The sequence below is a fragment of the candidate division KSB1 bacterium genome (assembly GCA_034506395.1).
Classification (GTDB): Bacteria; Zhuqueibacterota; Zhuqueibacteria; order Thermofontimicrobiales; family Thermofontimicrobiaceae; genus Thermofontimicrobium.
The window spans coordinates 1-57671 of record JAPDPQ010000025.1; the positions used below are offsets into that span (position 1 = coordinate 1).

At 44.0% G+C, this 57671-nt stretch carries 44 protein-coding genes, 6 tRNA genes and 1 pseudogene (1 of these 51 running past the window's edge); 5 read left to right on the plus strand and 46 right to left on the minus strand.

Going from position 1 to position 57671, the window contains the following annotated elements; all coding sequences use genetic code 11:
• The 14 genes from ONB37_14620 to ONB37_14685 form a co-directional block, all read right to left on the minus strand.
• Window positions 1-675: TIGR00282 family metallophosphoesterase (locus tag ONB37_14620; protein MDZ7401392.1), on the minus strand; the 675-nt coding region annotated here is incomplete at its 3' end.
• Between the two features lie 46 nt (window positions 676-721).
• Window positions 722-2284, minus strand: coding sequence for a ribonuclease Y (rny, locus tag ONB37_14625; protein ID MDZ7401393.1), 1563 nt, complete (start codon window positions 2282-2284; stop codon window positions 722-724).
• Window positions 2285-2575: 291 nt separating this feature from the next.
• Window positions 2576-2890 (minus strand): cell division protein ZapA, encoded by a 315-nt coding sequence (locus ONB37_14630; GenBank protein MDZ7401394.1) that lies wholly within the window; start codon window positions 2888-2890, stop codon window positions 2576-2578.
• A gap of 79 nt (window positions 2891-2969) precedes the next feature.
• Window positions 2970-3242, minus strand: a complete 273-nt coding sequence (locus ONB37_14635) for a hypothetical protein (protein MDZ7401395.1) — start codon at window positions 3240-3242, stop codon at window positions 2970-2972.
• 18 nt (window positions 3243-3260) lie between these two features.
• Window positions 3261-5648, minus strand: coding sequence for a phenylalanine--tRNA ligase subunit beta (gene pheT, locus ONB37_14640; GenBank protein ID MDZ7401396.1), 2388 nt, complete (start codon window positions 5646-5648; stop codon window positions 3261-3263).
• Window positions 5649-5791: 143 nt separating this feature from the next.
• Window positions 5792-6799: a phenylalanine--tRNA ligase subunit alpha gene (gene pheS / locus ONB37_14645; protein MDZ7401397.1), complete on the minus strand. Its 1008-nt coding sequence runs from the start codon at window positions 6797-6799 to the stop codon at window positions 5792-5794.
• Between the two features lie 29 nt (window positions 6800-6828).
• On the minus strand, window positions 6829-7176 hold the full coding sequence (gene rplT, locus ONB37_14650; protein ID MDZ7401398.1) for a 50S ribosomal protein L20: 348 nt from the start codon (window positions 7174-7176) through the stop codon (window positions 6829-6831).
• Window positions 7177-7194: 18 nt separating this feature from the next.
• Window positions 7195-7389 (minus strand): 50S ribosomal protein L35, encoded by a 195-nt coding sequence (gene rpmI, locus ONB37_14655; protein MDZ7401399.1) that lies wholly within the window; start codon window positions 7387-7389, stop codon window positions 7195-7197.
• Window positions 7390-7403: 14 nt separating this feature from the next.
• Window positions 7404-7913, minus strand: a complete 510-nt coding sequence (gene infC / locus ONB37_14660) for a translation initiation factor IF-3 (protein ID MDZ7401400.1) — start codon at window positions 7911-7913, stop codon at window positions 7404-7406.
• Window positions 7914-7960: 47 nt separating this feature from the next.
• Window positions 7961-9886 carry a threonine--tRNA ligase gene (gene thrS / locus ONB37_14665; GenBank protein MDZ7401401.1) on the minus strand — a complete coding sequence of 642 codons (1926 nt, stop codon included), beginning with the start codon at window positions 9884-9886 and terminating at the stop codon, window positions 7961-7963.
• Window positions 9887-9996: 110 nt separating this feature from the next.
• Window positions 9997-10070: transfer RNA gene (locus ONB37_14670), tRNA-Val, on the minus strand.
• 77 nt (window positions 10071-10147) lie between these two features.
• A tRNA-Leu gene (locus ONB37_14675) sits at window positions 10148-10234 on the minus strand.
• A gap of 18 nt (window positions 10235-10252) precedes the next feature.
• Window positions 10253-10325: transfer RNA gene (locus ONB37_14680), tRNA-Cys, on the minus strand.
• A 9-nt stretch (window positions 10326-10334) separates the two neighbouring features.
• Window positions 10335-10406, minus strand: a tRNA-Gly gene (locus ONB37_14685).
• A 414-nt stretch (window positions 10407-10820) separates the two neighbouring features.
• Between ONB37_14685 and ONB37_14690 the strand changes: the two genes are divergently transcribed.
• Window positions 10821-11042, plus strand: a complete 222-nt coding sequence (locus ONB37_14690; GenBank protein ID MDZ7401402.1) for a hypothetical protein — start codon at window positions 10821-10823, stop codon at window positions 11040-11042.
• A gap of 177 nt (window positions 11043-11219) precedes the next feature.
• On the opposite strand, the gene ONB37_14695 is transcribed toward ONB37_14690, so the two are convergent.
• From ONB37_14695 to ONB37_14715, 5 genes are all read right to left on the minus strand, one after another.
• Window positions 11220-11918, minus strand: a complete 699-nt coding sequence (locus ONB37_14695; GenBank protein MDZ7401403.1) for a CsgG/HfaB family protein — start codon at window positions 11916-11918, stop codon at window positions 11220-11222.
• Window positions 11919-12185: 267 nt separating this feature from the next.
• On the minus strand, window positions 12186-13298 hold the full coding sequence (locus ONB37_14700) for a hypothetical protein (protein MDZ7401404.1): 1113 nt from the start codon (window positions 13296-13298) through the stop codon (window positions 12186-12188).
• A gap of 18 nt (window positions 13299-13316) precedes the next feature.
• Window positions 13317-21722: a choice-of-anchor D domain-containing protein gene (locus tag ONB37_14705; protein MDZ7401405.1), complete on the minus strand. Its 8406-nt coding sequence runs from the start codon at window positions 21720-21722 to the stop codon at window positions 13317-13319.
• Window positions 21723-21759: 37 nt separating this feature from the next.
• On the minus strand, window positions 21760-22899 hold the full coding sequence (locus tag ONB37_14710; protein ID MDZ7401406.1) for a formylglycine-generating enzyme family protein: 1140 nt from the start codon (window positions 22897-22899) through the stop codon (window positions 21760-21762).
• A gap of 136 nt (window positions 22900-23035) precedes the next feature.
• The gene (locus ONB37_14715; protein MDZ7401407.1) at window positions 23036-24406 is read right to left on the minus strand and encodes a hypothetical protein; all 1371 of its coding nucleotides are present in this window, start codon (window positions 24404-24406) and stop codon (window positions 23036-23038) included.
• Window positions 24407-24885: 479 nt separating this feature from the next.
• Here ONB37_14715 and ONB37_14720 point away from each other — a divergent pair.
• Together ONB37_14720 and ONB37_14725 are read left to right on the plus strand one after the other, a co-directional pair.
• Window positions 24886-25260 (plus strand): annotated as a pseudogene (locus ONB37_14720) (AAA family ATPase).
• 156 nt (window positions 25261-25416) lie between these two features.
• Window positions 25417-25905, plus strand: a complete 489-nt coding sequence (locus tag ONB37_14725; protein MDZ7401408.1) for a dCMP deaminase family protein — start codon at window positions 25417-25419, stop codon at window positions 25903-25905.
• A 116-nt stretch (window positions 25906-26021) separates the two neighbouring features.
• Here the strand turns inward: ONB37_14725 and pruA are convergent, their stop codons facing one another.
• From pruA to ONB37_14775, 10 genes are all read right to left on the minus strand, one after another.
• Window positions 26022-27653 (minus strand): L-glutamate gamma-semialdehyde dehydrogenase, encoded by a 1632-nt coding sequence (gene pruA / locus ONB37_14730; protein MDZ7401409.1) that lies wholly within the window; start codon window positions 27651-27653, stop codon window positions 26022-26024.
• A 41-nt stretch (window positions 27654-27694) separates the two neighbouring features.
• Entirely contained in the window at window positions 27695-28993 is a 1299-nt protein-coding gene (locus ONB37_14735; GenBank protein MDZ7401410.1) for a M23 family metallopeptidase, read from the minus strand.
• A gap of 132 nt (window positions 28994-29125) precedes the next feature.
• Window positions 29126-29749 carry an MBL fold metallo-hydrolase gene (locus tag ONB37_14740; protein MDZ7401411.1) on the minus strand — a complete coding sequence of 208 codons (624 nt, stop codon included), beginning with the start codon at window positions 29747-29749 and terminating at the stop codon, window positions 29126-29128.
• A gap of 222 nt (window positions 29750-29971) precedes the next feature.
• Window positions 29972-30400: a RidA family protein gene (locus tag ONB37_14745; protein MDZ7401412.1), complete on the minus strand. Its 429-nt coding sequence runs from the start codon at window positions 30398-30400 to the stop codon at window positions 29972-29974.
• A 224-nt stretch (window positions 30401-30624) separates the two neighbouring features.
• On the minus strand, window positions 30625-31419 hold the full coding sequence (locus tag ONB37_14750; protein ID MDZ7401413.1) for a hypothetical protein: 795 nt from the start codon (window positions 31417-31419) through the stop codon (window positions 30625-30627).
• 96 nt (window positions 31420-31515) lie between these two features.
• Window positions 31516-32979, minus strand: coding sequence for a radical SAM protein (locus ONB37_14755; protein MDZ7401414.1), 1464 nt, complete (start codon window positions 32977-32979; stop codon window positions 31516-31518).
• A 167-nt stretch (window positions 32980-33146) separates the two neighbouring features.
• Window positions 33147-33221: transfer RNA gene (locus tag ONB37_14760), tRNA-Pro, on the minus strand.
• Between the two features lie 95 nt (window positions 33222-33316).
• The gene (locus ONB37_14765; GenBank protein ID MDZ7401415.1) at window positions 33317-33907 is read right to left on the minus strand and encodes a VTT domain-containing protein; all 591 of its coding nucleotides are present in this window, start codon (window positions 33905-33907) and stop codon (window positions 33317-33319) included.
• 50 nt (window positions 33908-33957) lie between these two features.
• A complete protein-coding gene (locus tag ONB37_14770; GenBank protein ID MDZ7401416.1) occupies window positions 33958-34602 on the minus strand; it encodes a protein-L-isoaspartate(D-aspartate) O-methyltransferase in 645 nt (214 codons plus the stop codon).
• Window positions 34603-34719: 117 nt separating this feature from the next.
• Entirely contained in the window at window positions 34720-35766 is a 1047-nt protein-coding gene (locus tag ONB37_14775; GenBank protein MDZ7401417.1) for a N(4)-(beta-N-acetylglucosaminyl)-L-asparaginase, read from the minus strand.
• A gap of 331 nt (window positions 35767-36097) precedes the next feature.
• Here ONB37_14775 and ONB37_14780 point away from each other — a divergent pair, with 331 nt between their 5' ends.
• Window positions 36098-36511, plus strand: a complete 414-nt coding sequence (locus tag ONB37_14780) for a hypothetical protein (protein ID MDZ7401418.1) — start codon at window positions 36098-36100, stop codon at window positions 36509-36511.
• A 118-nt stretch (window positions 36512-36629) separates the two neighbouring features.
• On the opposite strand, the gene ONB37_14785 is transcribed toward ONB37_14780, so the two are convergent.
• The 16 genes from ONB37_14785 to ONB37_14860 all read right to left on the minus strand — a co-directional run bounded on the left by ONB37_14785 (window position 36630) and on the right by ONB37_14860 (window position 55148).
• On the minus strand, window positions 36630-37775 hold the full coding sequence (locus ONB37_14785) for a SpoIIE family protein phosphatase (protein ID MDZ7401419.1): 1146 nt from the start codon (window positions 37773-37775) through the stop codon (window positions 36630-36632).
• A gap of 38 nt (window positions 37776-37813) precedes the next feature.
• Window positions 37814-39646, minus strand: coding sequence for a SpoIIE family protein phosphatase (locus ONB37_14790; protein MDZ7401420.1), 1833 nt, complete (start codon window positions 39644-39646; stop codon window positions 37814-37816).
• A complete protein-coding gene (locus tag ONB37_14795) occupies window positions 39633-40103 on the minus strand; it encodes an ATP-binding protein (protein ID MDZ7401421.1) in 471 nt (156 codons plus the stop codon). The genes ONB37_14790 and ONB37_14795 overlap by 14 nt, the downstream gene beginning before the upstream one ends.
• Window positions 40104-40122: 19 nt before the next feature.
• Entirely contained in the window at window positions 40123-40473 is a 351-nt protein-coding gene (locus ONB37_14800) for an STAS domain-containing protein (protein ID MDZ7401422.1), read from the minus strand.
• Window positions 40474-40618: 145 nt separating this feature from the next.
• Complete coding sequence (locus ONB37_14805) at window positions 40619-42685, minus strand: SpoIIE family protein phosphatase (protein MDZ7401423.1); 2067 nt, start codon at window positions 42683-42685, stop codon at window positions 40619-40621.
• A gap of 100 nt (window positions 42686-42785) precedes the next feature.
• Entirely contained in the window at window positions 42786-45239 is a 2454-nt protein-coding gene (locus ONB37_14810; protein ID MDZ7401424.1) for a PP2C family protein-serine/threonine phosphatase, read from the minus strand.
• A gap of 11 nt (window positions 45240-45250) precedes the next feature.
• A complete protein-coding gene (locus tag ONB37_14815; protein ID MDZ7401425.1) occupies window positions 45251-46492 on the minus strand; it encodes a hypothetical protein in 1242 nt (413 codons plus the stop codon).
• 298 nt (window positions 46493-46790) lie between these two features.
• Window positions 46791-48026, minus strand: a complete 1236-nt coding sequence (locus ONB37_14820; GenBank protein ID MDZ7401426.1) for an outer membrane protein transport protein — start codon at window positions 48024-48026, stop codon at window positions 46791-46793.
• A gap of 141 nt (window positions 48027-48167) precedes the next feature.
• Window positions 48168-49310 (minus strand): hypothetical protein, encoded by a 1143-nt coding sequence (locus tag ONB37_14825; GenBank protein MDZ7401427.1) that lies wholly within the window; start codon window positions 49308-49310, stop codon window positions 48168-48170.
• A 106-nt stretch (window positions 49311-49416) separates the two neighbouring features.
• Window positions 49417-49941, minus strand: a complete 525-nt coding sequence (locus ONB37_14830; GenBank protein ID MDZ7401428.1) for an adenine phosphoribosyltransferase — start codon at window positions 49939-49941, stop codon at window positions 49417-49419.
• A 125-nt stretch (window positions 49942-50066) separates the two neighbouring features.
• The gene (locus ONB37_14835; GenBank protein ID MDZ7401429.1) at window positions 50067-50342 is read right to left on the minus strand and encodes an acylphosphatase; all 276 of its coding nucleotides are present in this window, start codon (window positions 50340-50342) and stop codon (window positions 50067-50069) included.
• Between the two features lie 72 nt (window positions 50343-50414).
• A complete protein-coding gene (locus ONB37_14840; protein ID MDZ7401430.1) occupies window positions 50415-50882 on the minus strand; it encodes a TIGR00725 family protein in 468 nt (155 codons plus the stop codon).
• 202 nt (window positions 50883-51084) lie between these two features.
• Window positions 51085-52380, minus strand: a complete 1296-nt coding sequence (gene asnS, locus ONB37_14845; GenBank protein MDZ7401431.1) for an asparagine--tRNA ligase — start codon at window positions 52378-52380, stop codon at window positions 51085-51087.
• Between the two features lie 191 nt (window positions 52381-52571).
• The gene (locus ONB37_14850) at window positions 52572-53579 is read right to left on the minus strand and encodes an NAD(P)H-dependent glycerol-3-phosphate dehydrogenase (GenBank protein ID MDZ7401432.1); all 1008 of its coding nucleotides are present in this window, start codon (window positions 53577-53579) and stop codon (window positions 52572-52574) included.
• Window positions 53580-53587: 8 nt separating this feature from the next.
• Window positions 53588-54595: a phosphoribosylformylglycinamidine cyclo-ligase gene (gene purM / locus ONB37_14855; protein MDZ7401433.1), complete on the minus strand. Its 1008-nt coding sequence runs from the start codon at window positions 54593-54595 to the stop codon at window positions 53588-53590.
• Entirely contained in the window at window positions 54573-55148 is a 576-nt protein-coding gene (locus tag ONB37_14860; GenBank protein ID MDZ7401434.1) for a DUF4416 family protein, read from the minus strand. Before ONB37_14860 ends, purM begins: the two co-directional genes overlap by 23 nt.
• Window positions 55149-55506: 358 nt before the next feature.
• Here ONB37_14860 and ONB37_14865 point away from each other — a divergent pair.
• A tRNA-Leu gene (locus tag ONB37_14865) sits at window positions 55507-55590 on the plus strand.
• Between the two features lie 460 nt (window positions 55591-56050).
• On the opposite strand, the gene ONB37_14870 is transcribed toward ONB37_14865, so the two are convergent.
• Window positions 56051-57671 carry the 3' portion of a sodium:solute symporter family protein gene (locus tag ONB37_14870; GenBank protein ID MDZ7401435.1) on the minus strand. It continues 485 nt past the right edge of the window, so only the last 1621 of its 2106 coding nucleotides appear in the window; its start codon lies off the right edge, out of view; its stop codon occupies window positions 56051-56053.

Below are 57671 nucleotides of genomic sequence, written 5' to 3' on the forward strand. Positions count from 1 at the left end.
AATTGCAATGTCCTTTTTCATCCCAATAACAGAATCATACGGACCAGTCATCCCCACATCCGTGATGTACGCAGTGCCATGATTAAGAATTGTCTCATCTGATGTCTGGACATGGGTATGGGTCCCAATCACTGCGCTTACTTTTCCGTCAAGATACCAGCCCATCGCCCTTTTTTCAGCCGTCGCTTCGGCGTGGAAATCAACGATAATGATCGGAGTTACTTGCCTAATTTTATGGATTTCTTCTTTAACAGTTCGAAAGGGACAATCGATCGGATACATGAAAGTTCGGCCCTGAATATTGATCACTCCGATCTTTATGCCTGGTGCAATGTCAGCAATGATAGACCCTCTACCGCTCGCACCAAAAGGGTAGTTAAGCGGTCTTATTATTCTATGCTGATTGGTGTTCAATAATTTCTGAAAACCATATCGTTCAAAAATATGGTTTCCTGTGGTAATGACATCAATGCCATTGGAGAAATATTGTTGCGCGATATTTTCAGTCAACCCCTTTCCTGCAGCACCATTCTCCCCATTGGCGATACAAAAATCAATCTGATATTTATCTCTCAGGCTTTTTACAGTGCTTTTAATGATTGATAAGCCAGGGTTCCCAATAATATCTGCAATAAACAATATCTTTATATTTTTTTTGTTTTGAAATTGGGGCATAATATAAAAAATATTTTCTTAAAATCAAACAAAAATTTGAACATTTTTATTTCGCATAATTGATCGCTCGATATTCTCTAATCACTGTTACCTTTATCTGGCCAGGATATTCCATCTCAGCTTGGATTTTGCTTGCGATATCAGAAGCAAGTTGATCTGCCATTGCATCATCAATTTGTTCATGCTCGACAATGACTCTGACTTCCCGACCAGCTTGTATCGCATAGGTTTTTACTACGCCATTGAATGATTCTGCTAATTGTTCTAATTTTTGAAGCCGTTTTACATAACCTTCTAGGGTTTCTCTTCGAGCGCCAGGTCGCGAGCCAGAAATGGCATCTGCTGCTTGAACCAATATGCTGATAGGTGAAATCGGCTCAACATCTTCATGATGGCATGCAATGGCATTGATTACGACAGGATGCTCTTTATATTTTTTTGCGATTTCAGCGCCGATTTCGGTGTGGGTGCCTTCGGTTGTTTTGTCGATCGCCTTTCCAATATCATGCAACAGTCCCGCTCGCTTTGCCAAGGAGGCATCAAGACCGAGATCAGCTGCCATCAGCCCAGCGAGAAATGAAACCTCTTTAGCGTGTTGCAGCACATTCTGTCCATAGCTGGTTCGGTAATTCAACTTCCCCAACAACTTCACCAATTCAGGATGGACGTTATGGACGCCACATTCTAAAAGAGCTTGTTCTCCGATCTCTACAATTTTCTCCTCCATTTCTTTTTTAGTTTTTTCGACTACCTCCTCTATTCTCGCTGGATGGATTCTCCCATCTGCAATCAGTTTCTCGAGCGAAATTCTGGCAATTTCTCGGCGTAGCGGGTCAAATCCCGATAATATCACTGCTTCTGGTGTATCATCGACAATCACCTCGATGCCTGTTGCAGTTTCAAATGAACGAATGTTTCTACCTTCACGTCCAATTATGCGCCCTTTCATTTCATCATTCGGGAGATTGACAACGGAAACAGTGGTTTCAACCGAATGATCTGCCGCAGTACGCTGAATTGCCTGGATTATTATCTCTTTAGCTTCTTTTGTCGCATTTTGTCGAGCTTGATCCTTAATATCTTTTATGATTTGAGCGGCTTCTTGCTTTGCTTTTGTTATCAGACTTTCCATTAATATTTTTTTCGCTTCTTCATTCGATATTCCCGATATCTTTTCCAGCTTCTCGGTTTGTTCTTGAATCAATTTTTCCAATTCAGCTTCGCGCTTGGTAATTTTGCTCTCTCGTTCAATTAAGGATCTCTCAAGATTAGCTAACTTCTTCTCTTTATTGGTCAGCAAATCAACCTTTCGATCCATATTAATTTCGCGGTTGGCAAGCTGTTTTTCCAACTTAGCAAGCTCATTGCGCCGTGCCCTTGTTTCGTTTTCAAAATTCTGTTTGAGTTTTAACCACTCATCTTTTACCTCTAACAATTTTTCTTTCTTCAGCGTGTTTGCGGTATTTTCAGCATCCTTAATTATTTTTTCAGCGAGTTTCTCTGCATTAGCAATTTTTGCTTGTCCAATCCTTTTATTTGAAAACCATCCGCTGATGAAGGAAACTATTGCTATTGCGATCCCAACTATTATCAGCCAATATATTTCCATTACGCCTCCAATTTTTCATCATGAAAGATTTCGATAGCTATGAAACAATCTTTAATTTTTTTATTTAAGATAGCCAGAAGTTCTTTTAAAAAGAAATTATCACCTGCTTTGGTATCAAATGGAAATGCTGCAATCGGAGCGACAAAAAAACCCTGTTTTTAGTATTTTTTTAGAAAGCAGATGCATTCTCTCCGCATGAGACACATCGATAAAGCGAAAAAAACTAGCACCGATGATCAGAGCGGCTGAATGCAAAAAATAACTTAAAACAGGGATAATCAGGCCTGCAACCTAAGATTCAGTTGAGAGGTTCTTTAAACACTCATCCAGGTCAGCATTTAATTTTTTTATTCTCTCATTAAATTCGGCTTCAGAAATCGCTGATGTTGTTTTTTCTCTCTCTTTAAAGAGCTCATCTGCTATGTTCAAGGCTGCTAAAATTGAGACTTTCAGGGAAGAGTCAATAGTGATATTCCGACTGACTTCCCTCATTTTGCTATCAACATAGTGAGCTACTTTTTTTATATACTCAACATCTGTTGTTCCCTTGATTGGGTATTCTGTTCCGTAAATATTGACCTTGATTATGTTATATTCATCACTCATTTGGCCTAATTCGTATTTTGGATTCAGCTATGAATAAACAAGTGCCGCTCGGATCATCAATGGACTTATTCAATCTGGGTTATCGGATTGTCTCTAATTTCTCCAGCATTTGTTGAATCTTTTGGCGAATTTTTCTCTCTTTTTCTTTGTAATGCGAAAGCTGTTGCGAACTATTGTCCTCGATCACGCTTCGATTTTTCAGTTCATTGATCATCAGTTCCATTTGTTGAACTTGTCCAATGAGGTTTCGGTTCTCTTGGACTAATTTTTGATTCTCTCGCGCTAATTTGTGAATTATCCCGATAGCGCGGCGAATGTTTTCCTCGAGTTTCGACAGCTCGGCATAGTCCATGACAAAAATCCTGAATAGTTAAGCTCGTAATTGCGCATTGATCTTTAAATTCAGAGATTCAATAATGCGCTTAAGGTCGGCGTCCGCTTCCTTCTCGGTTAGCGTCCGCTCAGATGAAGAAAAGGTTAGCGAGAATGTGAGACTTTTCTTATTATCTGGTATCTGCTTTCCCTTATAAAGATCAAACAGCTGAACCGATTTTAAAAATTGTCCACCAAATTCCCAGATGATCTTTTCGATTTCATTTGCCGGCATATGCTCGTCTACAACGATCGAAATGTCTCTTTTTATCGCAGGAAACTTCGGCAATGGTTGAAACTTATTATTAAAAACGCAATTTTCAAAGAGCACCTGATAATCCAATTCAGCGATAAATAGATCATTCTCAATATCAGCCAATTTTAGCAACTCTGAAGATAGAGCGCCAATATAGCCAAAGATGCGGCCGTGCAGTATCAAATCAACAGATCTGCTGTCAAGAAATTTTCGCGTTGATCGCTGATATTCAAAATTAGATATTTTCAGGCGTTCCAGCAGCGAAAAAACATCACCTTTTAAATCATAAAAGCTTGAGGCTCTAGGTTGTTGGAGCCAATTACTGCTCGTTGTATTACCGGTTCTCAAAAGTGATATTTTTTGTAATTCCTGCGATTGCAAGCTCTCCTGATCTGACCAGTAGAATACGTTTCCGATTTCAAATAGCATGAGATCGTTTTGATAACGATTCATGTTCCATTTGCTCACCTGAATTAAACCAGGAATTAAGCTTGTTCTTAGCACACCGAGCTCTTCATTAATCGGATTTCTCAGATGAATCGCAGGAAAATCACAAAATTTTTCTGCCCATTTTTGCTGAATTAAACTATGGGTCAGTACTTCTTGAAAGCCCATACCAAACAAAAAATCGCGTAGCATTTGATTAAATTTTTCGCGTTTGTTCTCAGGTTGCGTTAGGCAGATGAAAGAATAGTTCGATGGTTCGATGCGATCGTAACCATAAACCCTGGCAATTTCTTCGATCAAATCGACTTCTCGTTCGATATCGACTCTAAAGGAGGGAACATCAACATTGAGAACATTGCTGGAGGCGCTTGATTTCATTTCTAATCTGCTAAGGATGTCAATTGCCTGCTCTTTGCTGATCGATGTCCCTAAGAGATGATTGATTCTTTCCACCCTTAATTTTATCTTTCGCATGGGAATTGGGTGATTGCAGCAATCAACGCATCCCGCTGCGATTTTCGCACCAGCTAATTGAGCAAGCAAATCAGCTGCTCGATCTATTGCATATCTTTGGCCTTCAGGATCGACCCCTCGCTCGAAGCGCTGCGATGAGTCTGTGGAAATTCCCAACAATTTCGAAGTCTTGCGGATGTTGCTTGGATCAAAATAGGCGCTCTCCAGCAACACGCGTGTGGTAGAGTCTGAAATTTCAGAATTCAATCCCCCCATAATTCCCGCCAAAGCGACTGGCTTTTTGCCATCGCAGATGAGTAACGAATTTGATGTCAAACTATGGATTTTCCCATCCAGCGTGACAAATTGCTCCCCAGAACGAGCATGTCGGACAATGATCTGTTGCCCTTCTAATAGATCATAATCGAATGCATGTAAGGGCTGGCCAGTCTCCATCATGACATAATTTGTTACGTCAACAACATTGTTGATGGATCGTAGTCCCACCGCTTCAAGCTTTTTGACGAGCCACCAGGGAGAAGGAGCAACCTTAACCTGTTCAAGGTAACGAGCTACGTACCGCGGACAGCTCTCTGGGTTCAATATATTTACATGAATAAAATCTGCGGTTTTTATCTCGGGTGCCTCTTGAAGAGCGACCGCTGGCTTGCTAAGCTGGGAACGAGTGATCGCAGCTATTTCTCTGGCAATCCCAATGACACCGAGGCAATCGGGGCGATTGGGAGTGACATTAATTTCGATAACGACTTCCCCCCTGCCCAATACGGTTTTCAAATCCTGACCTATCTCAGCATTTTCATCTAATTCCATGATGATTTCGCTTTGGTGGGATAAGCCAAGCTCAGCTCCTGAGCAAATCATCCCAGGAGAATCATAACCATGAATATTTGCGGCTTCAACAATGATATTTCCTGGGAGTTTTGCCCCCACTAAAGCCACTGGAACGTTGAGCCCAGGGACGACATTAGGGGCCCCACACACCAGAGCTAATGAATCACGTCCGACATCAACCTTGCAGATGCTTAGATTCGATTTGTGCGGATGCGGGTGAACATCAATAATTTTCCCCACAACCACATTTTCAAACTCATAGTCGATCTCTTGGACACTTTCTACCTCCAGCCCCAACATGGTCAATCGTTGAGCGATTTCATGGGCAGGAAGAGAAAAATCGACATATTGTTTCAGCCAGTCAACGGTTACCTTCAAAGAAAATTCTCTCCAGAAAAAATGGATCCAATATCTGATATTGTTTGCTTAAATTATTCCGAGTTTTTCGGAAGCATGAAATGCTAATTGGTATTAAATTTTTGAGGCTTAGTTCACAAGCTTTTAAGATGAAAAGCTGAAAACTAAAATTGATTCAAAAAGCGTAGGTCATTTTCGAAGAAGGTTCGGATGTCATCTATTCCATATTTCAGCATGGCAATTCGCTCTACGCCCATCCCAAAGGCATAGCCCGTATATTTTTCGCTATCGTAATTGACGAATTGAAATACGGCAGGATCTACCATTCCAGCGCCAGAAATTTCCAACCAGCCAGTACCTTTGCAGACATTACATCCTTTTCCGCCGCAGATGATACAGGAGAAATCGTATTCAGCACTTGGCTCTGTAAACGGGAAAAAGCTGGGCCGAAATCGAATTTTCATTTCTGAGCCAAACAATCGCTTTGCAAAAGCATTAATAACCCCTTTCAGATCCGCGAAGGTCACACCAACATCCACACAAAGGCCTTCAACTTGGTGAAAAACTGGGGAATGGGTTGCATCCGGTGTGTCCTTACGATAGCATTTTCCCGGTGCAATCATTCGAACGGGCGGAGACATTCGTTCCATCGTTCGAATTTGCACTGGTGAGGTATGGGTACGAAGCAAAAGCTTATCTGTAATATAGAATGTATCTTGAAGATCCCGTGAAGGGTGATTTTCTGGGATGTTTAAAGCTTCGAAATTATAGTAATCTGTTTCCAGCTCGGGCCCAGTTTCCACAACAAATCCCAGACTGATAAAGATACTTTTTATTTCATCCAAAACTTGATTAATTGGATGCTTGGTCCCGATCTTTGCTGGCACTCCTGGCAGGGTTACATCAAAAAAATCTACTGATCTGCCTCGTGGCGTCAATTCCTTTGCTTTTTGCTCTATGCTTTCTTGAATATAACTCTTCAAAAGGTTCAGCTTTTTTCCCACTTTTGGACGATCGTCCTGGGATAAGCTGCCCATTAGATTAAAATACGAAGCCAGTTCACCCTTTCTGCCAAGAAATAATATCCGAACCTCTTCTAATTGTCGTTCATCAGCGACCTGTTCGATTTTATCTAAAAATCGCTGCTTTAATAAGTCAACTTGCTTTTCTATGTCGCTTAAAGCCTGTGCCATTGGTTGATCTATGCCTCAAGCTGCTGAACTAAGAGTTCGAATGATTTCGGGTCTTTTACGGCCATGTCGGCCAAAACTTTTCGATTCAGTTGAATATCTTTTTTGCGCAATGCATTCATAAAAGTCGAATAATTGAGACCAAATTTTCGAACAGCGGCATTAATACGAGTAATCCATAAACTCCGAAATTGGCCTTTTCGCTTCCTTCGATCTCGATAAGAATATAGGAGCGCTTTCTCGACTGCTTCTTTCGCGGTCTTTAATAAGCGATGCTTTCCTCCAAAATAGCCCTTGGCAGCTTTCAAAATTTTTTTGCGTCGACGATGCGAAGGTACACTATATTTTGATCTGGGCATATCCCCTCCGATTTTCTATCACGCTAAAATTAAACTCTTCACTCTTTTTAGATCCGCCTTTGAAACCAAAAGTGGCTTTCTCAGATTTCTTTTTCGTTTCCTGGTCTTTGATGTTAAGATATGGCTCTTAAAAGCTTGGAATCGCTTTACCTTCCCTGATCCAGTTAATTGATATCTTTTTTTTGCACTTCGTTTGCTTTTCATTTTTGGCATGCTATTTACCCCAATTATTTCTTAATTAGAAAAACGACCATGTTCCGACCTTCAAATTGAGGTTCACCCTCCAGTTTGGCAACATCTGATAATTCCTGAGTGACACGCGCAATGAGCTGTTCGCCAAACTCTTTATGTGCGATTTGTCTCCCTTTGAAAATGATATTGAATTTTACTTTGTCACCTTGCTCGATGAACTTCCTTGCATGTTTTATTTTAAAATCAATGTCGTGTTGCTCGATCTTGGGACTTAATCGAATCTCTTTTACCTGAATCGTATGTTGCTTCCGTTTTTGAATCTTCTCTTTTTTGCTTTGTTCGTATCGATATTTGCCATAATCCATGATCTTGCAAACCGGTGGATCGGCAGTCGGCACGATTTCAACAAGATCTAGGCCAGCGGCCAAGGCAAGTCGGTTCGCTTCAGCAATCTTTAAAATCCCAATTTGATTGCCATCTGCACCGATTACTCTAACTTGAGGGCTGGTGATTTGCTCGTTGACCCGTACTTCTTTTTTTTTGATAACAGACCCTCCCCAAAAGTTTAATTCAATTTTTATTCAGTGATGTTTTATTGGACAGTTTTTTCTTCTATCTCTTTTAGGACTTGATCAATAAAAGCAGCTAATTTCATTGGTCCTAAATCGCCAATTTTTCTTTTTCTTACTGCAACAGTTTCTGATTGCTTTTCTTTATCGCCAATGATTGCCATGTAAGGGATCTTTTGGACTTCAGCTTCTCGGATTTTAAATCCGACTTTTTCATTGCGATCATCGATCTTTGCCCTGATGGATTTTTGGGTCAGGGCATCTGCTACGCGGCGAGCATACTCATGATGCGCATCGGTGATCGGCAGGATCATTACCTGAATCGGAGCTAACCAGACTGGGAACGCACCACCGTAATGCTCGATAAGGGTCCCAAAAAATCGCTCCAACGATCCCATCAATGCTCGGTGAATCATAATGGGACGATGATCTTGACCATCGACTCCTCGATAAGTGATATCAAATCGCTGCGGCTCATTGAAATCGACTTGAATTGTAGTACATTGCCACGCCCGGTCCAAAACGTCCTTGATCTTGATGTCGATCTTGGGACCATAAAAAACGCCTTCACCAGGATCGATCTTATAGCTTAATCGTTTCTGCTCTAAAGCCATTCGGAGCGCTTCGGTAGCCAGCTCCCAATTTTTGATCTCACCAACAAATTTTTCTGGACGAGTGGAGAGATAGATCTCAAAATTGGTGAATCCAAAGGTATTTAAGATAAAGACTGTAAAATTTAAACAGCGAATTATCTCATCCTGAAGTTGATCTGGGCGACAGATGATGTGGGCATCATCCTGAGTGAAGCCCCGAACGCGCATCAGCCCATGGAGCACCCCAGAACGCTCGTATCGATAAACCGTTCCCAATTCAGCCCATCGAATTGGTAGATCGCGATAGCTGCGGCTTTGACTTTTGTAGATCAACAAATGAAACGGGCAATTCATCGGTTTCAATTGGTATTTGACATTCTCCATCTCGATGGGAGCAAACATATTCTCGGCGAAAAAATCCAGATGACCACTTTTTCCCCAGAGATCTAGTCTGGCGATATGAGGCGTAAATACCAATTCGTAGCCAGCTTTTAAGTGCTCATTTCTCCAAAAATCTTCAATGATTTTTCTGATGAGGGCCCCTTTGGGATGCCAAAGGATGAGCCCAGCACCGCACTCATCATTGATGCTGAACAAGTCCAACTCTCGCCCCAAGCGACGATGGTCACGTCGTTTCGCTTCTTCGATCTTATGGAGGAATGCATCCAATTGTTCTTTGGTGGGAAATGAAGCGCCGTAGATGCGCTGAAGCATCGGATTACGCTCATCGCCCTTCCAGTAAGCACCAGATATGGCTAGCAATTTGAAATGCTTCACCATTCCTGTGCTGGGTAAATGGGGACCTGAGCAAAGATCTACAAAATCTCCCTCGCGATAAATGCTAGTGCTATCGCTGAGTTCCTGAATATGTTCAACTTTGTAGGGTTCGTTTCGCTCCTTAAAAAGCTTGATCGCCTCTTCTTTAGAAAGCTCTTCCCGAATGAATGGATTATTGGCCGCAACGATCTCTTTCATCTTCTGTTCTATTTTTTCGAGATCTTCTGGCACAAGCGAATGATCGATGTCGAAATCATAAAAAAATCGATCTTCTAAAGCTGGTCCGAACCCAAATTTTGCTTCGGGATAGAGCAGCTTAATGGCATGGGCCATGATATGGGCGGTACTGTGCCAAAAAACCTCCATTCCTTCGGGAGTGTCATAACTAACGAAAGACAATGACCCATCCTGATGAAGCGGACGACTGAGGTCGATCAAATTCTCATTAAATCGAGCGGCAACTATTTTTTGACTCAGCGCAGCATCATTTATTTTTTGTTGAAGGATTTGAAGTGGAGTTATTCCTTTTTGAAATTCTTTGACACTGCCATCTTGAAAAGTGATTTTAACCCTATCCATCCTCACCAACCTTGTTCAGTAGCGCATGGCATTTGGCTCGGGAAATGAACGCCACCTACCATTTATAGCAACGAGAGCAAAGCCATCAGCATATTCACTTAATCTTTTTGTGGGCGATACTGGACTCGAACCAGTGACCCCTTGCATGTCAAGCAAGTACTCTAACCACCTGAGCTAATCGCCCAATTTAAATGAAAAAAGCGTGTCAACTAGTTTCTTGACTCCGCTCCCTGTTTTCCATCTAATTATTTCACTCTGATGTGCCGAGGGCCGGAGTCGAACCGGCACGGATATAAAATATCCGAGGGATTTTAAGTCCCTTGCGTCTGCCATTTCCGCCACCCCGGCTTGGAATTCGCTTCACTGAGGCGGCGATCGGAGTCGAACCGATGCATAGAGGTTTTGCAGACCTCCGCCTTAGCCACTTGGCTACGCCGCCTTAAACTTGAGCGGGAGACGAGGGTTGAACTCGCGACCCCCACCTTGGCAAGGTGGTGTTCTACCACTGAACTACTCCCGCTTAATGTCGCCCCAAATATACAAATAAATTAAAAATAATGCAAGAGTTTTTTTTATGAATAGAAAATTTTCTCGCATTTTCTACTCATCAATTTTGAGACCGAAACCGCTCTAAAATCCGCTGTTTTCTAAATCTTATCCTACCATTTCGGTTTCGGGCATAGCGCTGGAGAATGTAGGCTATGACAACCAAAACAAAGGCTATAATCGATTTTATCATATTGCTTAAAATTTTATTAATTGTATTAAAATCTGACAATCTACGTTCATGTTGAGACAATCTAAAGCGCATCATACCCTATATATAGTAGCTTTTTAATAAAAATGGGTCTATATATAGATATTTGGGCGGTATAGTTGTTGCATTGTTTCTTTAAAAAAATTATCTCGTCATCCAGCATCAAGGAGAAAATCAATGCAAAATATTCGAGTAAATGAACTAATCATTACCTGTGAATCTTGTGGTAATGTCAAAAGATACCAGGTCACTCCAAAGGATGATCCACAGCAAATTTTTAATAACTTCAAGTGCGAAAATAATTGTGGTCGAAATCTTTATAGCTTTATTACCGTCGGCACTTTGAGCCGTGCAATTTTGCCTTCATTACAGCTTAGTTATGCTGCTATCGCCAAATAAATCAAGTTGCATAAGCGTATTTCTCTTTCAATAAATTTCATCTGTACCAAGCTTAATTCTTCAGTTTGCAGTAACATCATAATATTGCAAATAAGCAACTAAACTTGAAAAAAGGTACGAACCCAATTAGTTGGATTCGTGCCATTTTTTTTCTATAAGGGACAAGAAACTGGTTAATCATTCGAAATCTTTATTTTTAGTTGAAAGCTCGTTGAGACGTTTTCGGGCCGGTTCAAAAGCTGGGTTATTTGATAATATTGTTTGATAGATCTGTTTTGCTTCTTTAAATTTGTTTTGTTCTTCTAATTTTAATGCCGTTGAAAAACTCGAAATCACATCAAATGACACAGCAGAGTTCTGCCAGGCAGCTCTTGCCTCTTTTGATAGACGAATATTCAAATCCTTTACTATTTTTTCGTTAAGCTTTTTGATAATATGAAATAGTTGTCCAACCTTATCTGTTATTTCTTCCGCTTTAATTGTAATACCTGTCTCCACTTCAACTATTCTCACGTCAACGCGGATCATTTGATCAAATGAGACCATATAGCTTCCAAAAACCAGGTAATGAGCACCTAATAGCTTGCCAACTTGAATGCCAGCTTGTTCAGAGAGAACGCCGCTCTGCGAGAGCTGCATTTCCTGTAACAGTGCATTCATTCTTTGTCGCTCCACGAGTTGAAGGTCTGGAACTTTGCTCAATTCCGTGATCATGATTTCGGCTAAGGCTTGTGAGAGCGCTGAATATTTCTCTTTTTCGACTATGCTGTTGTTAGAAAAATCTAGTATCGCGATAGTTTTATTTTCCTGTTGGGGCAAGATGAAGCTTGAATTGAGAAGAAAAGCCATGAAACATAGAGCAAAAATTTTTTTCATTTGAATTGTCCCTCCATTACGGTTTTCAGTTTGAATAAAGAGCAGAAAGTATTAAAGAACTAGTATGGTGCAAATCGAAAATCTAATCTTTAGCGCGCTTTCTTCGATGCGATAATTCTCTGGAAATTTATTTTTTTTAGTATGCCAGCATAAAAATGGGAGGAAAAGTTCGATTGAACCAGTTGCAATCGCCAATCCTGGCAAATCCAATCGATCGCTCATGAGCTGATTGACAGAATCGAAGTAATCTTTCACGCGAGCGCATGGCTATAACTTGTATTGACTGGTTAGATAGAATTCAAAACCTGAAAAATGCGGAAGCGGATTCATGCCATAAAAATCACCGTCCCCGTAAAAAAATTTGGTTTCCATGCTGATCCCCAGCCTCTCATTGACTTGCAGTAAATACCCGAGGCTCGGTCCAAACACGTCCACCCATCCCTGGTTCAATTCGTTCTCCACATAGGACCGTCCCTCTCCGCTAATCAAAATAGTGAGTCGATCAAAAACTGGTATTTTTGCTCCAATTTCCAATTCGCGCAGGGTGATATTATAATTTTTGTCCTGAGGCTCTAAGACTAGGCTTTGATCATTCCAAGTCTGATTTTTTGATTTGCTGCTATAATAGGCGCGCAGCCATAAATTTCCGAAAGAAGCTTGATATTGAAGACCAAGTTTTAAAGCGAGTTTGGGGCCAGAGACGTACATTTTCGTATTGCTCAATTTATCAGCAGTGTAATAGCTCATCACTACATCGAAGCTCGACCTTAATATGGGAAGCATCAGGTAATCGAAACCGATATTAGCTCCAATTTGATCGCCAGGGTCGTAGGCATCTTTGAGATATTTGGTATATTTATAGCGACCTCGGTAAACATAGTTTACACCCGCTCCAACTGTCAATTTGTCATTTATCGGATAAGCGTACATTCCGCCTGCGCTAATGGTAAGCCCTTGCCCAAAGACAGGAGTGTGAAACTTGAAGGCATTATAACTGAGCAAGCTGGCTATGCTTCGCTCTTTATCATCGAGCTCAGTTTTTCCAGTGGGCAGCCCAATCCCTAGGCTCAGCATGGCACGGTTTTCCTGTAGAGCATAATTTGATCGAATGTAGGTATCTGATAAACCAGCCATTCTAATCCCTCCGAACTGTGATGAGGCCGGGGAATGGTTAATTTGAATGGTTAAATTTGGCCGGATCGGATATACAACTTCGATCGGAATGGTAATTTCTTTAATGGGGTCATCAATATTCTCGATAGCCCAAACTTGCGTAATAATCCCAGTACGCAACATCCCTCCATCTGACGCTGCAAATACAGGCTTGACCATCATTGAGAAGGTTTGCAATAGAATTATTAATCTAAACCACTTTCTCATGGTGTTCTCCATTATTGGTTACTTGATAACAACGAGTTTTTTGATTGCAACATTCTGCTGAGAGCGCAATTGAATAATATAAACTCCCGTAGCGATCATTTGACCTTGATCATTTGTTGCATCCCAGATGATCTTATGATTTCCTCCCTTTACTTCTTCATCGAGCAAAGTCTTTACCAATTGACCGAGAATATTATAGATTTTCAACGATACGTGCATCCGTTTCGGCAGATTAAACGAGATCGTGGTTGCTGCATTGAATGGGTTCGGGTAATTCTGGAATAATTCGAATTCCAGAGGAACTAATGGAATGTCATTTGAATTATTACGCAGAAATGCCTCAGTGCCGATCACCAGCTTGTAATAGACGCTGACGTTCTTTCCAGCAATCGGGTTGAGCACGATCGTTGAATTGCTTTGGAGGTCGATAGCGACGTCCTGGCTCTCATCGAATAAAAACATCCGCCAACCGGGGGGCAATTCAGTTACTGCAGCAATTCGAATGATCATATTACGATCAGGTCTTTCCAGAGAATAATCCAGTTCAAGCGGCCAAGCACAACCGTCATCATTCAGTTTCCGAATATCGATCGCATAACGACCGGGGTGATTGCTCCAGCTTTTGTTGTTGATCGATAGCGATACGTAATCTCCGATCGCCGGCGCTTCCATTAAATCACAAGGATCAAACTCATTGTCCGCTGTTTCGGCTAAACCACAGAGATTATCATTATCGATGAACTGTCCGCAACGAACGGTAGCGGATATCAGGACAGCCAGATCAGAATATTTCTCAAGATAATCCACAGCGGCAGATTTTGGCTTACTTAATGAGCCTCGCGGCGCTTCTTTTGGAGGAACAATGAGGCTGCGACTCACATTATCTCCGTTCCATACAAAGTAGCCCTCCCAAGGCTGGATAACCTGGGTTGAATAAATCCAACCAATTGAGTCGATCGTTGAACGATAAATTGGCGATGAGATCAGTTCGGATGTCTTTTGAATATCTGACCATCTGACAGGATACGGGAATGGATTGCCAATCATATTCCAACCAGGATTCAACACAATGCGATAGTTTTCGTTGCCGGGAGATCTTCCAGCGCCAGCATCATAAGATCTCTGCTGGCTTGTGATCAGCCAGAACGCTTTACCTCTTGAAAAGGCCCCGCGGTTCTGCCAAGTTGAATCGCCATAAGCCACGTAACTGGTATCTTTTTGACTCCAATCGAACAAACGCCATTGATAGGGATTGACTTGACCGAAATTATCTGCTAAAACTGCTTCGACCGATGGGTCATCAAGCTCATAAGGAACGGAAATCATGCGATGGATTCTTCTCGGCAAAACAACATTGGAGCTTTCTCGTTCTGTTTTGACTGTAATCCATGAATACGATTGGTTTTCAGAAGGATATTTCACCTCGCCATAATTAGTTTGAATCGAAACCCGATATTTCAATCCACGGATCGTTGCAGAATCTGCTGGTATTGCCAATTGCAAGGCGGATGTAAAGGTGGAATCTCTAAAACTCAGTGTTTTTCGACGATAATTCTCGCTTCCGCCGAATGCATATTCAAATATCCCTGTGAGGATCTTATATGGGGCTGGATAAATGTCAAATTTCAGTTGAACCTTAGTCCCTTTCGCTGAGGAATCTGGGACAGATGGGGTCATTTGTGCTACGGCCGGCATCAGTGTTGGCATGGTATCGGTCGCTCTGATTTTAAGTTCATCGATCGCACCATAAAATGCCGTTACCGAATCAGTGTCTACTGGGTTTCCTCCGAGATAACAAATGTTGCTACCTACTGGAATGCCCTGAGTATAGCTGATAGAATCGACCAATACATTATTTACGTAGACCCACACCTTATCCCAACGATAAAATGTAGAAACATAATACCAGGTTCCAGGGTTGATTGTGAATTTGGTTTCTAAAATGCCGTTGTAATAATAAACCCCCAACTTCATATTTTTTGAGATGAATAAGCCTTGGCCATATTCGGCAGTCCCCTTATTGGTGATGATATTCTGAATATGCTGTTTAGCCCCGTAGCAATTGACCCAGAGCTCAATAAATTGGGGGATTTTGTTGATATTGGCATAAAGTTCAGCATAGGAATCTTTCGAACCCGCAAATTGCATTGCCTGGCCGATGACGCCCTGCACCCATTTTACATTGTGCAAAATAGCCTTTTTACCATAGGGCGAATTATCATAGAGCGTATCACTCCCAGTTGGTTCAAATACCCATTGCGCTTCTAACGTGTCGCTGCCAGCAATTCCGTAATCGCTATGAAACCAGAGCCGATCGTAGGGCGAATCGGGCGGCGGTGTCGGATATTCCTTTCCCATCGCTCCATAATACCACCAAGTCGCATCGGCATGAGTCCAGTTTTGATCGCCTCTCCTAATCTTAGGTTCATTATCAACGATTAACTCGCAATCAAAAGCGCCTAATCCTGGTTGCTTGTTCCAGACAAGAACAGAAATTCGGTTTCTTCCCAAGCGCAAGAATTGCTTAATATCCCGATTCGCGATATTCCAGCGAATGGGTTGAGTGGAATTTTCGATGAGCACGAGGGCACCATTAATGTACAACTGGATGTAATCATCGAAACAAATGTTGACATAACTGGTGGTTGGCAGCTTGCTGAGCATAATATCTTTGATGAACCAGGCACGATCTGGTGCATCGCTGAGCAAGCTATCTGTATGCGGCGCAGGACTGAAAAAATCACCCACAGGTGTATAGCCATCAATTTTCCAACCGAGCTGAGCGAGTACATTTTGCCCAACTTTTTCCGCTATACCAATTCCAAACAGCGACACTTGAATCAGCTTTTGATATTGATCGTTGGTGTAGATTGTGGCCTGTCCATATTGATTCCCTTGGAAAAGCGGTTGGAATTCCACCTGAAGCGGCAGATTACTTCCCGCTTTAATGGTTGCGCTCTTTTTCGAAATACGAAATGCCTGGTTGTTGATGGAAATTGAATCGATCTTAAGATCAGCGGTGGTGGATTCGTTATAAATCCACAGCGGCAGCCTTTTGACCGCGCCGATCAAAAGCTCACCGAAATTGAGTGATTGCGGCGAAACGGCCACCTTCGCCCCAGTGTAAACTACACCATTGCCAATGAGTCTTACCCGGGCATCAGGCTTCTTGGGATCGTTGCTCTTGATGTTCAGATATGCGGTAAAGGATCCTGCTTTCGTAGGCGAAAAACTGACCAACAATTGTGCGCTCTGCCCCGCTCCAATCATCAGCAAATTATCTTTGACTGAAAATTGAGCGTCACTGGTGGCAAGTTGGATGATCTCAAGGTTTTGTTCCCCAGAATTTCGAATTGTCAGGAGCAAAGACTTAGACCGATCAGTTGGGACCGTACCAAAATTCAGCAGAGTATCCGGCAAAACTAATTGCTGCTGAGTTGGCTCTCTTCCAGTGCCTGAAAGCTTCACCAATAGCGTCGCTCGTTTTGGATCATTACTGACGATTTTCAGCGTATCGCGATAGATTTTCGCTGTTGTAGGCGTAAACGAAATGATGATCGAGCCCGAGCTTTTGGGTGCAACCTGAAGACTGGTGAGATTCGGTTTAAACGATGGATCTTTGGCCGTAACGCTGGTGATTTTTAGATATTTTTCTCCAATATTGTTTATGGTCAACACCAGGGCCTTCGTCGTTCGCAACGCAACCTTGTCGAAATTTAAACTATCTGGGAAAATCGTGATCTGCTGGTCGATAGAATCTCTTCCTGTTCCGATTAAATCCACAACCTTGCTTGGTAAAACAGGATCGTCACTGAGAATCGTCAGTTTTGCTTTAAAAGTTTTTATTGAGTCTGGTGTGAAGGTAATTGGAACCTGTCTGCTGCTATTATATTCCAGCAAAAAGTTTGTCAGTTGGGGCTTAAAATGCTTATTGTTCGATTCAATATTTGAAATCGTGAGCGGCCTTTGCCCTAAATTGGCCACCCAAAGATATGCCGTTGCCGTAGAACGGATCAGCACTTGTTTAAAATCGACTGGTTCTGGTGAAACAATAATTTGTTGAGTTCTCCCCTTTCCCTTCCCAGTCACTGGAACATAGATCAAATAATTGCTTGGATCATTGCTCTTTATTTCCAAGGTCGATCGAATTTCAACTGTATCTGTGGGTGTAAATTGAATGGCTAATTGATGACTCTGTCCGCCTTCTAAAAGCAATGAATCCTGGCTGACCACAAAATGAGGATCGCGGCTTTGAATGGCGATCAATTTAAGCGGCAAATCACCCAAATTTTGAACAGTCAGGTAATTCGTGAGTTTTTGGCCAAGTTCTACTTGACCAAAATTGAGCTCCTTTGGAGAATACGCCAGTTGCGGTGCAAGCAAAGTTCTGCCAGTTCCGCTGAGCGGTAGACGCATCACGCTAGAATCCGGATCATTGCTGGTGACAATGAGCTCAGCTTCAATTTTGCCTAGAACCTTAGGCTGAAACGTGAGGTTCACCAATTGATTTGCCCATGGCGCAATGGTCAGATGGTGCTTATCTGCGGTAAATTGATCATTATTTGGAACGATGCTGTTAATGATCAATTCCTTTTCTCCTTGATTGCTGATGGAGAATTGAGCGGTTTTATTGCGGCCAAGCGCCACTGAGCCAAAATCAAATTGATTGGGATAAATGCTAATATTCGGCGGCAGAAGCTCCCGACCTTCGCCAAGCATTGGGATCTTTAGGGCATTATGAAGCGGATCATTGCTGTAAATCGTCAGATCGGCCTCAAATTTTCCGATGCTATCAGGACGAAATGTGACCACCAGCCAAATCGCATTGCTGGGTGAAATCTCAATGGGTTGCTTGAAATCGAATGAAAAATTATCGCTGCTGCTTTTGATATTATCGATTTTCAGAATCATCTCTCCATCATTGCGAATCTGGAGGTTTTGGTACCCAGCCAATCCAGCTCCCACAGATCCGAAATTGAGCTGATTCGGTTGCACAGCGAGCTGCTGATCTCGAAGTGTCCGGCCAACTCCTTGCAATAGAACTCGAACAATCGGCGTCTCCGGGTCATTATTGGCAATGGTCAGGGTATCACTATAGTTTCTAACCTCTTTCGGCGTAAATGTCACATAGATTGTTTGGTAGGATTGAGGCCCAACTACAAGGGCGCTAGTGTTGACAGCAAAATTTGTCGTCCGAGTGGAAACATTTGTAACAGTTAAATCTTTTTCACCGGTATTGGAAATGGTTAACGGATAACTTCGCTGCTGCGTTACTGGGACTTCTCCGAATGAAAGCGAAGCCGCCGAAAGAACAATATTCTGATTTCGGAGCAACCGGCCATAGCCTGATAAAGCGATATTCTGGTTCTGATTATCGGGATCATCACTTTGAATTCGAAGTGTTGCCTGATAGGTCTTCCGCTCTTTGGGCGTGAAAGTGATCAGGATATAGCGTGTGTTTCCAGGCGGTAAAGTAAAAGCGCTGGTATTGGGAATGAAACTCGAATCGGTAGTGACGATACTTTGAACGTTCAGCGCCCGCTCTCCAGTATTTTTCACCCAGATATACCTGCTGGAACTTTGATTGAGCGCGACACTATCGAATGACACCTGTGTCTGGCTCACAGCGATATTTTGCGGTAACGGATCACGACCCGTTCCCGAAAGCGGAATCTCTCGATTGCCAGGCTCGTTAGTCGTAATGGTGACCGTCCCAGAAAATAACCCGATTTGTTTTGGAGTAAAAGTAACCGACACAGTTCGATATTGACCGTACGGCACGCTGAGCACATTCGGAGTAACCGAATAGGGAGAATTTGTCTCTTTGATACTCAGTTTGCTGATCTCCAGTGTTTTTTCCCCAGAATTGGAGATCGTAAAAGTCTTGGTAAGGCTCTGATTCGTTGCTACCTGACCGAAATCGATTCGTTGGACACTTAGCTCCATTTTCGGATTTGTCAATTCACGACCAGATCCAGTGAGATAGACGAACAAGGTATCCCGTTGCACATCGTTGCTAACAATCATCAAGTGGCCTTTAATAGTTCCAACAGCATTGGGCGTAAAGGTCACCGCTATGCTGGACGTATAACCAGGCTGAATTGTGACTGAACTGGGATATGCAGCATAACGAGGATCGCTGGATTTAATTCCGCGCACGTAAAGTGACTCCTCTCCCCTATTGCTGACATTGAAATAGGCGGTTTTCGAAGCCCCGATCGCAACGGTGCCAAATTTCAACGTGTCTGCTGAAATTGAAATTTCAGGTGGAGCTGCTTTGCGACAAGAGCCAAATATTGGAATAAAGTAATCCGGAATCGACAGATCAGAGCTATTGATATCCAATTGCGTATTTGCGCTGCCAAGTCTTTGAGCATAGTATGTTATTAAAACATAGGCGCGGCCACGGGGCGGAATGATGAAACGAGTCATATTGGCGCGATATTGACTGTCTGCGGCAGTAATGTTATAAATCTCAAGGTTATTATCTCCAGTGTTATCGATCGCCAAATAAATCGATTTTTGAGAGCCCAAGGCCACAGCGCCGAATTTTAGCGTATCTGGCGTAACGGCGATTCGAGGGGTTCCATAGCGGATGCCTTTCCCTCGTAACACGATCCGAAGATTGGGGCGAAGCGTATCATTGCTTTGAATCGTCAAAAAACCCTCAATATCCCCGACAACAATTGGGCGAAATGTCACACCCACATATTTGCCTTTTTTCGGGTTTAGCACAAATCCTAACGAATCTGTGGTGGTAAATTGGGAATTGGACGATTTGATCCTTGAGATCTTAAGCGGTTCATAACGATCATCGTTGTAAACGTAAATGTATTTGATTTGGCTATTGCCAATCACCACTTGCTCAAATTGCAAAGTATCTTCATCAACGGTGATAATTGGGATGGTCGGTCGATATCCACGGCCACTAACTGTAACTTTCAATGAATCATTTTTCGGATCATTGCTCAAAAATAAGATATAATCTACAATAGTGTCTTCTCTAGTCGGCTTGAAAACGACATTGATATCGCGATATTGACTGGGCAGAATTGTAAAAGTAGTGTCGCTGACGCTAAAATCTGGATCATGTGGAATGACTTTAAAAACTCGGAGGATTTCATCGCCCTTGTTTTCGACCCGCATGACGCGAAGCTTCGAGTAATTTGGGATGATTTTTGTGGTATCAAAGTTCACCGATTTTGCTGCGATCTGCGGCTGGCCGGGAGAAACTGATTCAAATTTGACCTTGGTGAGATTCGATTTCAACTGCACTACATAGGCCTTCAACGTTGGATAATTTCTATTAAAAGCAACACAATTTTGCACGAATTGATACGTGCTATCAAATTTCACCTTGCTGGTATATAGTCCACCAGTGGTAGGATAATAGAGATAGACGTCGTAAGTTTTGTTCTGGGCATTCTGAGGATTGAACTTTATAACTTCGAGGTAATTTCTCTCATTTCTGATAAAGCTGCAATTGCCGACGGTTTCGATAGTCGCGACTCTTGTTCCGCTGAAGAGGTATTGATGGAGCTTTTGCTGGTCAACATCAACATTTTTCTCCAAGATCCACATCCGCTGATTCACTGGATCTGAATAGAGCTGCCGCTGGAGACTGACTGGTACGGCATGATCGGCAATCGTAATTCCTTCTTTGTAAGTGGACAAGTTTTCATTGAAAATCATCATTTTGGTGGAATAGCTGTTGCTTTGATTGACTTCAAGGATGGCCCAGACACGACCGCTATCATCCGCTGCAATGTCGGTATTAAACACATAAGTATATTGACCAATGTTATTCGGGCCAAGCTCTCGGGTGCCAGTGGTGGAATAACGGGCCAATTTGCCTTGACTATCCGCATTAGGTTGAATCTGATTGTGCCAGGAGATCCACATTTTGCCGTTTCTTCCAGCGGTAATTTTCGGCAAAAACGCTGCTTTGTCGATCACAGTGGAATCCTTTTTTACCGTGCCAGTCGAATCAAAAATGACAAAATAGCCTCCTTGTTTTCCCTGAATTGCAACCCAAACATCGCCGGTCAGGCTGTTCAATGCTGCTCGGATCGACTGATATTTCGGATCGCTTTCGGAAGCCCCGAAGCCGACAATCTGCTCGCGCTTATAGACATACCCGTTTGGCTGAAAAATTTTCAAGTAAACAGGTTGTCCTGCGCCGTTCGATCGAAAATAAAAGCACCATACCTTGCCGAAATTGTCGATCACCATGTCCTCATGATAAGTGTCTCCTTTATCAGTAAGCAGTTGCCAGCCATCGACTGGCGGGTAATCGATCACTCTGGTATCCAATGGGAAAATATTGCTTAATCGGGACACGGTACCAGCGAATGCATTTGCATTTATTAAAAACGCTGTCAACGCAAGGATGTAGAGCGCAATTGGCAATCGAAAGGATTTCATAGTTGCCTCGTTCGATTAGTTTAACACTGATGACTTGTTATCTTGCAATTCGAAAACCAAGGTCATATCGTTTGGTATTTGGCGCTTTTTTCTCCCGAAAAGCGCAACGGAGCTCTGCTTCAGCTCGGTTCCAAGCGCCACCTCGGATTACTCGTTCTGTACCCGAGCTTGGTCCCAGTGGATTTTGACTCGGAGAAATTGAGTAATAGTCCTCCTGGTACCAGTCGTTGCACCATTCAAACACGTTCCCCGCCATATCATAGAGCCCGAAGCCATTAGGCTGAAACTTACCAACTGGCAAAGGCCCCCGGTTATTCGAAAAATGGGCCATTGAGTCCACCAATACTCCCTGATAAGATTGATAATTGCAGCGCGTACCAGGGTCTTCATCTCCCCAGGGATATTTCTTTGTCGCAAGTCCACCTCGCGCTGCACGTTCCCATTGGGCTTCTGTGGGCAAATGAAAGCCATTTTTCGAAGGATTATAGCTCCAATTCGTTGTATCATAACAGGCATTAAATCCATATTGCTGGCTAAGCCAATTGCAATAGCGCACTGCGTCGTACCAGCTAACCCCAACTACTGGATAATTCGGATAGTTCAAAAAGTATCCGATCGGCGCTTGACTGGCTCCTCCTTCTGGCGGATAAGCTCGGTGGGTTAGATCACAATAAATTTTGTATTCTGCATTGGTCACTGCGTACGGGGCGATATTGAATTCATTTAATCGGACAGTGTGGGGAGGCTTCTGGTCGAACAAACCATCGATATCCCCCATTAAAAAACTATCTGCTGGGATCGAAACAACTCGATCGAGCTTTAAGTCACTGGCAATTAGCCTCACCCGAAAACTTTCGCCATATTGTTCAGGATAATCGATGCCAGCATCCCAAACGATAAGCTTATCCTTGCCAGGTAGAATTGGAAAACCGTAATTACCACTGAAGCTTTTAGCCGGTACCGTGAAAGTCTTGCCGCTATCCCGCGAGACTTCAACGTAAACGAACAACATATCATTCTCTGGATCGCTTACATCGTAGCGGATGTCCACTAAAAAAGTGCCAGTCCGTTGCTCTGCAACGAGCGATTCAATCACTGGATTTCTATTTTGAGCTAAGATGTTGCTGATAACAGTCATGCAACAGCCAAAGGCGATCAGAATCATTTTTTTCATCATGGAATGAGCTCCACTTATTATGATCTACAACTGATTTTCGGTGATAATTTTCCTTTTCACACCCATGTACAAAACTTCACCCCCCACAGATGATAGCCTCCGCTTTTTCTAATTTTTTTGAAAGATTATCTCCCAATCACCGGGGTGGTACCGATGGTGGCGTCGGCGGTAAAGGAAGCACCTCTTGATTTCGCCAGTCCTCCTCCCAGAATCGGGAATCAAAAAGGAGTTCTGAAGCTCCATTGCGCGAGTCATTGCCGGGCAAATAACCAAGTTCGAGATTCTGCGAAAGCTGCATTAAACGATCTTCTGCTGATGTCGATAATGTGCCGAGTGCTTGATCTTTGCCCGCTGGGCCTGAAATTCCTGCTTCGAAAAATGCTGCGATAAAACTGCCTTGCTCGATGCTCTCCAAAGCCATGGCAAGGTCAAGATAGTTGGCTGCCAAAATAAAGCCAGGATCCAATCGGTTTGCCTCTCGAAAGCTGGTCACTGCTGCAGAATAGTCTCCGAGATCATATTGCTCCAAGCCACGACAGAACGCCTTGAACGCCTCCAGGCTCTTTGTTCGATTCATCCCAATTCTTTTGCGCTGCTCAGGAGTCAACTTGATCCCAAGCTGATCTATAACGCTGAACACGATATCCTTTTCGAAATCGAACAGCTCAGTCAATTCGCCACTCATCTCTTTTCCCTGCAGCGCACTTCGGGATTTCGTGTTGATCAAATTGGTCTGGATAGAAAGATAACGGTCCGCCTTGATCGTAAACGAACCATTCACAAGGTTTTTCGCTCCCATCAGGCGACCGAAGCGTGGAGCTGTGGCTTCATCAGCCAAGCCAGCCATCCCCAATTGCATTTCTTCAACAAGCTTTTCTAAATAAACCCGCTCAAGTACTTTGAGTTGATTTACCTGAGAAAGATCGGTAATCATCATCTCAGCCAGCCCTTTGCTCAATGAATTCCAATTCGGATCTTCCATGACGTTCAAAAAATAAAGTACGCCAATGGCGTTATCTTCAATCTGATGATCGCCGATCTGATTTTCCATTTTTACTGCCATAGCAATTCGCTGGCCAATTTCGTCCTTCACCAATTGTTGAAATCTGGCCTTAGAAAGTTTATAATATGGGTCGGAGCGGGACATCGATGTGTAAAATCGATAAACTTTTTTGGCGAGCGGCTTTTTATTCAGCATCTCCAGGTTCATCCCCCCATAAAAAATGGCGCAGCTATTTCTGCGATCTTGACTCAGGATCTGTTTGCTCAAAGCGAACGACTGTTTATATTTTCCGAGCTTGAAATAGGCGATCATCGCACCAGATAAGGCGCGGATGTCCTTGGATAAGCCCAATGAGCTACCGCTCTCCGCAATTTTCAGATACTCGCGAAGCGCATTTTCATAGTCATTGGCCTTTAAGTAGCGGTCCGCCGTCATATATCGACTTGTTGCACAGCCGAATAACAAAACTAATAAAGCGGAAAGAAAAAGGATCTTGCTATTCACAATCGCTCCTCTCTAAAAAATGTTTCTGGCTCGATAGTTGTCAATTTGAATTGTTGTCTGTGAGAACCAATCATGAAATATGATTTTTTTGAGGCATGTTTCGACTATTCTGTATCACTATAGAACAAATCTCTTCCTTTTCCCCCAGACATAGGAAGGATATCTGACTGGCTTTAAGCTGCTTTTTCTAATATTTTGTTGGATTCAATTAACAAAAAGCGATCAGTTTAACGACAAATTTGAAATTAGAGTGAATTCGTGCAACAACTATTCCCCAGCATGGGTTTGTTGCAAAATTAAAACTTCGACAATGCCGCTAATCTTGCTACTAACTAATATTGAACTTTTGCTCGTTTTGGACTTTAAATTCTTAGTCAATGACAAATCTACCTGATTCATGAACTGTCAGTGATTATTAAAATGAGTTGTCCAGGCAGTTTGGACCAAATTATACTCCGATTATCACAAAGGATTATATCATGCTTATTGGATTAACTGGAACCAATGCTTCTGGAAAAACAACGATTCTTAATTATCTCATCAAAAAGGGATTTGAGCCTTATTCGCTCTCTGATATTATTCGCGAGGAACTGGCTCGATTAGGGATGACACCGAGTCGCGAAAACCTGATTGAAATGGGGAATAAGCTTCGGGCGGAAAAAGGCGCGGCGGTTCTGGCAGAAATGATCAAACCAAAACTATCTGGACGAAATGCAGTGATCGACAGCATTCGAAATGTATCTGAAATCCGATCGTTGCAACAGTTGCCCAATTTCTTCCTTTTGGGGGTTGATGCGCCAACTGAACTGAGGTTTCAACGTGCCATGGTTCGAAATCGACCGGAGAACGTGAATAATCTGGAGGAATTTTTAACAATCGAGCAAAGAGAGAAAAGTGATGATCAGCACCAACAGAATATTAGCTCGTGTCTGGCATTGGCCGATTTTAGAATTTACAATGATGGGAGTCTCGATCAATTGTACCGTCAGGTGGATGAGGTTTTGGATGAAATGAGAAGGCGCGTTCGTCCCAGTTGGGATGAATATTTTCTCAAGATGGCATTTCTGGTTGCTGAACGATCGACTTGCTTGCGCCATCATGTAGGGGCAATTATTGTGAAAGATCGGCATGTATTAACGACAGGCTATAATGGTGCGGCCAGAAATATTGATGATTGTACCAAACTCGGGTGTCTCAGAAATCAACTCAATATTCGCTCTGGCGAGCGCCATGAAATCTGTCGTGCCATCCATGCAGAGCAAAATGCCATCATTCAGGCTGGGGTCCATGGCGTTGCCATCGATGGTGGAACGTTGTACTGCACCCATAGCCCTTGCATTATTTGCGCCAAAATGATCGTGAATGCTGGATTAAAGCGCGTCGTATCTTGTGGCGAGTATCCAGATAACTTTAATCTGGTCATGGAGCTATTTCAGCAGGCAGGTGTTCGGTTTGAGCGCATTGCACAACCAGATATGACCATTCGGTTACTGCTATAAAATAACAAACGGCCGGTGAAACGGCCGTTTGGTTTTTAGCCCTTGTCGCCACGATTTCGAAATAAGTGGGCGCCACTTTCAAAAAGATTGACCACCACTGATCCGCTAAAGTCAATTTATGGCTCTTGCATGTGCGGATACGGAAAATCAGTTGGTGGAAGGAAATTCTCTTTAATGGCTCGTGGCGTTACCCAGCGCTGCAAGTTGATAATGCTTCCTGCCTTATCATTGGTACCTGAGGCCCGACTGCCACCAAATGGTTGTTGACCAACCACAGCTCCAGTGGGTTTATCATTAATGTAAAAATTTCCGGCCGCATGCGTCAATATTTCAGCCGCTTGAATGATGGCATAGCGATCGCGCGCGATAATCGATCCAGTTAACCCATAGGGTGAAGTCTCATCGCATAAATGTAAGGTCTCTTCATATTTTTCGTCGGGATAAATATAAAGCGTAATTACCGGACCAAAGATTTCCTCCTCCATTAATTTGAACTTCGGATTGTTAGTAACAACAATAGTCGGTTCGATAAAATAACCTATCGCGTCACTGTAATTGCCACCGGTAATGAATTCAGCCTCCGACGATTTTTTCGCATAATCGATATAGCTGATAATGCTTTCATAAGCAGCACGATCGATCACCGCGCCCATAAAATTGGTGAAATCCTCTGGTGATCCCATACGAATCCGTTTCACCGCAGCAATTAATTTTTGCTTCAACTCAGGCCAGATGCTGGATGGGATATAGGCTCTCGACGCTGCCGAGCATTTCTGTCCCTGATATTCGAATGCTCCTCGGACCATGGCAGTTGTCAACGCATCCAGATCGGCAGAACGATGCGCAAAAATGAAATCTTTTCCTCCGGTTTCACCCACGATGCGAGGATAGGTTCGATATTTCGCAATGTTATTCCCAATAGTTTTCCACATATCTTGAAATACCGATGTCGAACCGGTGAAATGAACGCCTGCCAAATGCGGACTGGCCATCACTGGGTTTCCTACCGAGCCACCAGGGCCTGGAACCATATTGATCACCCCATCGGGCAGCCCCGCTTCTTTGAGCAATTGCATGATGAAATATGCAGTATAAACTGTTGATGATGCTGGTTTCCAAATCACGACGTTACCCATCATCGCGGGTGCTGTGGGCAAGTTGCCAGCTATCGACGTGAAATTAAATGGCGTCACTGCGAAGACAAATCCCTCTAATGGTCGATACTCGACATAATTCCAACAAGCTTTTGAGGATTGGGGCTGCTGCTGATAGATTTGCTGCATATAGTAAGGATTGAAGCGATAGAAATCGATCAGCTCGCAGGCAGAGTCGATTTCTGCCTGAAAAACCGTTTTCGACTGACATAGCATGGTTGCTGCATTGAGGATCGGTCGATAGGGGCCAGCTAAGAGTTCCGCTGCTTTCAAGAAAATCGCGGCTCGTGCTTCCCAGCTCATGGAGGCCCACTTCGGCCGTGCCTTCAAAGCAGCGTCAATCGCCTGATTCACTTCTTTCTCGCTAGATTTGTGATAGACACCCAATAAATGTTTTGTCTCATGGGGACACCTGCATTCTGCTAATCGTCCAGTCTTTAACTCTTCACCGCCGACAATTATCGGAATTTCTATTTCCTTCGACTTCAACTCTGCAATCTTTGCCTTTAATGCCTTTTTCTCAGGACTTCCTGGGCCGTAGGACAAAACAGGCTCATTACTCGGAACCGGAACATTAAAAATACCATTCGTCATAAAGTTTCTCCTCTCATCATTTCTGGTTCAATTTAATTTGTTCATCGTTCTGGCAAAATATATCGATTAAAATGCACCTGAGACGCGGGAATTAATACCAAAGCCACATCGGATTGATCGATTGACTGCAAATGAGCGAGCATGATATCCGTATGTTGATAAAATCGCTCACGGTTTTCTGGAAGTATCGGTTCACCCGAGGCATTTTTGATCTTCAACGGATTGATCGGTCGACCATTCTCATACATGGCATAGTGCAAATGGGGACCGGTCGCCAATCCAGTCCTTCCCACGAATCCAATTACTTGCTTTTGTTTGACACTTGCTCCCTTCTGAATGCCCTCCGCAAAACCGCTCAAATGGCCATAGACAGTAACAAAATGACCGTTGCGATGCTGTAACTTAACAAAGTTACCAATGCCCCGATCATAACCTTTATCGAGGACAACGCCATTGGCAGCTGCAGAAACTGGTGTTCCCTCAGGCGCTGCGTAGTCAACACCGTAATGCGGCCGAAAAATTTTCAGGATGGGATGTTTTCGCGAGAATGAAAAATGGGAACTAATGCGCCGATAATTGAGCGGAGATTTAAGAAACGTCTTTTGAAACGAATTCCCTTTCGGATCATAATAGCCCTCATCCGCTGGCGTATTAGCGAAGTAGATCGCTGTGAATGTATCTGTTTTTGAGATATATTGAGCGGCTAAGATTTTGCCGTATTTCACGAACTGTTCTGTTTCAGGCGTATAGAATTTTTCGTAGACGATCCTAATTTCATCACCATACTGAGGATCAACAAAGAAATCGATGTCCCATTGAAAAATATCCGTGTAGGACATCAAAAGCTCTGGGGTTTCGCCTGCCTCAAGGACCGCATCATACACTGTTGTTTGGATATTTGCTTTCAAGTATTTTAATTTGGGGACCAAATCGACAGCGATCGTTCGCGAGTTATAGCTATTATTGCGATCCAGAAAGATATGAAACTTCTTTTCAACCGAAGGGCTATAGACCAACGAAAGCATCCTGCCCTGCCGGTCTACTTCGATCTCATAGCGATCCCCAGGCCGCAAGCGATTTAATGAGTAATGTTCTTTGAACGCTTCAATGATGGATTGAAGCAACTCAACAGCAATCCCGTTTTTGATGAGCAGAGCCGAAAGCGTTTCTCCCCGCTGCACTGTATCGAAAATCCTGATCGGCGCTTCGGCTTTTAGTGAAAAATTAGAAACATCAGGTAGATCTACCAGTTCATGGCTTTCCCGATGAGCTGGCCAAAAAGCATAGATAGCAAAGATGAGAAACGGAATGAGCAACAGCAGATTAACTATTTTTTTCATTGACGAGGTCTATCCTTGTTACAATTTCGTTTCAAGACAAATATAGCAAAATAACTGCAATATGTCAAGCTTTAAATCGGGAATCTATAAGCTGGATTCCAATTACTACTTGACTTTTGATCTTAATTCGCGTCATCTCTCAATGGGTTTGATGATCGTTTGTCCAGAAAAACCCGCCTTGAATTTCTCAGCATCATGCTGATCCCCAACTATATCCCCAAAATGCATGGGAATGACGATCTTTGGCTGGAACGCATTCGCTGCTTCGATCGCTTCGTCCGCAGTCATCACATAAGTCCCGCTGACTGGCAGCAACGCGATATCTACTTTCAGTCGTTTCATCTCAGGGATGAAATCTGTATCCCCAGCATGATAGATCTTTGTACCATCTGAAAGGGTGATCACGAAACCGATCCAGTTGTTTTCGCGCGGATGAAACTTCTTCCCGATGTTATAAGCGGGAACTGCGCGGATGCTAAGCTGATCCAGCTTGATCTCCTGATGAGGTGTTAGCGCAATTGCATTTGAACCCAATTGCTTGACCACATCTGTTGGTCCAACAAGTTTGGTTTGGGGGATTTTGATTTTATCAATATCCGCTTTGGAAAAATGGTCATAATGACTGTGGGTCACCAAAATATAATCCGCAGGCACCGCTTTGGATGACAATTTCCATGGATCGATGTAGATGTTCTTCCCCTGATCTTCGATCCGAAACGAATCATGGCCTAACCAATGGATGTTCTCTGTTTTCATTAGCGTCTCCTCCCTATTGACGATTTCGCTAGTCCATTTTTCAGAAACATCAATATGATTTGAAAACAACAAGCGCATGGCGAATTTTAGCTTATTTGCAGTGCATGCCCTTCCCCTGGTTTGATGTGGTAAAAATACCACCAAGACAGCAATTTTGAGGGCAATATTTTCGTTTTCCAGAATAAAAAGAATCTAGCTTGATGACGAATAGATCATAACAGCTCATCGAGCTTTTACAGCGATGCAAGCAATTTCGACATTGGCGTTTTTGGGCAAATTTGCCACTTGGACAGCAGCGCGCGCTGGTGGTTGGGCTGAAAAGTACTTTGAGTAGACATTATTGATGCGGCTGTAATTTTGAATATCGGTCATATAGACTGTAGCAGAAACCACGTCAGAATAATCCATCCCAGCCGTTTTTAACACGGCGCCGAGATTCTTCAGCACCTGTTCGGTCTCCGCTTCGATCGTCTCTGTCACCATTTGATTCGTTGCAGGATCAATTGCAATTTGACCCGAGCAATACAGCGTATTGCCTACTTTGATTGCTTGGCTATAAGGCCCTATTGCAGCGGGCGCATCAGGACTAACAATTACGGCTTTGTCAGGCTGCTGAGATCCTTGCGGTTGGCATGAAACGATTAATAGCATAACGACACTCAATAGAAATAAACCTCTCATACTTTTTCCTCCTTGCATGGTATTTTTATTTGGGTTTCAAAATCAGCATAATCAGAAGATTCATTCTGCAATTCTTGCGAACGAAAAATTCGATAGGCCTCAATAGTTGAGGCCATTCATTTGATGATGAAAAGGCCTTGTTCTTAACTGCCTCAACATCTCCATGGATTCCGAGCTCATGATGATCAGAATACCTATTTTGACTCCAAACCAAGCGTCAGTCCAGCGGAGGTCACATAAATTCGGGTCAGTTTTCCTGGTTCAGGAACCTGGGTCAGGCTATTGCTTTGCACCCCCTGAACCAAAAAAAAGTCGTAGCCGATCTTGAAAATCCAGCTCAAACTGGAGCTCTCCTCTTCAAAGACCAGACTATATTGGCTCGGGATTAAATTGCTATTAACTTTCTCATCGACAAAAAATCCACCTAATCGCGTCAATCGGTACATGTTTCTCAGTCCAAATATCCTCAGCCAATGCTTCCATTGGATCACATCGCCGCGGATAAACCAGCGATCGCCGATGATAAAATATTTTTGAGGCGTGTTTGGCAAACGGCCTTTGGTGCGAACTAATTCCAGTTCAATATAATTGTTGGTTGTATCCGCCTCGACACAACGCACCTCGGCAGCAAGGTCCTCATTTTCAAAACTGATAAAGGGCTGAATAAAGAGCCCGATAAACATGACCACCACACCAATAAAAATGAAAAACAAAATCAGTGAAATTCTTGTGACCTCAAACAAACAGCCAAGCTGTCGATTCTTGGTTTTGTCCACCGCTTTCCCTAATAAAAATTTCGTCAAGAAGTCGAGGACATCAGTAACGCCTTTTGAGAGAGCCGATGGTTTTTGTTCGGCAGCCTTTTTCTGTTCCACAGACTTGGCCCGCGATTTCAGAAACAAATGGACAAGCAAGGTGATGCCAGTAAGAATAATGGCAATCCCCATATAAATCGTCACTGTCTCTGTGAACGGTGCGTCTAAACCCAAGCTGAAATTCCTCCTGAGCTATGCTCATCATCAAGAAAACGTTAGCTCGTAGATGATATTTCATCATCCATGTTTTTTAACGACGCAGGAAATGGTTCAGTGCGAGGTAAACATTTGCTTTCCTGTATCGTGATGGACTATACTGGAAATTGCTTCGCCCCGCCGAACAACACTTGCTGCGATGCGAGCCAAGAAAGAGCGATCAAATAAGTTAATCCCATGGTCGAGACCATAATTGAGAACTTTCGCGAGGTTTTTCACCTTTTGAAACATGTCATAAGTGAAATCGGCTCGCCGCAACGGAAAAATCGAATTATTTGTCAACAGCGGATCAATATCAGGATCGAGATTGCCCGATTGAACGGCTCGATCCCAATCCAATGTGCCCGGGATCGGCGAAAATGAGGTCAATTTTGCTTTAGAACCAAGACCAATGACAAACAGCAGTCCCTCTACCACTTCGTCAACGGATTGGTTGGGCAAACCCATGATCACATAGGTATCTATCTCTTTGCGCCGATAGCCAGCTTGCTCTAAATAATCAAGCGCATTTGCCAAAGCGTCCTCGTCGATTTTATTCCCAATATCTGGTCGTCGCGCAGGATTCACGGTTTCAAAACTCAAGCGGATCGTTTTGAAATTGGCTTGAAACATCTTCTTTGCCAAATCGGGTGTGATTTCCTTGGCATGCATTCCATTGGGAGTATGGAAATCAATATGAAGCTTCCGTTCGATGATTGTGTCCAATATTGCAGATAGATGTCGTTCCTGATTGATCAGCAGGGCATCGTCGTAAAATGCGAAATGCCTGACGTGGCGGCGACGATAATAATATTCGATCTCTTCGATCACCATCTCAGGATCGCGCTGCCGAAATTTTCCAGCGATCAAATGGGATGCACAAAACGAACATCGATAAGGACAGCCCATGGATGTGATAACTGGTACAGAGATGAGTTTTTGATAGTAGTGATATGTTGGTGTGGGAAATTCCAAATTTCGATCATCGATGGTTCGATCATTTCCCGTCAACTTATCGAGCATTTTCAAAGCGGCAATTTCACCCGGACCTTTGATGACGATATCAGCACCAGCGTGCCGTAGAGCATGATCATAACAGAGTGTTGCGTAAATTCCACCCAGAGCAATCATCGTATTGGGAAATCTTTCTCGGAGCAAACGAATGGCAAACTGAGGCCCTGGATACCAATAGGTCATTCCGGAGGTTACTAAGATCGCTGCTGGCTGGGGAATTTGATCCAGCGCGGCGAAGAATGCCTCTAAGGGCAGACCATAACGGCAATATTTTCTGGGAATGTGCTTGAGAATGGCTGGTTTTTCCACCTCTGTTCGAATAAACTTCCCAGTACCGTATTTTTTTTGTTTTGTCTTGGGGATAAGCGGATGAAATCGATCCAAGCAATCGATTAAATAAGTCCGATAGCCATGTTGTTCTAAATAATGACCAATGGATAGCAAACCGATCGGTTTGATCCAAAAATCATATGCTGCGAAATCGAAAATCCAAGGGTTGACCAAAAGAATATTCTGGCTGTTCATCGCTCATTTGAGAAAAACGCATGATCGACTGACAATCGTTAGGTCATGAGGCACTAAAAATATTTTTTGCACAGCGATGTAAGGTCTCTGGCGTGCATGATCGATTGATGCGTTCTGTGCATGAATGAAAAATGGGTCAGCAAAATGACCCATTTCTGAAAATGTTGTCGGGGCGAGTGGATTTGAACCACCGACCTCTTGCTCCCGAAGCAAGCGCGCTACCCGGGCTGCGCTACGCCCCGATGATTAGAATATAAGGTTCACGTTCGCCGGCCATTGCTGTAAGGCCTCAAGACTGAAAATCAAAAATCTTGATTGGTTTCAACGGAAAAATTTGCTAACGAAACGCATATTTGATCAACAAAAAGCCGCCAATTAGCAACACAACGAAAACGATTGAGAGCCAATTGAAATATTTGTCGATAAAATTCTTGATTCGCTCACCAAAAATAAAAATCAGAGCCCCGACCGCAAAAAACCGAATCGACCGTCCGATGATGGATGCGATCATGAATACAGCAAAATTGGCATTGGCTGCTCCTGCCGAAATGGTGAACACTTTATAAGGGATCGGCGTGATTGCTGCGATTAGCACCGCCCAAAAATTATATTCATTAAAAGTCTTAAACAGCTCGGTAAATAGCGGTCGGGCATTATAGAAATCGATAATGCGCCAGCCGATAATATCCATCAACGCCAAGCCGATATAGTAGCCGAGCATGCCACCGATAACCGATGCAATACTAGTTTCCAGGGCATAGAAAAACGACCGCTTTGGGATCGAAATAGCCAAAGCAATCAACAGCACATCTGGCGGCACTGGAAAAAAGGAAGATTCGGCGAACGCCAGAATTATGAGTGCCAAAGAACCATAGGGAGTCTCTGCCCAATGGAGCACCCAATCATATAGCCTTCGAACGAAAGTCACTCGCTGAGTTGTTGTTCCCATCCCGATGTCCATCTCTGTCAAATTCGTGCTCACTCCTTCCACCCTTCCTTACCAATCAACGGTACAAATATGCAGCCGCATATTGTCTTAGTTATATAAGAGTCTCCCCTTTTTTTGATCAATTCCAAATTTTGGCGATATTGGCTTCCTACTGGGATCACCATCAAACCACCCTCGACCAACTGCTGCACCAAGGTTTCTGGAATTTCTGGTGCTCCAGCAGTTACAATGATCGCATCAAATGGCGCATGTTCCGGCCATCCCATTGTCCCATCGCCACATCGAATCTCCACATTGCTGTAACCTAATGCTCGGAGAATCTGTTGTGCGCGATCTGCCAATTCTCGATGTCGCTCAATTGAATAAACTTGCCCGCATGTCTCTGCCAAGATCGCCGTCTGATACCCAGAGCCTGTTCCGATTTCAAGCACTTTCTTATTTTTTTCCGGCTCAATCAGCTCGGTCATCAGAGCTACCATATAAGGTTGCGAGATGGTTTGCGAACATGGTATGGAAAGTGGCGTGTCATCGTAGGCACGTTCCCAATCTTTCTCATCGACAAATAGATGCCGCTTGATCTTACGCATGGCTCTAAGCACCGCTGGATGACGAATCCCTCGCCTCACCAGTTGGTCATGCACCATCCTTCGCCGGGCATCATTGAGCTGATTCATGGGCGAAATTTAATAATAAAATTCCAATAATGCAAGACATTTTTCATCGCAGCTCAAATTGCGATGTGATCTGCCATGGAGGATGAAACCGATCTCCATTTTTGAGACAAGATGCCATTAGATTTCAATCAAAATTGAGCCACTGTAAACGTGAAACCCACTCGGATTGATATAAGCGAGTTGAGGAGGATCTTTGGGCGAGCCGATAATTTCTGCACAACCGACCTCGCCCTGCTTATTTACCGCAATGAATTTGTCATTGTAGCGCTTCTTTTTGATCTGCTCTATTCCGCCATTCACATCGATGATCCGCTGACAGGCTGCCTCGCACGCCTGTTGGGGGGTTTTCCCTTGACGCATTAATTCCACCACAAAAAAGCTGCCGCAGGTCCTGATCACTTCCTCTCCGCGGCCAGTGGCTCCAGCCGCTCCGACTTGATTATCGACGTACAGTCCCGCACCGATGATGGGCGAATCTCCGACGCGCCCTGGGATCTTAAAGGCAAGGCCGCTAGTAGTTGTGATCCCAGCGATATCACCATTCTGATCCACCGCCAAGACGTTAATTGTTCCACTGGGACGCTCGGGATATTTTCCGTCTTTCGGCGGCAGCCAGTCATCCTGATCACTCATGTTTTCCTTCCAGCGCAACCAGGCCAATCGAGCCTTTTCGGTCAACAGATTTTCCTTCTTGAACCCATGGGCAAGAGCGAATCTCAAAGCCCCTCTGCCAGTCAACAGAATATGATCGGTACGCTCCATCACCAATCGTGCAACCGAACTGGGCGTCTTAATATGGCGCAAGGAAGCCACTGCACCGCAAGAATGGGTCGGACCGTACATGATACACGCATCCAATTCCACTTCTCCATCCTCATTGGGCAAGCCCCCATAGCCCACTGACATGTCTTCTGGGTCCAGCTCGACCACATTGGCACTTTTCTCAATTGCGTCAAGAATATTGCCGCCGCGCGATAGGATCTCCCATCCCGGTTCATTTACCTTCTTCCCCCAATCCGCACCTCGGCTGCACAGAATGATGGGAATCCTAGAGACAATCGATTTTTGGCCACTAACTTTTGCCCAAAGGGGAAATGACAACAAAGAAAGACCCAAACCAGAAATTCCTTTAACGAAATTTCGCCGCGTTATGTCTGAGTTCATTGTCCGCTCTTCCTATTTATCCGAATTGCCTATTTTGAATTGAGTGACTTGCTGAAGATATTGATAATTTTTTTAAATATCAAGTGGAAATTTTTAGAAAATTCATCCGATTATACTTTTTGATAGCAAATATTCGAGTTGGCGTGTCAAATTTCCTTGAATTTATTAACGAATCAAATACTCCGATATCGAACGCTTTTTTCCGATCGGCCTTCGCCCATCAAACAAAAGCTGATAAATTCTAAAAATCGTACTTGCTTTGTTCGTTTTTATTGTTTATATTTGGCGCTCTAAAAAGCATATTTTTAAAAATCAATTTCGAGGATGATCTATGAATAGCAGCTTTGATGATACCAGAATCACTGCGTTCCAACCGAAACAGGAGAAGGACCCTGAAACCAAAGAGATACTAAACAAGCTCGTTTTCAAGGGAGAGGCAAAATTGAATAACACCTTACAGATCTCTGATCTTTTTGCCGGCTTTCGAAAGCGGTTGATTCGGGTGAAGTTTGCTCCTCATGATGCTTATGATAACGATGTGGTATTTGATCACGTTAGCATTGAGGATTTTACTGTGAAAAATAAAATGGAACGGATCGGTCAGGGACGGGAAGTAGAACGCATCCCCGTGGAATATGTATTTTTTACTATGGCCGTCAAAATGGATGTTGAAGGGAATTTCTTGAAAGAACTCTATTCAATATTTCAGCGGACCGTTCGAATGGACATCGAATTCATCCAATAAAACGAAAGGGCGCCAGGCAGAATGAAAGCTCAAGAGACATCAGTTGAGCGATTCTGCTTGGCGCCTTTTTCATTTAAGAAGATCAAATTATGCAAAGATATTACAAAACCGGACCGATTTACAGAATATGCGCCACAATAATAAAGACATCATCCCGGATCTGCGTGAATTGTTGCTCTTGCATATAGCTTAACACGCTATCCGCAATCTGCTGAGAAGGCTGATTTCTCATTTGATCGAGGATATAAAGCAATCGTTTCATACCGAATTGTTCGCGCTGATCGTTTTCTGCTTCAACGATTCCATCTGTGTAAAAAAACAGCTTATCCCCGTTGTCCAGTTGAATTGTGTCCTGAGAAAAATTCTCCACTGGTTGTTTCTCAAAACCGATGATCATATTTTGGGATGACAATTTTTGAAACTTATCGCTGCTTTTTTTCCACAAAATAATCGCTGGATGAGAGCTCCCTGCATAGGTAAAGCTATTAGCATGGAGATCCAACTTCGAGGTAAACATGGTCAAAAACATGCCCGTTCGCTGAAAAATATCGATGACAAAATTGTTCAGATTATACAATATTTCATTGGGCTCAAATTCGTCACGGACCAAAGTGCGAACCTCACTACAAATTCGATTCACCAGCAGTGCGGCAGTGATGCCATGACCAGTGATATCGATCATCGTAATGTAAATGAATTGTTCTCCATCATAATAAATATCGGCAAAATCCCCTCCCACGCCGATCATAGGGAGATGCTTCAGCCCGATATCGATCCTGCTATTGCTGATGGGTAGAGGTACCAAGCTCTGCTGGACCTGTTCCGCTAATTTCAAATCATGCTGAATCATCTCATTATATTCTTCGATTTTTCGTTGCTGCCGCTCGAGTTCAATTTTCATCTGTCGATGTTTTAATGCTTGGGCGACTTTAAGCCTCAATTCTTCAACATCAACTGGTTTGGTGAGATATTCAAATGCGCCCAGTTTCATGGCGCTTACGGCTGATTTTATGCTGGCATGTCCAGTCAGAATCAATACCTCGGTCTCGGGACTTTTGTTCTTTCCAGCTTGCAAAACTTCTATCCCGTTCACCTCAGGCATTTGCAGATCGGAGATGATCAGATCAAAGGCCTTTTCCTTAATTCGTTCCAGCGCCTCTTTGCCGTTATTGGCAAGGGTTAATTCATGTTCATTACCGCCCAAGACCTTGGATAGAAGCAGTAAGATTGTATTATCATCATCAGCGATCAAAATGGATGACATTTAATTCCCTTTCTCCTACTCTTTTGAATTCCGAACCATCATTTTCCATCGTTGCGCTTTTCCCCAGCAGGTTTATCTGATCGGCGATGGACCATACATAATAACGTGATATCATCCCGCTGGGGTTGACCGATTGTAAATTCGCGAACACTGCTCAGTATCTGTTCTTTCATGGCGCTAGCAGAATGGGCTCGGTTCGCGCGAATTACTTCGATCAAACGCTGTTCTTCGAACTCCTCATCTGCCGCGTTCACTGCTTCTGAGACCCCATCCGTATACATCACAATCCAATCACCATGTTCCAATAAAATTGTTTCCTGTTGATAGGATAAATTCGGCATCATTCCCAAAATGATCCCTCCTTTTTCCAAACGCGCAATCCGACCATCGTGGCGCAACCAGATCGGCGGGTTGTGACCAGCATTTACGTAGGTAAAACTATTTTCATTGATGTCCAAAATGCCAAAAAAGAACGTGATAAATTTGTCGTAATGAGTATTCTTAAAAATCAGATTGTTGATTTTGTAAGCCACCTCGGTTAACGACGCTTCAGCATCAATCAGTGCGTGTAGCACGGCCTGGAGATTTGCCATTAAAAGTGCAGCGCCGATCCCTTTTCCTGAGACGTCAGCAATTGCCAGACAGATTTTATCTTCACTTAAGCGAATGCAGTCGAAATAATCCCCACTGACTTGAAGGCTGGGAACATTGATCGCGTCGATATCATAATTTGTCAATTTAACACATTCCCGGGGCAGCAAATTTTTTTGGATATCCCGAGCGAGCGCCAATTCCTCTTCCAGCCGCTGCTTTTCAAGCGTTTCTTTAAATAGCCGGGCATTCTCCAAGCATATCATCGCCTCATTGCCCAGGGTAAATAAAAACTCAAGATCATACTGATCAAAATCTTGATGGTTGATCCGTTCCCCAATGGCCAAAATCCCTTTGGTTTGGTTCTGAATCCTCATGGGCACGATGGCATGAAATCCTGCTTGCTGAAACGTCGACAATGGCGCAGGGCAGCGAGCTTCAAGTTTCAAGTGAATGGGATGCTCAATGGATCCTAGGGCAGCTAATAAATCTGATGATTCAAATTGCTTAAGTTCTTCCTGATGCTTGTGTCCCTTGGAAACTGCTAATCGCATTCCCTCGTCTTCTTTCACGAAAACGAGGCATCGATTCACCATCATCTCCCCCATCACCGCATAGCTCAATAGATTGATAATTTTATTCTGGTCAAAAGTGGAATTCAATTCCTTCCCAATATCGAATAGGGTGTTTAATTCTTGGATCTTCTTGTCCAGTTGCCGATTCACTGCTTGAAGCTGCATGACCATCAAGCCGTTTTCAATAGAGGTGGCAGCGATATTGGCTAACGATTTCAAGTATTCGATTTCTGATTTAAGATACTCTTTGCCAGATATTTTTTTCCCAAACGCAATCAATCCCAGGGTCTTATCGCTGCTTCGAATTGGTAACAATAACACCAGTCGATGATGCACAAAAAACTCGAGCCCTGCAATTGAATGATCAATCAAGTCACCCACGACAAAGGGTTCTGCAATCATGGGGGACAAAAAAACAATCTGTCCCAGCAATTGCCTCGGCAATCCTTTCAGCGTTTCGACGCGCAATTGCCCATCTTCCGTATGGAGCAAAACCATCCCCCGGGTAATCATCATTTTGCCCATGGGAGTTAATAGTATGTTATCGAGGATCGACTTCAGGTTCAGCGAAGAATTTAAGGTCTGGCTGATTTCGAACAGGGACTGCAATTCCATGAGCTTTTCATCAAGGATGCGGCTGACACCTTCGCCGCCATCCAGAGCTGGTGGGGCTGTCGACTGGATTTCCTGATTAATGGCGTTCATTCGCACGATTCTTTTGCAATTTGCCGTTCTTCAAAAAATATTTCACCATTCTGACCTGCGTTTTGACACCAGGTTGCGAATCAAATTCCACCTCATCCATCAAAGCCTTCATCAAATAAATGCCCAGGCCTCCCACATGTAATTCAGCAAGATATTCTTTTACATCTTTCTGCAAAATCTGGCTCACGTCAAATCCTCTGCCATGATCGGTGATCATGATCACCAGCTTCTGATAATCAAGCTCAATAGCAATGTCGATCGGACCTTTTGTTTCTTTAGCATAAGCGTGTTTAATGACATTTGCACAAGCTTCGTCAACCGCCAATTCGATTTTGCTGATATCATCGGCATTGAACCCTGCTTTTGCTGCGATGCTGGACACAAAAAGCCGGATGATTTCAAGATTATCGGTTTCACCAGGTATCTTTAGATGATAGCGCGCTTTATTTGTGGTCACAAACTGCTCCCCGTTGCGGTCATTGGACATTGAACTTTTTTATCGCCTGTTGCTCATCATCGAAGATGTCGTATAAAGTCGGGAATCCCAGCAGATCAAACACCCGATAGATTTTTGGGGACATATTCGTCAGCTTAATATCACCTTGATGGCTGCGAATGTTCTCAATAAATCCCATGAAAACTCCCAAGCCCGCGCTGCTGATGTAAACGAGATCTTTGAAATTAACGATGATCTTGTACTTGTTTTCATCAACCAATGATTGGATTTCCTGTTCCAAGCGCGGCGCTGTGTGAGCATCTAGATATCCTTTAATATCAAGAATTGCAACGTTCCCGTTAAGCCTTCTTGTCACCTCAAACGATTCCATGTTAAAGCTCCTGGTAATTATGATTGGCAGTTGACGCGAAATCAGCACGAGCATGAGCGACTGGCTGTTCGTTAGCTTTTTGGAGAGGCTGATTTAATTTCTAAAAAAATATACAGACTTTTCATGAAATAATCAATTAAAAATTTTATCGCACTTTGATCACCACCATGGTCAAGTCATCATGCCTCGGATGGTTACCTACGAACAATTCGATCTGTTTCAGCACCTCAGCTTTTATTTCAGCCACACTTTTGTCCTGATTTTTGTAGATGATTTCGCGCAAATTCTCCTCTCCAAACTCCATTTGGCGGTCATTTCGAGCTTCAATTAAACCATCGGTATAAAGAAACAAAAGATCGCTGGGTTGCAAGGGCAAGGCGTGCTCACTTAACGACGTCTCAAAGCGGATGCCTGGATCCAGCCCAAGCCCCAGCCCGGGTGGTTCTAATATGATCGGCCCCTGATTTTTCGTACAGTGGAGCAATGGACAATGTCCCGCACGAGCGAATCGAACGATGCGCTCTCTAAAATTAAACACGCTATAAATGGCGCTGAAGAAGGTTTTGGGATCAAACGTTTTGTAAAAAATCTTATTGGCCTGAACCAATAATTCTTTCGGCGATGAATAAATTCTGCTCAGCGATTCAAGTACTCCTTTGGCTTCCGCCATATAAAATGCCGCCTCAGCTCCTTTGCCTGAAACATCTCCAATCACCACCGCCAATTCATGGTCTGATATCCAAAAAAAATCATAATAATCACCCCCCACTTCATTGGCTGGAATGCAAATCGCATCCATCTCGAGCAGTTCTAACTGAGGCATCGTTCGAGGCAGCAATTTCATTTGAGCCTCATGGGCGATTTTCAGCTCCTGTTCGTATTTCTCTCGTTCAAGCGATTGGTGCACCAATCGAGCGTTTTCAATAGCAATGGACGCATTATTCGCAAATGCCGTCAAAATAACTTTATCGTCGGGGAGAAACCCATATTCTTCCTGCTTGACAGCGAAAAGCAGACCAATTACAGCATCCCCTACAATGAGGGGAACAACCAATAGCGAACCTGACGATTGTTCCCAATAATTGAGTTTTGAGGTCAGCGGGTGTCGGCTGATCCGTTCAATCGACAATGGCTCACGATGCAGCAAAATCCAATCAGCCAATTCATTTTTAGTGCGGCTCAGCAAAGATCGAAGCAGTCGATCTGGTACTTGGTTTTGCCCAACCAACTCAAATTGTTCTGAATTCTGCCGCCTCAATAAAAGCCACGCATAATTGGCATCGGTCACTTCAATTGTCCGGGATAAAATGATTTTTGCCAATTGCTCGATATCAAATACGCCGAGAATCAGCCGTGATAATTGATGGAGCGACGAAATTTCCTTTACCTTCCGATCATAAATGCTCGCCGTGGGCAAATATAATAGCAGAACAATTGTCGAGAAAACGAGATAGACAAAAAAGAATACCAAGGTCGCCCAGGCATATTTTCTGAGCACGGATAAAGATTTGAATAACGCGCTCAGCATGAATCCAGCTTCGGAGTTGCTCGCAATTAAAACTATGATCACTATTGCCATGACTAATAATCTCAACACCAGGGAAATTAGCTTTTGGCGCTTATTTAGCACTTTAACCCATTTCTGGCGAAATGAGTTGATAACCATTAAATAGATCATCCCTGCTGAAATCAGTTTTGAAATAAGGGGCAAGCGGCTGATGCCCAAGGAGATTTCCTCAGCAGTTTCATTGATATGTGCTTCATGGCCTACCGAGCCTGCAACCAAACTATAAAGAGCAATCGCAACAAGCAACAGGAAAAAGTTCGCATTGGTGCTGCTTCTGCGATGAACGAAAATGAGATCATGCACCGCAGTTAACGCTAAAACAAGTGCGATCACGGTTATCCAAGGAACCAACACTTTTGGAATGGACCAGAATATCCCGGCGTCAGTGAAGCCAGATCGATCATAAAAAAGAATAAGAATCGTTCCAACAGCCACTGAGCCCAGAAACAATTTATCTTTTTGATGAATAGATAAATTTTGATGGAATTGTTGAAGCCAGGGCATTAAGCTGAATATTGCCAAAAGGACGACCAAATTCATAAGAAAATTTAATTGATCGGAAGTTTGCCCTGCAATCATATCAAAAATGATCACAAACCCGATTAACATCGCGGGAATTGATTTGTAGACAAGAAATCGCTTCATCGAGTTTCAGCTTTCTTTACCAAGTTGATGGAGCTCAGAAACAATCAAATTTCTATCTGGCCAATATCCAAAAATATTTCTGGCAAAGGCATCGGGAGGGTTATAAAATCCTGACGACCAACATGGTCATATCGTCATGCTGGGGTGCATCCCCAACAAACTGGATCACGTTTTCTTTTATGAAATCGATCAATCGTTGAGCGCTGGAAAATGAATTTTCCTGAATCAGGCGCTGAAGTCGTTCCTCTCCGAACTCCTCTTTTTTATCATTCATCGCCTCTGAAAAGCCATCGGTATAAAACACGAAAATATCCTGGCTCTGAATGGGGACGCTGTATTGCTCGATCACGCGTTCGAACACACTCCCCTTAGCCAGCCCCAAGGCCAGGCCTCGGGGACATAGCAATTCCAATTTATTATTGGATGCCTTTTGGATGATCAATGGATTATGCCCTGCTCGAGCAAAAGAGAAGGTCATGGCCCTCATATCAAAGATGCCATAGATCATGCTGATAAAAGTGCCTCGTTCAACGTTTTCATAAAACAACTCATTCAGATTGATCATCACCTGCCGGGGAGAAAGGACTGACCGGGCCTGAGATTTCAGGAATCCTTTAGTGAGCGTCATGTGAAAGGCGGCCGAAATCCCCTTACCTGAAACATCGCCAATCACAACCCCAAGTCGCTGGTCATCCATCTCAATAAAATCATAATAATCGCCACCGACCTCTGAGGCTGGGATACAGATACTGGCCAGATCAATGCCATCGAGCTTTGGCTTCTGCCGAGGCAGAAAGCTGAATTGAACGCGTCTGGCAATCTCAAACTCACGTTGCAACCGTTCGCGCTCCTGCCGGCGGAGCACATAGGAAGGAATGTATTTTTGGACCATTTCGAATGAAATTTTTCGATGATAACCAATGATTCCAACTGCGATCAGCGCTCCAAAAATAAGCCAAAGCATGATCCCATTCCAAAAATAATAGCTATTGGATTGAAAGATCAGAGGGTATAATTCGCGCATTAGATAATAGCAAAAGGCGCCAATCCAGGCGGTCATGAAGTCCCACTTCATAAACGCGATGATAAAGATCGCAGCAATAATGAAATTGATAACAATATTGATTAAATAGGGCGAGATTTTCAAGTCCGAATAGGCACCATAGGAGAAGACAGATAAGGCACCAGCGAGCAAAATGATAGTGGCATTCCGATTGAATTTTTGTCTTAGGGTGGACACAAAGAACAAACGAAAAACCATTTCATAAAATCCAGTGAGCCGCAATCCCTCGGCGATGACGTAGAACATAGGAACCCAACCGAACTTTGCGACCAAGCGATTCCCTGGAAAATCCATATAGCCGATTCGGAAGACATCGATCGCCTTTGTTAGAAGGGCCAATGCCCCACCAGCGATCAATGCTATCGCTATCCCTCTAAAAATTGACAGAGAAAACTGCGGGAATAAAATTGTCCTCTTTCGAAAGGCATCGAAAGTCAATAATTTTTCATCCCAAATCGCACGCGCGCTGGATTCGCTGATACTGCTCACCAATAAGAAGCCGATAAAGATGAATGGCGTGGTAACGAACAGAGAAAGCAGCAAAGCCAATAGAAGCCGGCTTTGATTGAGTGGCAGTTCTGTGATCAGTTGAAACATCCAAGCTAAAGCGATGACGATGCTTAGCACCATGTTGTTTTTTAATTCAATTTCATCTCGGCGCAGCATTTTGATCAACAAAATAATGAACAAAATGACCACCCCAATTGCAACAATTACCTCGGGAATCCCATGCAATTCCGATCGGGGTGAGCCAATTGCCAACTGTTTCGGCGGGCTAAAAGACGCACGATATTGGTTAATCCGATTCCCACGAACCGTGATCTTGACCTTTTCCGTTTCACCGTAGATCGGCTGATCGTTTTCCCAAGTGAATTGAAATTCCGAACGGGAAATTTGGCTTTCTTCTCTTGGGGAAACAAGGCGATAGCTTGCAAATCCATCGCCATGAACTTTTTGCATGAGCGTTGTCGCAATATTCAGTGCATGGTCATAATCGGTTGTATCGAGCTTTATATTTTCACCCAGATTCACCATCAGTTGAAGCAATCTCCCATTGAGGCTGAGTTGCAACGAAATGGTGTCAGTCAACGCTTTCTTAGCTTCTTCTTGCGCTTGTTCATCGTTATCATAAGACAGGCGAAACATGTTTTTCTTGGCATGTTTATCCGCCAAATCAACTTTCCAGTAATATGCAGGAATAACGTTTTCTTTAAGAATGGCATTCGTTTTTTTGAAACCGAATTGCTTCTGCAGATATCGGATTTGGTCAGAACTATGGCGCAGATTGAGATGATGAACAAATCGATCTGTATCATAACCAAGTTCATCGAGAATCCAATTAACCCGCTTTGAGATCTGTTCCTCAGTCAACGAAAATTTTATCGAGGCATCTGGAAAAATTTGAGGGTATAGCACAATATAAGCAATCAGTAAAAGCATGGCAATGCCGAACAAGAAAGCATCACCGCGTTGCAATTTTGCTTGATCCATATTCGCTAATCCTAAAATTCGATGAACAATCCTCTGGGATAATAGTAGCCTTTCACTTCTCCGATCAGTTGACCTTGGGGGGAAATTTTTAGCAAACGACCATTCCCGGCCTCTGCTATTACGCAGCAATGGTCATAAGGATTCACTTTGAGATTAGTAGGCCAGTTAAGACCTTCAAGCTCAAGCAATTGATCGCCGCTATTGTTGAAGCAAAGCAATCGCGACTTATTGGCAAAAAAGCTGAAGTCGATCACCCAGCAACAATTTAGCACTGAATCCACCGCCAGATAGCGCAAAAAGCTCCCAGTCCGCTCAATAGATAATCGGATTCGACCTTTTAAATCGATTCTGACAATGCGACTGCTATCGGCGATCCAACAGTCGCCGGACGATTGGTTCACGGACACGCTGGATGGATTGATAAAATTGGAAATTTGGCCCAATGAAATCAGGTTGGCCGAAATTTTGTGGAGTGTTTTGGTTTTGGCATCGACCACCCAGCATGAGCCCTCGCTACTGACAAAATCAAGACTCACGGGCTTTTTGAAATCGCTTTTTTCCCCGATCTTCTGACCTTGACGATTGAGTGCGTACACGCGCCCCAAATTCTGATCAGCAATCCAGATGCGATTGTTCCGCTGATCGTAAGCCAGATCGATGGGATCCCCATTCCCCAGGTCCAAAACTACCTCAGAAACAATCGGATTAACACGATAAATCCTATTTTGCAGCACATCGCTGTACCAGATCGTCCTTTGCTCTCCATCGTAGGCGATGGCCCAGGGATGACCATCCACACCGATCTGCCGAATTTCGTGGCTTCCATCGTGTGAAACTTTGATTAAACGACGATTATAAACGTCTGTTACCCAAATGTTAGTTGGACCAGGAACGATGCCGATGGTATCACTGCTAGGTGTCTCAAAATCGCCTGCCAAAACGGTGAGAAAATAGCGATATTCATGCCCGTAGTTCACCCCGCGATCGATGAATCGGTTAGAATCAGAGGGCACGAGAGAGAAAGCTCGAAATGCCGAATCCCTTGCGCTGCTGCGATACACCCGATATCCTTGAATCCCTGTCAAATCCAACCGATCCCATTGTAGCACAATCACGTTCAGGTCTGAATAGATTTGCAATCGCTGAGGCCGACCACCAGTTTTGGGGTTCTGCGGATCGATGGGATTGAGCCGTTCTCGTTCTGCGCAACCGAGCAAAAACGCGAGGAGCATAGCTATTAAAACTGATTTCATGGTTATTTTTTTCAATGAGAACGAATCCCCTTTTAGATAATTTAAAGCAACCATAGCAAAAGGATCTGTCACTCTGCGAATATAAGAAATTATTTGGTTCTACCTCATGGCTTAAAAGGTGTTAGTCTCTTAGCCATGATAAACAGAATTCAAATATTTGTTCGATGCAGAACACTTTTTCCGCTGTCCGATTAACATACAAAAAAATTTTTACAATGTCAACATAAGAAAAAAGCGGAACAACCTGACTCATTTGTTCCGCTTTTTTTAGCAATTTGATCGAACCTGGACATCGCTTTCATTTGCCAAAATAGAAAATACCAGATAGCAAGAAATTTAATTGGCTATTGGTTATCTCTGACTCGGTATAAGCATAACCATCAAAATACTGGTACTTCAAGCTGAGGGCACTATATTCGAGGGCTGCAGCCAATGTGAAGTTTTTCGCCACCAATCCAATCCCCATGGTGAGCGCAGCGCCCATTACCTGATCACCGTTTGAATCTTTATAGGGTTTTGGTTCGCTTTTGAGTCCGATGCGTAACGGAACGAAACTATTGCCAGCAGTCACCAGATATTCAGCGCCCAGACGAAACTGATTGACATTCTCCCATTCGGCTTTTTCAAATTTATCGGTGTTTTGGTCTTGCAAATCTGGCGAGGTCCAGTTCAACCGCATCTTAAAATTCGAAAACCCTCGCATCTCGTAGTCAGCGGCAACGCGTAGCTTTGGTGTTGGCTCATACATCAGGCCAATGCCGAACATGCCGGGCATTTTCATCTCCAATTCATACCCGAAGAAATCGATCTCACCACTAACATTAAGCGCCTCGTCGCGCTCTGCTTTCAACGTATATGGCGTCTTGAACACGCCACCGATCCTGAACTTACCAAGATCGGCCAAAGCTCCCAATGAGAGATTGCCGCCACTATACTGCTCTTTGGGAGCCTCAATCTCCTGATTCGTATCCCATGATGTCCATTTAGTAATTGATTTTCCCAGATAAATATTGTAGGCCAGGCCCAAGGAAAACTGGGGTGAAACCTGCACCCCTACCGAAGGTGATACCGCATCAACTCCGCCCTTCTGCTTAGTGTCGTACCAGTACTGGTTGCCATACATATCTGAAAGAAACGCCTCTTGCTTATCGAACAAATCGATCATCCGCTGAAAAGCAATACAACCGACAATGTTATTAGCGCCAATCGAAATCGGAAATGCTGCACTCACGAAGTTAACGTAGCCATGGCTAAGGCCGAGGTCTTCGACCGCCTCGTCATCAATGCTCTGATACACCGAAGAGTAGACATAAGTCGCCGAGACTTCTGGCTTCTCAAGGAAAATCAGACCCGCAGGGTTCCACGATGCTGCTGTGGCATCATCTGCCCCGCCAATGAACGCACCTCCCATCGCACGAGCGCGGGCACCGGCTCCAATGAAGTTGAAATCGATATTTCCTTGCGCCAGCGAGATCTCCATGCTGATTAGAATAGATAGCACAATCAGCAGGACAATCGTTTGAAATTTTTTCATAGGACCTCCTTCAATAAATGTAAATGACCAGATCGCATTTGTCTGAAAAATGACATCTGATATTCCGAATCTGGAAAGGAAGCATGTGGCCGAACATATTGCTTTTGACATCCAGATGAACAGACATTTTTCAGGGGTGATTTATTTGGTGACGAATTTATTACCAACTTCAAAAAATCCAGCCTTGGATGGAATAACCTGGCCCACTGAAAATTCGGGCATTACCTGGATGAGCTTAATCTGGCCCAGTTCTTGCGTCTCTTTACCCAGGACCTTTTTCGTTATGGGATGAACGATCTCTTTCCCCTCACGATATACGATGCATTTCATGCCTTTCTTTAAGCCTTTATTAGCCCCGGCATCCAGCGTCAGTTTGTCGCCACTCACCTCGATGACATAGCCATCGACGAGGGGCAAATCCTGAGAGATCTTTTGCGCCAGGCGATTGATCATCTCTTTCAGGTCCTGAATCGAGGTTCGGTTGCTCATTTCATCTTGGGCCGTAATGATCTGGGCGGTCTCTGTATCGATCAACCGAGCATCGATCGCGATGTTCGAACCAGCTCGCGTGATACTGCCCAACACAATAGCGTCCACACCGATCCCTTTGCCGATCTCCGCCGCAGTCGTTGCGTCGAGAATGCCAGACATCCCCAATTTCTGTTCTTCTAAGATCTTCTCCAATTGAGTACGCTCAAACAATTTGAATCGGTTCAGGTTGTAAAACGTCGTCATCATTTGTTCCACAACATTAATTTCCCCGATCTCTCCACCCAGTCCTTTGGTTTGAAACGGCAACACGGCAATCCCCATGCGTTCGCCGACCAATTTTTCTGGTTCTGGTGCAGTTACGACGGTTGGTGCAGGGGGGGCAATTTTCTGATCGCTTTTGGGAGGCTGGATCACAACTGGTGCTTCGACCTTGGTGGGAGTTGAAACACCGAGCTTCAGCAGATACTCTTGCGCTCGGGCAGAATATTCCTGTTGCAGCGACAACAGAAGTTCGGCCTTAGCAAGATCATGTTGGCCCAAATGGAAATAGCAAATACCGATCTCCCGATGCGGGAAATATTCGATAAAATGCATCCCATAAGTCTTGATGGTTTTAACATCGCGGTTCTGAGTTTTCAGTGCTTCTTTGAAATTTTCGATGGCTTGTGCCCAGTTTCCCAGCGCCATCTGCTTGAGACCATCTTCATAATAGTTGTACCATTTTCCCCCAGCGAACAAGGTCGATTGCAAGACATACACAATTAGTATTGATAAAACGAATCTGTGTTTCATGGCGTAGGTCCCATTTTTGATTTTCGTCATCAATGATTTTTTCGGAAGCGCTGAAAGATATTAACAAAAATAAAAAAAGTCAAGTACAATTTCGACGTAGCTAAAATTATTCATGGTCGAATTTTATCAAGGAGGTGACATGATAATTTTTTAGCTGGTTGACCCCATTCAAGAAGCTCAGTTCGATTAAAAAAGCGATGCCAACGACCTGACCACCAAGCCTTTCCACTAAGCGACACGCGGCGGCCACGGTGCCACCCGTAGCCAAAAGGTCGTCGACCACCAGGACCCGCTGCCCTTTCGCGATGGCATCTTTGTGGATCTCGATGGCATCGGTACCATATTCCAAAGAGTATTGTTCGCGCACCGTCTCGGCAGGCAATTTGCCCGGTTTCCGAACGATGACCACCCCTTTTCCCCATTTATAGGCCAACGCTGAGGCAAAGATGAACCCGCGAGCCTCAATTCCCAGCACCAAATCGATTGTTTCTGGGGCATGCAGTTCGGCCATTGCTTCGATCGCCTGGTGAAATGCCGCACCATCTTTGATTAACGTGGTAATGTCTTTGAATCCAATTCCCGGCCGGGGAAAATCGGGCACAGTCCGAATCATCGCTTTGAGTTGTTCCATGTGCGTTTCTCCTCTATTTCTTAGGGCTTCGTTCATAATGAAGTGAGTGCCAATTTTCGGTATTGATGGAGCGAGATGAGATAAAAATATAGGCTCGCAGTGCCGGGTTTGCAGAAATAATTTGGCTAAAAGGCAATCCGAAAATCATGATATTTATTTTCGAATTTGCGCCACGTTACTCTCACATCCACAACGCGCGAAGCACGATTCCCCACTCGCAGCACATCGATCAATTCCTCAATCATCCCGCGATCACCTTCAACTATAACCTCCACTTCCCCAGTGTAAAGGTTTTTCACGTAACCAGTCAGGCCTAATTTTTTCGCCTCCCGCTCAACAAACCAACGAAACCCCACCCCCTGAACCAAACCTGTTACGATGATATGAGCACCAACGTCCATAGCACTCCCCTCTGCTTAGCGTTGCCAAACGATTCAAATCAAAATTCATGGAGCAATGAAAGAGAAGATCGGCTATTCGATTAATTTGAACGCTGTTTTTACAGCCTGCTCAGCGCTTTCCACTTGGATGATCTGCGAAAAATGCGGCCAGGTATGCAACCCTACGATTGGCTTGCCAAAGCTCAACGCAAAGGCAATTTCGGAAAGAGTACCATATTTTCCGCCAATGGCGATCAACACATCCGCTGAGCGAACGATGATGAGATTCCGCGCTTCCCCCATGCCAGTGATGATGGGAATATCCACATATTGGTTCGCATCGGATTTTTGTGCGCCCGGCAGCACTCCAATGGTTACACCACCAGCCGACTTGCAGCCGAAGCATGCTGCTTCCATGATGCCGCCAAGCCCGCCGCAAATTAAAATCCCATGCCGTTGGCCAATATAGTAGCCCACTTCCTCGGCAGCCTGCAAAAGCTCGGGAGGGCAATCTTTACCCTGGCCAATTACTCCGATGATTTTTGTGGTTTTTGTGATCATGGAAAAAGCGTGCTTCCCATATGAACAAAAATATTCTTAACCTTTGCTGTGCTCTCAGTCAGCTCAATTCAAAATCACCACGTTCATGGCATTTTTTCTTTGACCGAGATGATCGCTGGCTAAGAAAAAGAATGGCTCATTTTCAAAAGCTTTCGCGATCAATCATAGCGGCCGAATTGTTTCACATTTTTTTATCAGATGATCATGGTTTTAACCGGTAAATTGTCCGCGGAAACGGAATCGCCTCACGAATGTGTTTTAGGCCGCAGATCCAGGCCACCGTGCGCTCGATCCCCATCCCAAATCCCGCATGAGGGACAGAGCCGTATTTTCGGATATCCAAATACCAATCAAATGCCTCCATCGGTAAGTTATGATGTTGGATCTTTTGCGTCAAAATGGTGAGATCATCTTCCCGTTGACCACCTCCGATGATTTCACCATAGCCTTCTGGGGCGAGCACGTCAACGCATAGCGCTTTGGTGGGATCATTAGGGTCGTTTTTCATATAAAATGCTTTGACCGCTGCTGGGTAACGATGCACCATGATTGGTCGATCAAATTTCTCAGATATTACCGTCTCATCCGTCCCGCCAAAATCATTGCCGTACTGAAACTCCAGGCCTGTTTGTTTGATAATCTCAACTGCCTCGTCATAGCTGATCCGTGGAAAGGGTCGTTTAACCGTCTCCAACTTCGAAATATCCCGCTCCAATACTTTGAGCTCCGAGGCACATTTCTGAATCACCGTCTGCACCACATATTCGACAAACTCCTCGGCAATGTCCATATCCCCATCGAGATCGCAATAGGCCATCTCTGGTTCAATCATCCAAAATTCTGTCAGATGACGCCGAGTTTTCGACTTCTCTGCGCGAAAGGTAGGACCGAAACAATAAACTTTCCCGAATGCCATGGCCGCAGCTTCCATATAGAGCTGGCCACTTTGCGTCAAATAAGCCTTCGAGCCAAAATAATCGGTTTCAAACAAGGTCGTGGTACCTTCACAAGCCGCAGGGGTAAAAATTGGGGCATCGACCAGCGTGAATCCCTTGCCATCAAAAAAATCCCGACAAGCTCGGATCACTGCATGGCGCACGCGCAAAATCGCATGCTGCTTGGAAGAGCGCAGCCACAAATGCCGCAAATCCATCAGAAACTCTATCCCATGCTCCTTCGGGGTGATTGGATATTCTTCGGCAGATTGCACAAGCTCCACATTCTTCACCTGAATCTCGTAACCTATGGGCGAACGCTTATCAGCCACAACCTTCCCAGTCACTAAAATCGATGACTCCTGAGGTAAGTTATCGCATAGATCAAATACCGACTCCGGCACATCGGCTTTGGAAACGACCGCCTGGATCGTGCCAGTCCCGTCCCTGACCAATAAAAAATGCAATTTCCCACTCGATCTTCGATTATATAGCCAGCCGCTGATCGTTACATCCTGTCCTTCAAATTTGGATATGTCTTCCACGTACGTATCGTTTTTCATGAATACTGCTCCTTCGGTGGTTAATTCGTCTGCAGTTGCTCGGATTCGATAGCCTTCTCAAAAAAAACGTGTTCGATTTTAATTTATCAGCTAAAGCTCTGATGATTCCTCAACAGGGCTCATCGTTCTCCCACAGTATTTTCCCTGAAATCAATTTCATGAAAGATGCAAGATGATTTTAAAGCCTCTCGTTATCCCCATTTTTCTTCCTTCGGTCCCCGAAGCATCAACTCTTTGAGCGCCACTCGGGCGTCTTTGCCTTCAAATAAAATATGATAAACCTGTTCCGTAATTGGCATTTCGACCTGAAACTTCTTACTTAATGCGTAAGCGGATTTGGTCGTCTTGACCCCCTCTGCAACCATCACCATTTCTTTCAAAATGTCATCCAATTTTCTCCCTTTGCCGATCTGTTCGCCAACATAGCGATTTCGGCTGTGCCGACTCATGCAGGTCACGATTAAATCGCCCATGCCCGATAAGCCAGCAAATGTAATCGGATCAGCGCCCATGGCGACACCGAGTCGCACGATCTCCACCAATCCCCGCGGCTGCAAAGCCGCCTTTGTGTTGTCTCCAAAACCAGCCCCATCGCAAATCCCAGCCGCAATGGCAATAATGTTCTTCAATGAACCTCCTAGTTCTACTCCAATGATATCTGCATTGGTGTAGACCCGAAGAAATTCGTTCATGAACACCTGCTGAACCAACTCGGCAGCGCCCATGTTTTTGCTTGCCGATACAATCGCAGTTGGGATTCGCCGGCTGACCTCTTCTGCATGGCTTGGGCCAGAGAGCGTCACAATGTTGTTTGGGTTGGCCCATTGGATGGTCTGTTGAAGCACTTCAGACATTCGCATCAGTGTCTCATTCTCGATCCCCTTGGCAACATTGATCAAGATCGGGGACTTCTCAAATTGGATCTGGTTCAATTTCTCGCCAATCGAACGGACAACATGCGATGGTACCGCGACTACGATGAGATCCGCATCAGAGGATGCTCGCTGAAAATCATTCATGACCTGGATGGAATGCGGAAGAGTGATACCGGGCAGAAACTCTTTCGCATCCCGAGTTTTATCGAGTCGCTCGGCAGCGTCGGGCCGAAATTCCCAGAGCCTTACCCGGTGGCCATTATAATCGAGCACGAGTGAGAGCGCGATACCCCAACTCCCTGCGCCCAAAACCGCAATATTCATTTTCCGGTTCAAATTACCTCTCCAATCACATAGCATTTTTCATTCAGTTTGCCCAAGGTTTCCACTGCCCCATCCACATAATTTTTATCAACGATAAAAATAAATCCGATTCCCAAATTGAACACTCGGCGCATTTCTTGCTCGGAAATCTGTCCGATGTGCTGAATCAAGTGAAAAATTTCTAAGCGCGGCCAGCTCTCCCAGTCGATCCTCAGCGCAAGTTGAGGAGGCAAAATGCGGTTCGTGTTGCCCTCAATGCCCCCACCAGTAATGTGAGACATGCCATGCAAAAACGGCTGATCTTTCAGAGCTAAAATTGCAACTTGATAACTTCGATGGATTCGGAGCAGCTCTTGCCCCAGGGTCGTTGTCAATTCTTCAATATAATCGTCGATTTTAAATTGGTTCAATTCAAAAAAAATTTTTCGCACCAAAGAATAGCCATTGGTATGCAGCCCATTGGATGGAAGCCCAATCAGAATATCACCCCGCTGAATTTTCGAACCATCGATAATTTCTTCCGCATCGACGATGCCCACCATAGTGCCCGAAATATCATACTCCCCCGATCGGTAAAAGCCAGGCATTTCGGCAGTCTCCCCTCCGATCAGTGCACAACCAGCATTGCGACAACCGCGCGCCATTCCTGTGACGATCTGCTCTACGACATCAACCGAAAGCTGCGATATAGCCAGATAATCCAAGAAGAACAGTGGCGTGGCGCCTGAAGTCATAATATCATTGACGCAATGATTGACCAGATCTTCCCCCACTGTATCATGGATCCCAGCCATGAATGCGATTTTCAGCTTTGTTCCCACCCCGTCGACGCTGGACACTAGCACCGGCTGCTTCATCCCATGGCAATTCAAGCGATAAAACGCGCCAAACAGACCAATTTCTCGGATCACGTTCTCATTGAAAGTCGTTTTGGCTAATCTGCCAATTCGTTTAACACTTTCATCACCAGCGTCGATATCAACTCCTGCCGCTTTATAGGTCAATCCCGACTTCATTCAATTTCCCTTGTTTTCTCAGTTGTATCAATTCCAAATATTTTGGCAGATATTTTTTTCTCAATCGTGCGAAAAAATCGATCACGATCTTGTCCCGATAATCTGGATATGTCCATTCGTTGATAATGAATTTATTGCGTCGATAACGAAGATGGACATCGCCATAAATGCCCTTCCCCAGATAGATGCGATGATCGAAATTTTTAGTGGTTGCCAGCACCACTTTTGCCTCTGCCAAGTATCCAGGGTCGATGTTTACTCGGCGTTTGTTCTCAATGGAAAATTGCTGCTCAATGGTGTTGGTTTGTAATTTTATTTCTGGTAAAAGCTCTGGTCGGATCAATTGTTCGAATCCAATCAGCCGCTTTTTGAGATTTAACCCCATCTCTTTTGCATAATATTGGGTATAATTGAACTCATATTCTGCAGAAAGCGTATCAACCGGGCCAAATTTGCCTTCGAGTAGTGCTTTTACTTTATCATATAACTCTCTATTGGCAAAAGTGATGGCACAAAACAGTTTGACATCAACTGCAATTTTGGGTTGCCCCATTGCTCAATATCCAATTGATTGAAATGAAATGCTATTATACCTCTTTCAGGTATTTCCATCCATGGCCGATTTAACAGCCATGAATCTTTTCTGTGGAATAACTGTTCTCTGTTAAGAACACATCACTTCAATAAGACGTGACATCCAACACAGTTCAGTGCGCTCCGAATTTGCTTCGATCGATTCGATTTGAAAAGGCCTTCATAATTTAGAAATAAATTGTTAAATGTCAAGGAAAAAAAATCTCGCGTGCTGATCGGCAGTTGAGTTGGAACTGTAATTGAGTGATGATTGTGACTAAAAACCGTGAAATTTCTCTTGACTTTATCTGAAATATTTTTATATTATCTGCTGCATTGCCGGGGTGGTGAAATTGGTAGACGCACAGGACTCAAAATCCTGCGGGCTTCGGTCCATGCGGGTTCGATTCCCGCCCCCGGCACGATCAAACCAACTGTTACCAACACAGTTGGTTTTTTTCTTTCCATTTTTCTCCTGCGCTCGATGACGCGATTCATTATGTCATCGGTATCGATTATTTAGATTTAATCCGATCAACCAGGCAGCATGGTTGATCAAGGCAGTTCAAATTTTGTTCCCCACAAAAGGAACAGCCCGAGCCATTTTTTCCCAATGACTTTGCTCGGGCAGCTATTCACTCCTTCAAACGTTGCTTTTATCGCCCTGTCGATTCATTCATCCTGCTTCGCCGATGGAACATTCTGAACAATTTACCGGAAAAAAATCATTCTGCAGAACGGCAAAAGGCAAGTCCTTGCGAGAACTCGAACCTTAGCAGGGATGAAGCGGTCTTCGTTCTCAAACGGCTTCTGCTATTCCTCGCTGTACTCGCAATGACTGAAGTCTTCTTTTGCAGAAATCGAAAGGAATGTCGAAGGGAACTAAGCACCGATTTTCATAATGATCGTGTAAAGCCAAATAATGAGGCCGACCAATAGCCAACAGATCACGAACCCCCAAATGTCCTGCTTGGTGGGCTTCCAAAATTCCCAATTGGTACCAGGAAATAATTTGTTCTTTTCCACCAATTCGGGATGCTCAATAGCTTCCTTAACGCGTCTGGCATCTTCAGTTTGATCAGCATGCGCGGGCGTGTGAATACAGGCATAGAATTCGCGCAGAACTTTTTCAGAATTTGGCTTGGTGATCAGGCTGACCAGAATCAAAATAATAAACGGAAAAATGATATCAAAGATATTGGAAAGGGTGGCTAATTGCGCTTTTGTCAGATGCGTGAGATCAAATCCCATCATCGAGATCAGATATAATTGCACCCGAAAGATGCCTCTCCCCTCTAATGGCGAATTCGGATCATCGGGGTTCTTCCGGGCCACCGTCTCAAAATAGATACCAGTGGGCGGATATACTTTTCGTTGTTCAATGAGTTGACCTTCGAAGCTGGCGCGACCAGCTTTTACATCCTCAGCCGTAGCTGGGGCTTGAATAACCTCTTCGCGACCAACCGTTTGAATGGTCAGTTTCGGGTTTTCCCGATTGTTATTAATCGATGGAACGAGATTGGGCACAACAACGGTTAGCATGATGGAAAGGAGCATTTGAACGACAACGGCCTTGGTGGTTAAGCGACGCCAGAAATAGACCAGCCAGAGCGCTGGACCAATAATCGTTCCAATCGAGAGCACATATTTAAATACGACAAAAATGTCGTCCACCATCTTCGCGAAATAAATTGTTGAAAACATCACCACAAAGATCACCAATCGGCCCACAATGATCTGCAATTTCTCGCTGGCTTGTGGAACCAATGGAAGAAAAATATTTTTAGTGAATGCGGCTGACCATTCCAAGCTGTTTGCGCTAATTGTCGACATGTTAGCGGCCATAATGGCTGCGATCATCAGTCCCACGAAACCAGCGCCTAACAGATTTTTGGTCATATGTCCCCAAATGTTGGTCGGATCGGACAACTGACCCTGGTACAACCCGACGGCGATCAGCCCAGTCAATGCCCATCCGATCATGGTGAATCGTTTGATCAACGCCCCGGTTACCATGCCCATTCGGGCAGAAAAATCATCCTTGGGCGAACCACCGTAGGTGAAATTTCGGGGAGGCAAGATGATCAAATTGAGTGTCGCAAAGGTCACCACGAAATACCAGGTATATTCACTGGTGGCGGCTGAACCGAAAATCTCGAACATATAGGCCGGGACCTTTTGATGCAGTCCTGTGAACCCTCCTAACTTGCTCAAACCGATCGGTAGCAGCATGAACGATAGCACCAAAATCAATAAACTTTGAATCACATCATTTAAGACAGCGGCGAACAACCCTCCCAGCATGGTGTAGGAAGCCACAATCCCAGCATATAAGAAATAAAACAGATTCAGGTTTAGATATGAGATGTACGCATGGAGTTCCCCTCGCTTCTGTTTCTCTACCAGTACGTCAAGCCGTTCTTGTTCGGCTGTGGACAATTGTTCGTAACTCTGCTTTTCTTGGAGTCGTTGTAATTCATAAAATTCATCGACACTCCGGCGT

Coding starts and splice junctions, on each gene's coding strand:
- rny (MDZ7401393.1), bottom strand. CDS start 2,284: ATGGAAATATATTGGCTGATAATAGTTGGGATCGCAATAGCAATAGTT.
- ONB37_14630 (MDZ7401394.1), bottom strand. CDS start 2,890: ATGAGTGATGAATATAACATAATCAAGGTCAATATTTACGGAACAGAA.
- ONB37_14635 (MDZ7401395.1), bottom strand. CDS start 3,242: ATGGACTATGCCGAGCTGTCGAAACTCGAGGAAAACATTCGCCGCGCT.
- rplT (MDZ7401398.1), bottom strand. CDS start 7,176: ATGCCCAGATCAAAATATAGTGTACCTTCGCATCGTCGACGCAAAAAA.
- rpmI (MDZ7401399.1), bottom strand. CDS start 7,389: ATGCCAAAAATGAAAAGCAAACGAAGTGCAAAAAAAAGATATCAATTA.
- thrS (MDZ7401401.1), bottom strand. CDS start 9,886: ATGGATAGGGTTAAAATCACTTTTCAAGATGGCAGTGTCAAAGAATTT.
- ONB37_14690 (MDZ7401402.1), top strand. CDS start 10,821: ATGCAAAATATTCGAGTAAATGAACTAATCATTACCTGTGAATCTTGT.
- ONB37_14695 (MDZ7401403.1), bottom strand. CDS start 11,918: ATGAAAAAAATTTTTGCTCTATGTTTCATGGCTTTTCTTCTCAATTCA.
- ONB37_14700 (MDZ7401404.1), bottom strand. CDS start 13,298: ATGAGAAAGTGGTTTAGATTAATAATTCTATTGCAAACCTTCTCAATG.
- ONB37_14705 (MDZ7401405.1), bottom strand. CDS start 21,722: ATGAAATCCTTTCGATTGCCAATTGCGCTCTACATCCTTGCGTTGACA.
- ONB37_14710 (MDZ7401406.1), bottom strand. CDS start 22,899: ATGATGAAAAAAATGATTCTGATCGCCTTTGGCTGTTGCATGACTGTT.
- ONB37_14725 (MDZ7401408.1), top strand. CDS start 25,417: ATGAGAAGGCGCGTTCGTCCCAGTTGGGATGAATATTTTCTCAAGATG.
- pruA (MDZ7401409.1), bottom strand. CDS start 27,653: ATGACGAATGGTATTTTTAATGTTCCGGTTCCGAGTAATGAGCCTGTT.
- ONB37_14735 (MDZ7401410.1), bottom strand. CDS start 28,993: ATGAAAAAAATAGTTAATCTGCTGTTGCTCATTCCGTTTCTCATCTTT.
- ONB37_14740 (MDZ7401411.1), bottom strand. CDS start 29,749: ATGAAAACAGAGAACATCCATTGGTTAGGCCATGATTCGTTTCGGATC.
- ONB37_14745 (MDZ7401412.1), bottom strand. CDS start 30,400: ATGCTATTAATCGTTTCATGCCAACCGCAAGGATCTCAGCAGCCTGAC.
- ONB37_14755 (MDZ7401414.1), bottom strand. CDS start 32,979: ATGAACAGCCAGAATATTCTTTTGGTCAACCCTTGGATTTTCGATTTC.
- ONB37_14770 (MDZ7401416.1), bottom strand. CDS start 34,602: ATGAATCAGCTCAATGATGCCCGGCGAAGGATGGTGCATGACCAACTG.
- ONB37_14775 (MDZ7401417.1), bottom strand. CDS start 35,766: ATGAACTCAGACATAACGCGGCGAAATTTCGTTAAAGGAATTTCTGGT.
- ONB37_14780 (MDZ7401418.1), top strand. CDS start 36,098: ATGAATAGCAGCTTTGATGATACCAGAATCACTGCGTTCCAACCGAAA.
- ONB37_14785 (MDZ7401419.1), bottom strand. CDS start 37,775: ATGTCATCCATTTTGATCGCTGATGATGATAATACAATCTTACTGCTT.
- ONB37_14790 (MDZ7401420.1), bottom strand. CDS start 39,646: ATGAACGCCATTAATCAGGAAATCCAGTCGACAGCCCCACCAGCTCTG.
- ONB37_14800 (MDZ7401422.1), bottom strand. CDS start 40,473: ATGGAATCGTTTGAGGTGACAAGAAGGCTTAACGGGAACGTTGCAATT.
- ONB37_14805 (MDZ7401423.1), bottom strand. CDS start 42,685: ATGAAGCGATTTCTTGTCTACAAATCAATTCCCGCGATGTTAATCGGG.
- ONB37_14810 (MDZ7401424.1), bottom strand. CDS start 45,239: ATGGATCAAGCAAAATTGCAACGCGGTGATGCTTTCTTGTTCGGCATT.
- ONB37_14815 (MDZ7401425.1), bottom strand. CDS start 46,492: ATGAAATCAGTTTTAATAGCTATGCTCCTCGCGTTTTTGCTCGGTTGC.
- ONB37_14820 (MDZ7401426.1), bottom strand. CDS start 48,026: ATGAAAAAATTTCAAACGATTGTCCTGCTGATTGTGCTATCTATTCTA.
- ONB37_14825 (MDZ7401427.1), bottom strand. CDS start 49,310: ATGAAACACAGATTCGTTTTATCAATACTAATTGTGTATGTCTTGCAA.
- ONB37_14830 (MDZ7401428.1), bottom strand. CDS start 49,941: ATGGAACAACTCAAAGCGATGATTCGGACTGTGCCCGATTTTCCCCGG.
- ONB37_14835 (MDZ7401429.1), bottom strand. CDS start 50,342: ATGGACGTTGGTGCTCATATCATCGTAACAGGTTTGGTTCAGGGGGTG.
- ONB37_14840 (MDZ7401430.1), bottom strand. CDS start 50,882: ATGATCACAAAAACCACAAAAATCATCGGAGTAATTGGCCAGGGTAAA.
- asnS (MDZ7401431.1), bottom strand. CDS start 52,380: ATGAAAAACGATACGTACGTGGAAGACATATCCAAATTTGAAGGACAG.
- ONB37_14850 (MDZ7401432.1), bottom strand. CDS start 53,579: ATGAATATTGCGGTTTTGGGCGCAGGGAGTTGGGGTATCGCGCTCTCA.
- purM (MDZ7401433.1), bottom strand. CDS start 54,595: ATGAAGTCGGGATTGACCTATAAAGCGGCAGGAGTTGATATCGACGCT.
- ONB37_14860 (MDZ7401434.1), bottom strand. CDS start 55,148: ATGGGGCAACCCAAAATTGCAGTTGATGTCAAACTGTTTTGTGCCATC.